15 protein-coding genes (2 of these 15 cut by a window edge) are annotated in these 57,671 nt (G+C 74.4%); 5 read left to right on the top strand and 10 right to left on the bottom strand.

Annotation, left to right across the window (positions count from 1 at the left end; genetic code table 11):
• The 4 genes from ACFWIA_RS01915 to ACFWIA_RS01900 form a co-directional block, all read right to left on the bottom strand.
• Window positions 1–11,753, bottom strand: partial view of a type I polyketide synthase gene (locus ACFWIA_RS01915; RefSeq protein WP_386999404.1) — the 5' portion only. It extends 3,016 nt beyond the left edge of the window; only the first 11,753 of its 14,769 coding nucleotides appear in the window; its start codon is at window positions 11,751–11,753; its stop codon lies off the left edge, out of view.
• Window positions 11,754–11,766: 13 nt separating this feature from the next.
• Complete coding sequence (locus ACFWIA_RS01910) at window positions 11,767–25,323, bottom strand: type I polyketide synthase (protein ID WP_386999487.1); 13,557 nt, start codon at window positions 25,321–25,323, stop codon at window positions 11,767–11,769.
• A 23-nt stretch (window positions 25,324–25,346) separates the two neighbouring features.
• Window positions 25,347–30,779 (bottom strand): type I polyketide synthase, encoded by a 5,433-nt coding sequence (locus ACFWIA_RS01905; RefSeq protein ID WP_386999485.1) that lies wholly within the window; start codon window positions 30,777–30,779, stop codon window positions 25,347–25,349.
• A 110-nt stretch (window positions 30,780–30,889) separates the two neighbouring features.
• Window positions 30,890–44,233, bottom strand: a complete 13,344-nt coding sequence (locus ACFWIA_RS01900) for an SDR family NAD(P)-dependent oxidoreductase (protein WP_386999402.1) — start codon at window positions 44,231–44,233, stop codon at window positions 30,890–30,892.
• 426 nt (window positions 44,234–44,659) lie between these two features.
• Between ACFWIA_RS01900 and ACFWIA_RS01895 the strand changes: the two genes are divergently transcribed.
• Both ACFWIA_RS01895 and ACFWIA_RS01890 read left to right on the top strand, forming a co-directional pair.
• Complete coding sequence (locus ACFWIA_RS01895; protein ID WP_386999400.1) at window positions 44,660–45,622, top strand: ACP S-malonyltransferase; 963 nt, start codon at window positions 44,660–44,662, stop codon at window positions 45,620–45,622.
• Window positions 45,619–46,749: an arylcarboxylate reductase gene (locus ACFWIA_RS01890; RefSeq protein ID WP_386999398.1), complete on the top strand. Its 1,131-nt coding sequence runs from the start codon at window positions 45,619–45,621 to the stop codon at window positions 46,747–46,749. The genes ACFWIA_RS01895 and ACFWIA_RS01890 overlap by 4 nt, the downstream gene beginning before the upstream one ends.
• 30 nt (window positions 46,750–46,779) lie before the next feature.
• Here the strand turns inward: ACFWIA_RS01890 and ACFWIA_RS01885 are convergent, their stop codons facing one another.
• Window positions 46,780–47,763, bottom strand: a complete 984-nt coding sequence (locus ACFWIA_RS01885; RefSeq protein ID WP_386999396.1) for a LuxR family transcriptional regulator — start codon at window positions 47,761–47,763, stop codon at window positions 46,780–46,782.
• A 145-nt stretch (window positions 47,764–47,908) separates the two neighbouring features.
• Between ACFWIA_RS01885 and ACFWIA_RS01880 the strand changes: the two genes are divergently transcribed.
• Both ACFWIA_RS01880 and ACFWIA_RS01875 read left to right on the top strand, forming a co-directional pair.
• The gene (locus tag ACFWIA_RS01880; protein WP_386999394.1) at window positions 47,909–49,327 is read left to right on the top strand and encodes an aminopeptidase P family protein; all 1,419 of its coding nucleotides are present in this window, start codon (window positions 47,909–47,911) and stop codon (window positions 49,325–49,327) included.
• A gap of 353 nt (window positions 49,328–49,680) precedes the next feature.
• Window positions 49,681–50,439: a gamma-glutamyl-gamma-aminobutyrate hydrolase family protein gene (locus tag ACFWIA_RS01875; RefSeq protein WP_386999392.1), complete on the top strand. Its 759-nt coding sequence runs from the start codon at window positions 49,681–49,683 to the stop codon at window positions 50,437–50,439.
• A 60-nt stretch (window positions 50,440–50,499) separates the two neighbouring features.
• Here the strand turns inward: ACFWIA_RS01875 and ACFWIA_RS01870 are convergent, their stop codons facing one another.
• A complete protein-coding gene (locus ACFWIA_RS01870; RefSeq protein WP_386999390.1) occupies window positions 50,500–51,222 on the bottom strand; it encodes a cache domain-containing protein in 723 nt (240 codons plus the stop codon).
• A gap of 600 nt (window positions 51,223–51,822) precedes the next feature.
• Window positions 51,823–53,568 carry a hypothetical protein gene (locus ACFWIA_RS01865; protein WP_386999389.1) on the bottom strand — a complete coding sequence of 582 codons (1,746 nt, stop codon included), beginning with the start codon at window positions 53,566–53,568 and terminating at the stop codon, window positions 51,823–51,825.
• Window positions 53,569–54,024: 456 nt separating this feature from the next.
• Here ACFWIA_RS01865 and ACFWIA_RS01860 point away from each other — a divergent pair, with 456 nt between their 5' ends.
• Entirely contained in the window at window positions 54,025–54,756 is a 732-nt protein-coding gene (locus ACFWIA_RS01860; protein WP_386999387.1) for a gamma-glutamyl-gamma-aminobutyrate hydrolase family protein, read from the top strand.
• A gap of 30 nt (window positions 54,757–54,786) precedes the next feature.
• Here the strand turns inward: ACFWIA_RS01860 and ACFWIA_RS01855 are convergent, their stop codons facing one another.
• From ACFWIA_RS01855 to ACFWIA_RS01845, 3 genes are all read right to left on the bottom strand, one after another.
• Window positions 54,787–55,536, bottom strand: coding sequence for a FadR/GntR family transcriptional regulator (locus ACFWIA_RS01855; protein ID WP_386999385.1), 750 nt, complete (start codon window positions 55,534–55,536; stop codon window positions 54,787–54,789).
• Between the two features lie 250 nt (window positions 55,537–55,786).
• A complete protein-coding gene (locus ACFWIA_RS01850; protein WP_386999384.1) occupies window positions 55,787–56,812 on the bottom strand; it encodes an RNA polymerase sigma factor in 1,026 nt (341 codons plus the stop codon).
• A 196-nt stretch (window positions 56,813–57,008) separates the two neighbouring features.
• Window positions 57,009–57,671 carry the end of a sigma-70 family RNA polymerase sigma factor gene (locus ACFWIA_RS01845; RefSeq protein ID WP_386999382.1) on the bottom strand. Its footprint extends 744 nt past the window's final position, so the window shows 663 of its 1,407 coding nt (coding positions 745–1,407); the start codon falls outside the window, past its right edge — the gene reads right to left on this strand; its stop codon occupies window positions 57,009–57,011.

Genomic DNA, 57,671 nt, shown 5'->3' with positions numbered 1-57,671 from the left:
GTGGCGCCCTGTTCCGCCAGGGCGCGCATGCCGTCGTGGAAGCGGACCGCCTCGCGCACCTGGGCGACCCAGTGGCCGGGGTCGGTCAGTTCTTCGGCAGTCGCGACCCGCCCGGTCAGGTTCGACACGACCGGAATGCGCGGGGCCCGGTAGTCGATGTCCTCCGCGACCCGGCGGAACTCGTCGAGCAGGCCGTCCATGTGCGGCGAGTGGAACGCATGGCTGACGGTGAGCCGGCGGGTCTTGCCGCCGAGGTCCCGCCAGCGCGCGGCGACGTCGAGCACGGCCGCCTCGTCGCCCGACACCACGGTGGACGCCGGCCCGTTGACGGCGGCGACGGCGACGCGTCCCGGCACCCCGTCCAGTAGGGACCGGGTCCGTTCCGGGGAGGCGTTCAGGGCGACCATCGCCCCGCCCTGCGGCGCGTTCTGCATGAGGCGACCGCGGGCGGCCACCAACCGGGCCGCGTCGGGCAGCGACAGCACGCCGGCGACGTGCGCGGCGGTGAGCTCGCCGACCGAGTGGCCGAGGAGCAGCCCGGGGGTGACGCCCCAGTGTTCCAGCAGCCGGAACAGCGCCACTTCGAGGGCGAACAGCGCCGGTTGGGTGTATTCGGTGGTGTCCAGCAGCGCGGCGGCGGGGGAACCTTCGGCGGCGAACACCACCGCGTGGACGGGGTGGTCGAGCAGGACGTCGAGGTGCGCGCACACGGTGTCGAACGCGTCGGCGAAGACGGGGTGGGCGTCGTAGAGTTCCCGGCCCATGCCCGGCCGCTGGCTGCCCTGCCCGGCGAAGAGGAAGGCCGTCCTGCCTTGCGTCGGCCGGCCCTGTACGACGCCCGGTGCGGTGCCGCCGGTGGCGATCGCCCGGAGCCCTGCGAGCAGCGCTTCCCGGTCCTCGGGGTGCGGGGGCACCACGGCCGCCCGGTACTCGAAGGCGCTGCGGGTCGTCGCGAGGGCCCGCCCGGTGTCGGTGAGGGCCGGGGCGGGTTCCCGGACGGCGTACGCGAGCAGTTGCTCGGCCTGGGCGCGCAGGGCCCGGTCGCTGCGCGCGGAGATCAGCCACGGGGCCGTCCGGTGCGCGCCCCGGTCCGGGGTCGTCGTCTCGTCGGGGACGTGTTCGATGACGGTGTGGGCGTTGGTGCCGCTGACGCCGAAGGAGGACACCGCGGCGCGGCGGGGGCGGCCGGTCTCGGGCCAGGCGGTGTTCTCGGTCACCAGTTCCAGGGAGCCGGACGACCAGTCGACCAGCGGGGTGGGCCGGTCCACGTGCAGGGTGCGGGGCAGCGTGCCGTGGCGCATGGCCTCGACCATCTTGATGACGCCGCCGATGCCGGCGGCGGCCTGGGCGTGGCCGATGTTGGACTTCAGCGAGCCCAGCAGCAGCGGTCGGTCCGCGGGCCGGTCCGGCCCGTACACCGCGAGCAGTGCCTGTGCTTCGATCGGGTCGCCGAGCCGGGTGCCCGTGCCGTGCGCTTCGACGGCGTCGATGTCCGCCGGGGTGAGTCCCGCATTGGTGAGCGCCTGGCCGATGACGCGCTGCTGCGAGGGGCCGTTCGGGGCGGTGAGCCCGTTGCTGGCGCCGTCCTGGTTGACCGCGGAACCGCGGACCAGGGCGAGCACGGGGTGACCGTGCCGCCGCGCGTCGGACAGCCGTTCGAGTACCACCACGCCGGCGCCCTCGGCCCAGGCGGTGCCGTCCGCGGCGGCGGCGAACGGCTTGCACCGGCCGTCGGTGCTCAGTCCGCGTTGGCGGCTGAACTCGACGAACGAGCCGGGGGTGGACATCACGGCGACCCCGCCGGCGACCGCGATCGTGCACTCGCCGCCGCGCAGCGCCTGCGCGGCGAGGTGGATGGCGACCAGCGACGAGGAGCACGCGGTGTCCACGGTGATCGCCGGGCCCTCCATCCCCAGCGTGTACGCGATCCGACCGGAAGCGACGCTGCCGGCGCTCCCGAGGCCGAGGTAGCCCTCCAATTCCTCGGAGGGCTGCTGCACCCTGGCTCCGTAGTCGTGGTAGCTGGAGCCGACGAAGACGCCGCCCCGACCGCCCTTGAGGGTCAGCGGGTCGATCCCGGCCCGCTCGAACGCCTCCCAGGTGATTTCGAGCAGCAGCCGCTGCTGCGGGTCGATCGCCAGCGCCTCGCGCGGGGCGATGCCGAAGAACGCCGGGTCGAACTCGTCGGCGCGGTGCAGGAAGCCGCCCTCACGGGTGTACGAGGTGCCCAGTTGTTCCGGGTCGGCGGAGTACAGCAGGTCGAGGTCCCAGCCGCGGCCCCCGGGGAACGGGGAGATCGCGTCGGTGCCGTCGACGACCAGTCGCCACAGGTCCTCGGGCGACTCCACGTCCCCGGGGTAGCGGCAGCTCATGGCGACGATGGCGATCGGGTCGTCCACCGGGGCGGTCGGCACGGGCGTCGGCCGCGCCGCTTCGGTGCCCGCGGGGGCCGTGCCCAGCAGCTCGTTGAGGTGTCCGACCAGGGCGGTGACGGTGGGGTGGTCGAACGCCAGGGTCACCGACAGCCGCAGCCCGGTGGCGGAGGCGATCCGGTTGCGCAGGTCGACGGCGGTCAGCGAATCGAAGCCGAGGCTCTGGAACGCGCGCCCGGGTTCGACGGCGGCCGGGTCGTCGTGGCCCAGCGTCTGGGCGACCTGGGTGCGCACCAGGGCGTGCAGTTCCTCGTCGCGTTCCGCGGCGGAGAGCGCGGTGAGGCGCCCGACGAACGAGGCGCCCCCGTCGCCGTCGCCGAGTCCGGAGTTCAGGAACGGCACGGCCTCGGGCAGGTCCCGCAGGGTGGTGTTGGGCCGCAGGGTGACGGAGGCCCGGGTGAACTGCTCCCAGTCGAAGCCGGAGACGACGAGCCGGGTCTCCCCCGCGGTGAGCGCCTCCTGGAGGGCGGTGAGGGCCAGTTCGGGTTCCATGGGCCGCAGGCCCGCGCCGACCAGCCGGTCCCGGGAGGAGGCGGCGGCGCTGTCGCCGGCCCACAGGCCCCAGGCGACGGAGGTGGCGGGCAGACCGCGCGCGCGCCGCTGCTCGGCCAGGGCGTCCAGGTAGGCGTTGGCCGCGGCGTAGCTGCCCTGACCGGTGCCCGGCAGGGTCGCGGCGAGGGAGGAGAACAGGACGAACGCGGTCAGGTCGGCGTCGCGGGTGAGGGCGTCGAGGTGGGTGGCGGCCCGGGCCTTCGGGTCGAGGACCCGTACGGCCCGTTCGGGGGTGAGGTTGTCGAGGACTCCGTCGTCGAGCACACCGGCGGCGTGCACCACGGCCCGCAGCGGGCGGTCGGCGGGCATCTCGCCCAGCAGCGAGGCCAGCTCCGCCCGGTCGGTGACGTCGCAGGCGACGGCCACCGCCTCGGTGCCCAGCGCCGTCAGCTCGGCGAGCAGGTCGGCCACGCCGGGGGCGTCCGGGCCCGTGCGGCTGGCGAGCACGATCCGGGGGGCGCCGGCCCGGGCGAGCCAGCGGGCGACGTGCGCGCCGAGGGCGCCGGTGCCGCCGGTGATCAGGGTGGTGCCCTCCGGGGCCCAGCCCGGTGCGGTGTCCGGGGCGGTCTGGGGGGCGGCGTGCACCAGACGGCGGGCGAAGACGCCGCTGGAGCGGACCGCCACCTGGTCCTCCCCGTCGAGGCCGGCGAGCACGCTCACCAGCCGGGCCAGGGCCCGGTCGTCGGGGTGCGCGGGCAGGTCGACGAGGCCGGCCCAGCGCTGCGGGTACTCCATGCCCGCCACCGCGCCGAGGCCCCAGACCATGGCCTGCTCGGCGCCGGTCACCAGGTCACCGCGGTGCACGGCCACCGCTTCGGTGGTGAGGGCCCACATCGGGGCGGTGACGCCGGCGTCGCCGAGTGCCTGCACCAGGGCGGCGGTCAGGGCCAGGGCCGCGGGCAGCGCGGCGTCCGCGGAGTGCGGCGCGGCGGTCGGAGCGAGCAGGGACAGCACCCCGTCGGGGGCGCCCGCGGCAGCGTGTGCGCACAGCACGGCGGCGAGGGTCGCGCGGTCGTCGTTGCCATCGGCGTCGACGGGGACGGTGACGGTGCGGGCGCCGTGCCGGGTCAGGGCGGCGGCGCAGGCGGTGACGAACGGTTCGGCGGCGGCAGCGGCGGGGACGACCAGCCACCAGGTGCCGGACAGCTCCGGGGACCCGGCGGGGGCTTGGACCGGCGCCCAGGTGACCCGGTAGCGCCAGGTGTCGACGGTGCCCCGGTCGCGGCGGTCGCGGTGCCACGAGGAGAGCGCCGGCAGGACGGCCTCCAGCGACTGCCGGGCCTGCTCGTCGGCGAGTTGCAGGGTGGTCGCGACGGTGGCGAGGTCCCCGTCCTCCACCGCCGTCCAGAAGCCGTGGTCCGCGCTGCCGTTGTCGGACGGGCCGGCCTCGGCATCGGCGGTCGGCGGCTGGATCCAGTAGCGGCCGTGTTCGAAGGCGTATGTGGGCAGCTCGGTGCGGCGGCCCCCCGTGCCGGTGAGGGCGGCGTTCCAGTCCACCGGTACGCCGTGTGCGTGCAGGGTGCCCAGCGAGGTGAACATCCGGGCGAGGCCGCCGTCCCCGGTGCGCAGGGTGCCGGTGACGCAGCCGTCCACGTCGGCGGCTTCCAGGGCCTGTTGGAGCCAGACGCCGAGAGCCTGATCGGGGCTGATCTCGACGAACACGGTGTGCCCGGTGTCGAGCAGCGAGGTGAGGGCCGCGCCGAAGGCCACCGGTTCGCGCAGGTTGCGGTACCAGTACGCGGCGTCGAGGGTGGTGGTGTCGACGGGGGCGCCGGCGACGGTGGAGCAGAACGTGACGTCCGCCGGGCGCGGCACGACCTCGGCGAACGCGGCGCGCAGTTCGTCCCGTAGGGCGTCGACCTGCGGGGAGTGGCCGGCGAAGTCGACGCCGGGCAGCGGCCAGCACATGATGCCCTCGTCCGCGAGGCGGTCGCCGAGCTCCCGCAGCGCGGCCGGGTCGCCGGAGACGCTGACGGAGCCGGGGGCGTTGACCGCGGCGACGGAGAGCCGGTCGGCCCAGGGTGCGAGGTGGTCGGTGACCCGGTCGACGGACGTGGCGGCGAACAGCATCCCGCCGTGGCCGACCAGGGGCAGCAGGGCCTTGCTGCGCAGGGCGATGAGGCGTGCGCCGTCCTGGAGGGACAGCGCGCCGGCGACGACCGCCGCCGCCACCTCGCCCTGGGAGTGCCCGATGACGGCGTCCGGACGTACGCCGTAGGACTGCCACACCGCGGCCAGTGACACCATCACCGAGAACAGGACGGGTTGGATCACGTCGACGCGGTCCCACTCGGCGCCCGCGCGCACCTCGGCCAGGAGCGACCAGTCGACGTGCGGGGCCAGTGCCGCCTCGCACTGGGCCATCCGCTCCGCGAACACCGGCGACTCGTCCAGCAGTTCGCGGGCCATCCCGGCCCACTGCGGGCCCTGCCCGGGGAAGACGAACACGGTCCGGCCGGGCACGCCGACGAGGCCCTGGGCGAGGTGGTCGGCGGCCCGGTCCTGGGCGAGCGCGGTCAGGCCGGCGAGCAGGGAGGCGCGGTCGTGGCCGGCGACGACGGCGCGGTGTTCGAACGTGGTCCGGTCGTGCAGCAGGGAGTGGGCGACGTCCGCCGGGCGCAGCTCGGGGTGGTGGCTGAGGTGGTCGGCGAGCCGGTGGGCCTGGCCGCGCAGGGCGCCCGCGGTCCGTGCCGACAGCGGCCAGGCCACGGCCGGGTCGGGTCCGGCGGCCGGGTCGGGCTCATCGGCCGGGTCCGGCGCGTCGGCCGCGGGTGCCTGTTCGATGATGACGTGGGCGTTGGTGCCGCTGAGGCCGAAGGAGGAGGCGCCCGCGCGGCGGGGGCGGTCCTCGGCCGTCCACGGCCGGGCCTCGGTCAGCAGGGCGACGGCGCCGGAGGACCAGTCGACGTCCGGGGTCGGCTCCGCGCAGTGCAGGCTCCGCGGCAGCAGGTCGTGCCGGAGCGCCTGGACGAGCTTGATGATCCCGGCGACGCCGGAGGCGGCCTGGGTGTGCCCGATGTTCGACTTGACGGAGCCCAGGAGCAGCGGCCCGTCCGCGGGCCGGTCCTGCCCGTACGTGGCCAACAGCGCCTGCACTTCGATCGGGTCGCCGAGTCGGGTGCCGGTGCCGTGCGCCTCCACCACGTCGACCTCGGCCGCGGCGAGGCCGGCGGCGGCGAGGGCGCTGCGGATGACCCGTTGCTGGGCGAGGCCGTTGGGGGCGGTGAGGCCGTTGCTGGCGCCGTCCTGGTTGACCGCGGAGCCCCGGATGACCGCGAGTACGGGGTGGCCGTGGCGGCGGGCGTCGGACAGGCGTTCCAGGACCAGCACGCCGGCGCCCTCGGCGATGCCGAAGCCGTCGGCGTCGGCGCCGAAGGACTTGCAGCGGCCGTCGCGGGCCAGTCCGCGCTGGCGGCTGAAGCCGGTCAGTGACAGCGGGGCGCCGAGCACGGTGACGCCGCCGGCCAGGGCCAGGTCGCATTCGCCGCTGCGCAGCGACTGGGCGGCCAGGTGCAGGGCGACCAGGGAGGAGGAGCAGGCCGTGTCGACGGTGACGGCGGGCCCTTCCAGACCGAGGCTGTAGGCGACCCGGCCGGACAGGACGCTGGTGGACACCCCGGCGATCAGGTGGCCCTCGATCTCCTCGGGCACCGCGTGGCCGCCGTACCCCTGGTAGGCGCCGCCGGCGAAGACTCCGGTGCGGCTGCCGCGGAGCGCCGCGGGGCTGATCCCGGCGCGTTCGACCGCTTCCCAGGAGATCTCCAGGAGCAGCCGTTGCTGGGGGTCCATGGCGAGCGCTTCGCGCGGGGAGATGCCGAAGAACGCCGCGTCGAACGCGGCGGCGTCGTGCAGGAAGCCGCCCTCCACGGTGTACGTGGTGCCGGGCCGGTCCGGGTCGGCGTCGTAGGCGAGGTCCCAGCCGCGGTCGGCGGGCAGTGCGGTGACGGCGTCGCCGCCCGCGACGAGCAGGTCCCACAGCTCGTCCGGGCTGGTGACGCCACCGGGGTAGCGGCACGCCATGGCGACGAGGACGATCGGGTCGTCGTCGGTGGCGACGGTGACGGGCACCGGTGCGGCGGCGCTGGTGGAGCCCAGCAGCAGTTCACCGACGTGGCGCCCGAGTGCGGTTGCCGAGGGGTAGTCGAAGATGACGGTGACCGGTAGCCGCAGTCCGGTCGCGGAGTTGAGCCGGTTGCGCATGTCGACGGCGGTCAGCGAGTCGAAGCCGAGGTCGCGGAAGGCCCGGTCGGGGTCGACCGCGGCGGCCGAGTCATGACTGAGGACGTCCGCGGCGTGACCGCGGACGAGGTCGGTCAGCATCCGGTCGCGGTCGGCCGGCGGGGCGTCGAGCAGACGGTTGCGCAGGACCGCGGCGGCGCCCTGTTCGTCGGCGCCGTGCGTCTCCTGGGCGGCGTCCAGGACGCGGCGCACCTCGGGCAGGTCACCGATGAGCGGGCTGGGCCGTACGGAGGTGAAGACCGGGGCGAAGCGCGCCCAGTCGACGGCGGCGACGGCGGTGACGGTCTCGTCGTGGTCGAGCACGCCCTGGAACGCGGTGAGCGCCACGGCCGGCGACATGAACGGGACGCCGCGGCTGCGCAGTTGTTCCTCGGCGAGGTTCTCCGCCATGCCGCCGCCGTCGGCGGGGTCCCAGATGCCCCACACCACGGAGGTGGCGGGCAGACCGCGGCTGCGGCGCTGCTCGGCGAGGCCGTCGAGGTAGGCGTTGGCCGCCGCGTAGGCGCCGTGTTCGCCGCTGCCCCAGATCGCCGAGATGGAGGAGAACAGGACGAAGGCGTCCGGTGCCTGCTCGGTGAAGACGGCGTCGAGGTTGTCGGCTCCGGTGACCTTGGCGTGCAGGGTTTCGGCGAAGTGGTCGGGGTTCGTCTGCGCCAGCGGCAGCAGTACCCCGGTGCCGGCGGCGTGGATGACGGTACGGATGTCGGCGCCGGCGCGGCGCACCCCGGCGACCAGGGCGGCGAGGGCTTCGCGGTCGGTGACGTCGCAGGGGGCGAGGTCGACCCGGGTGCCGCGCTCGGCGAGCTCGGTGACCAACTCGGCTGCTCCGGCGGCGGTGTCGGCGCGCCGGCTGACCAGGACGAGGTGGCGGGCGCCGCGCTCGGCGAGCCAGCGGGCGACCTGGAGGCCCACGCCGCCGGTGCCGCCGGTGATGAGGGTGGTGCCGTCGGGGCTCCAGGGGCGGGCGTCGGAGCCGTCGCCGTGCTCGGACCGCACCAGCCGGCGCCCGTGGGTGCCGGTGCTGCGGACGGCGACCTGGTCCTCGTCGTCGAGTCCGGCGAGGACCTGCCGCAGTCGGTCGGCGGTGCGTTCGTCGAGGGTGGCGGGCAGGTCGACGAGCCCGCCCCAGCGCTCGGGGTGTTCCAGTGCGGCGACCCGGCCGAGCCCCCAGATCAGGCTCTGGGCGGGGCTGGTGAGCGGGGCGGCGCCGGCGTCGACGGCCCCGGAGGTGGCCCACCACAGGCGGGCGGTGCAGCCGGCGTCGCCGAGGGCTTGCAGCAGCACCAGGCTGAGCGCGGTGCCGTCGGTCATCTGCGCGGCCCGCCGGTGCGGCGTCTCGTCCAGGGCGAGCAGCGACAGCACCCCGCTCACGGGTGCGGGTTGCTCGGCGAGCAGGGCGCTGAGGCGTGCGGTGAGCGTCGCCCGGTCGTCGTCGGTCGCGGCGAGCGGCACGGGGACGACGGTGACACCGGCGGCGGTCAGCAGGTCCGCGCAGGCCGCGGGCAGCGGGTCGCCCTCGGTGGCCGCGGAGGTCACGAGCAGCCAGGTGCCGGTGGGGGCGGCACCTGGGCGTCCGGTGAGCGGCGTCCAGTCGGTGCGGTAGCGCCAGGAGTCGGCGGTGGCCCGTGCTTCGTGCTGGCGGCGCCAGGCGGCGAGCGCGGGCAGGACGGCGTTCACGGTGTCACCGGCGTCCAGGCCGAGGGCGGCGGTGAAGGCGGGCAGGTCCTTGTCGCCGACGATCTGCCAGAACACGGCGTCGGCGGGGTGCTCGGTGGGGGCGTCGGCGGTTTCACCGGGCGGGCGCTGGAGCCAGTACCAGCGGCGCTGGAAGGCGTAGGTGGGCAGTGCGGGCGCCCCGGTGGCCGTGTCGGGGAACAGGGCCCGCCAGTCGGGGGCCAGTCCGCGGGCGTACGCCTCGCCGAAGGAGGTCAGGAAGGTGGCGAGGCCGCCGCGGTCCCGGCGTAGCGTGCCGACGGCGGCGGCGTCGATCCCGGCCTCGTCGGCGGTCTCCGCGATGCCGTAGGTGAGCACGGGGTGGGGGCTGGTCTCGACGAAGAACCCGTAGCCCTCGTCGAGCAGTACGCGGGTGGCGTCGGCGAAGCGGACGGTGCTGCGCAGGTTGCGGTACCAGTAGGCGGCGTCCAGTTCCGCGGTGTCCGTGAAGGACACGTCCACGGTGGAGAAGAACGGCACCTCGCCGCTGCGCGGACGGATGTCGGCGAGCACGTCCAGCAGTTCGGTCCGGATCTGCTCGACGTGTGCGGAGTGGGAGGCGTAGTCGACGTCGATGCGGCGGACGCGGACGTCCTCGGCCTCGTAGCGGGCGATCAGTGCGTCGACGGCGGCGACGTCCCCGGCCACGACCGTGGCGGCGGCACCGTTGACGGCGGCGACCGACAGCTGTCCCGGGCGGTCGGCGAGCGCCTGCTCGACCTGTTCGCGGGGCAGCGCCACGGAGGCCATGGCGCCTCGGCCGGCGAGGGCCCGCAGCGCACGACTGCGCAACGCCACCACCCGCGCCCCGTCCTCCAACGACAAACCACCCGCCACCACCGCAGCCGCAATCTCCCCCTGCGAATGCCCCACCACCGCATCCGGCACCACACCAAACGAACCCCACAACTCCGCCAACGACACCATCACCGAAAACAACACCGGCTGCACCACATCCACCCGATCCCACTCACCACCCCCCCGCACCACCTCACCCAACGACCACCCCACAAACGGCCCCAAAGCCGCCTCACACTCCACCATCCGCGCCGCAAACACCGGCGACTCCTCCCACAACTCCCGCGCCATACCCACCCACTGCGCACCCTGCCCCGGGAACACGAACACCGTCCGACCGGTGGCGACCGCGGTACCGCGCACCAGGTGGGCGGCCTGCTGGTCGGCGGCGAGGGCGCGCAACCCCTCGCGGAGTCCGTCACGGTCGGCGGCCACCACGACGGCGCGGTGTTCGAAGGAGGTGCGGGTGGTGGCCAGGGCCCGGGCCACCGCGGCGGGGTCCTGGACCGGGGTGCGGTCCCACTGGGCGAGCAGGGCGCGCGCCTGGGCGCTCAGGGCTTCCTCGGTGCGCGCGGAGACGACGTACGGCAGGGCTCCGGTCACCGGTGCGGCCGGTTCCCCGGTCGGGGTTTCGGCTTCGGGTGCCTGTTCCAGGACGACGTGCGCATTGGTGCCGCTGACGCCGAACGCGGAGACCGCCGCCCGGCGCGCCCGGTTCACCGGTGTCCAGTCGCGCCGTTCGGTCAGCACCCGTACCGCGCCGGAGGTCCAGTCGACCTGGGGGGTGGGCTCGTCCACGTGCAGCGTCGCCGGCATCACCCCGTGCCGCAACGCCTCCACCATCTTGATCACCCCACCCACACCAGCGGCTGCCGAGGTGTGCCCCACGTTCGACTTCAACGACCCCAACCACAACGGCCGCTCCACCGCACGGTCCTGGCCATAGGTCGCCAACAACGCCTGCGCCTCGATCGGATCACCCAACGAGGTGCCGGTGCCGTGGCCCTCCACCAGGTCCACGTCCGCCGTCGACAGCCGCGCGTCCGCCAACGCCGCCCGGATCACCCGCTGCTGCGCCGGACCGTTCGGCGCCGTCAAACCGTTCGACGCACCGTCCTGGTTCACCGCCGAACCACGGATCACGGCCAGCACCTGATGGCCGTTCGCCACCGCGTCGGAGAGCCGTTCGAGGAGGATCATGCCGACGCCCTCGGACCAGATGGTGCCGTCGGCGGCGCCCGCGTAGGCCTTGCAGCGCCCGTCGGGGGCGAGGGCCCGCTGTCGACTGAACGACACGTACGCATCGGGGTCCGCGGTGATGGTGGCACCGCCGGTCAGCGCGAGGGAGCACTCCCCCGCCCGCAGCGACCGGACGGCCAGGTGCAGGGCGACCAGCGAGGAGGAGCAGGCGGTGTCCACGGTCAGCGCCGGCCCGGACAGGCCGAGCACGTAGGACAGCCGGCCGGAGATGACGCTGCTGGTGGTGCCGGTGTGGAGCAGGCCCTCCACCTCGGGGACCCGGGCGCAGCCGGCGCCGTAGCCGCTCATCATCGAGCCGACGAAGACGCCGGTGGCGCTGCCCCGCAGTGCGGCCGGCACGATGCCGGCGCGTTCCAGCGTCTCCCACGCGGTTTCCAGGACCAGCCGCTGCTGCGGGTCCATGGCGAGCGCCTCGCGCGGCGAGATGCCGAAGAACGCCGGGTCGAACTCGCCCGCGTCGTCGAGGAATCCACCGCCCCGCGTGTACGAGGTGCCCGGGTGGTCCGGGTCGGGGTGGTAGAGCCCGTCGACGTCCCAGCCGCGGTTGCGCGGCCATTCGGTGATCGCGTCGATGCCGTCGTGCACCAGGTCCCAGAGCCGCTCCGGCGAGTCGGCGCCGCCGGGGAAGCGGCAGCTCATGGCCACCACGGCGATGGGCTCGTGGCGGGTGTCCTGCTCCTCGCGCAGCTGGCGGCGGGCCTGGCCGAGGTCGGCGGTCGCACGGCGCAGGTACTCAAGGAGCTTGTCCTCGTTCGGCATCTGTCGTTGCTCCTCAGGCCATGCCGTAGTTGTTGTCGAGAAGGTCGAAGAGCTCGTCCGCGGTGGCGCCGTCGATCCGGTCGCCGTCGTCGGCGGGATCGCTCGGTGCGGTGAAGCGGCGGACGAGGTTCGTCAGGCGCACGCCGATCTCCCGGCCGCCCGGCAGGTCCGGGTCGAGCCCTTCGAGGAGGGCTTCCAGCCGCTGGAGCTCGGCCAGTGCCTGGGCGCTCGCGGCCGTCCCGGAGAACAGCTCGTCGTACAGGACGTCCACCAGCGCCTCGGGGGTGGGGTGGTCGAAGACGACCGTGGCGCTGAGCGGGACGCCGGTGCTGGTCCGCAGTTGGTTGCGGAACTGGACGGCGAACATCGAGTCGAAGCCGCTGTCCGAGAAGGCCCGGTCGGGGCGCACGGCCTTGCGGTCGCTGTGTCCGAGGACCGCGGCGGCGTGACCGAGGACCAGGTCCAGCAGTTCCCGGCGCCGCGCCGGCTCGTCGAGCGGGGCGAGCCGGGCGGCCAGTTCGGCGGCGGGGGCGCCGTCGTCGGCCGGGGTCTCGCGCAGGGCCCGGGCGATCTCCGGTAGTTCCCGCATCAGGCCGAGGGCCCGGGTGCTGGGGATGGAGGCGATGATGCGGGTCAGGTCGACGTCCGCGATCACCTCGCCGGTCGCCTCGTGGTCCAACAGGTGCTGGAGCCGCGCGGTGACGGTGTCCGGGGCGAGCGGCCGGTCGGCGGCGGCGGCCCCCGGTTCCTGTCCGCCGACGGCGACCACGAGGGTGGGCAGCCCGCGGGCGCGGCGCTGCCCGGCGAGGGCGTCGAGGGTGGTGAGGGCGGCGGAGGCCGCGCCCCGGCGGGCCGCGCCCCACACCGCGTGCAGCGGGGTGAGGACCACCAGGGTGGCGTCCGGGGCGGCCAGCGAGTCCAGGTGGTGGACCGGGGCCACCGTGGTGCGGACGGCGGCGTCGAGTTCGTTCGCGGTCAGCGTGGCCAGGGCGGTGCCCGGCTCCCCCGCGGCGACCAGGTGCACGAGGGTCCCGGGGGCCTGCCCGTCCAGGGCGTCGAGCACGGCGGGGTCGGTGGCGGCGCGGTCGGTGACGGTGAGGTGCGCCCCCAGGTCGGCCAGTTCCCGGCGCAGCTCCCCGACCTCGGTGTCGTCGCTGCCGGTGGCGTCCGTGAGCAGCACGCGGGTGGCGCCGCCGCCGGCCAGCCACCGGGCGAGCCCTGCGGTGAGGGGGGTGAGCCCGCCCGTCACCAGTGCGGGGCGGCCCGCGGGTGTCCAGGTCCGTGGTGCCGGGGCCACCGGCTGGTCGGCGCGCACCAGGCGGCGGACGAACCGGCGCCCGTCCCGGAGGGCGATCTGGTCCTCGTCGTGTCCGCCGGCGAGCAGCGACGCGATCCGTTCGGCGAGGTCGTCGCCGGGTGCGGCGGGCAGGTCGAGCAGGCCGCCGAAGCGGGCCTCCTGTTCCAGCAGCAGGACTTGACCGAGGCCCCACAGACCGGCTTGGTCGGGGTGGGACGGCGGTTCGCCGCCGACGGTCACCGCCGAGGTGGTGACGCACCACAGCGGTGCGGTGCTGCCGACGGAGTCCAGTGCGCGCACCAGTTCCACGGTGGACACCAGTGCGGCGGGAGCCGTGGTGGGCTCCGTACCGGTGGTGTCCCCGCCCAGGGCGACCAGCGACACGATCCCGGTCGGCTGCCCCGCGCCGGCGAGGAGTTCGGCTCCGGCACGGTCCGTCCAGTCGAGGACGGTGGGCTGCGCGCCACCGAGCAGCAGCGCCCGTTCGCAGGCCGCGACCGCCGGGTGGTCCCGGGGCAGTCCTTCGGGGACGAGGAGCAGCCAGTTCCCGTCGAGCGGTGCTCCGGTGGTCTCCGGGGCCGGCTGCCAGCGGGTGCGGTAGGCGAGCCCGGGGCCGTCGGTCGACGCCGCCGGATCGCGCCGGCCCGGTGTGGGCAGCCAGTGGCGTTCGTGTTGGAAGGCGTAGGTCGGCAGCGGCACGGCCGTTCCGGGGGCGGCGACGGTGGGCACCCGCTCCCAGGACACGGCGGCGCCGTCGGTCCAGGCGTCGCCGAGGGCCGTCAGCAGCCGGGGCCAGCCGCCGTCGTCGCGGCGCAGCGTGCCGAGGGCGGTCACCGGGCGGCCCTGTTCCTCGGCACACCCGTCGATGCCCGCGGTGAGCACGGGGTGCGGGCTCACCTCGATGAAGCGGGTGAAGCCGTCGTCCAGCAGTCGTGCGGTGCTGCGGGCGAACTCGACCGTCTCGCGCAGGTTGCGGTACCAGTAGGCGGCGTCGAGCGTCTCGCCGTCGACGTACTCGCCGGTGACCGTCGAGTGGAGGGGTACCTCCGCGGGCCGGGGCCGCAGGTCGGCGAGTTCGGCCAGCAGTTCTTCGCGCACGGCGGCCACGTGGGGCGAGTGGGACGCGTAGTCGACGGGGAGCCGTCGGGTCCGCACGTCTTCGCGTGCGGCGGCGTCCGCCAGGGCCGTCAGCGACTCGGGGTCGCCGGCGACGGTCACCGCCGCCGGGCCGTTGACCGCGGCCACGCAGACCCGGTCGCCGTACGGGGCGAGCAGGTCCTCGACGCGGTCCCGGGGTGCGGCCAGCGACAGCATGGAGCCGGTGCCGTGCAGGGTGCGCAGCGCCCGGCTGCGCAGGGCGACGGTCGCCGCAGCGTCGTCGAGGGACAGGGCTCCGGCGACGCAGGCCGCGGCGATCTCGCCCTGGCTGTGGCCGATGACGGCGTCGGGTTCCACGCCGAGGGCGCGCCACTGTGCGGCGAGCGCCACCATCACGGCGAACAGGGCCGGTTGTACGACGTCGACCCGGTCCAGCGAGGCGGCGCCCGGCGCGGTGCGCAGGACGTCGGTCAGCGACCAGTCCACGTGCGGGGCTAGGGCCCGTTCGCAGTCGGCGATGCGCGCGGCGAACTCCGGTGCGGTGTCCAGCAGGTCGGCGGCCATCTCGGGCCATTGCGAGCCCTGGCCGGGGAAGACGAAGACGGTGCGGCTGGGTGAGGCGCTGCCGCGGGTGACTCCGGCGGCCAGTTGCCCGTCGGCGACGGCGGTGAGCGCCGCCCGGAGCGCGTCGTCCGTGGTGCCCACCAGGGCGGCGCGGACGGGGAACGCCGTCCGGGTGCGGGCCAGGTCCCGGGCCACGACACCGGCCGTGAGTTCGGGGTGCAGCGCCAGATGGGTGCGCAGCCGGGCGGCCTGGGCCCGTAGCGCGGGTGCGGTGCGCGCCGACAGCACCCACGGCACGGCGCCCGCGGGCGGTGCCCCGGTGGTCGTGGACGTCTCGGCCGGCGCTGCCTCTTCGAGGATGACGTGGGCGTTGGTGCCGCTCATGCCGAAGGCGGAGACTCCGGCGCGTCGCGGTCGGCCCTCGGTGGTCCAGGGCAGGGCCTCGGCGAGGAGGACGACCTCGCCGGCGGACCAGTCGACGCGGCTGCTGGGCTCGTCCGCGTGCAGGGTGCGGGGCAGCACGCCGTGCCGCAGGGCCTGGACGGTCTTGATGATGCCGGCGACACCGGCCGCGGCCTGGGTGTGCCCGATGTTGGACTTCAACGAGCCGAGCCGCAGCGGTCGGCCCTGCGGACGGTCCTGTCCGTACGTCACCAACAGGGCCTGGGCCTCGATCGGATCGCCCAGGACGGTGCCCGTTCCGTGCGCCTCGACCAGGTCCACTTCGGCGGCCTCGACGCCCGCGTTGGCCAGCGCCTGCCGGATCACCCGTTGCTGCGCCGGGCCGTTGGGCGCGGTCAGGCCGTTCGACGCGCCGTCCTGGTTGACGGCCGAGCCGCGGACCACGGCGAGCACCGGGTGTCCGTGGCGGCGGGCTTCGGACAGTCGCTCGACGACGAGCATGCCGACGCCCTCGCCCCAGCCGGTGCCGTCGGCGGTGTCGCCGAAGGCGCGGCAGCGGCCGTCGGGGGACAAGCCCCGCTGCCGGCTGAACTCGACGAAGACGTCGGGTCCTGCCATCACGGCGGCGCCGCCGACCAGGGCGAAGGAGCACTCCCCGCTGCGCAGCGCCTGTCCGGCGAGGTGCAGGGCGACCAGCGAGGAGGAGCAGGCGGTGTCCAGGGTGACGGCGGGTCCTTCGATCCCGAGGTGGTAGGCGATCCGTCCGGAGGCGACGCTGGAGACGTTGCCGGTGAGCAGGTGTCCCTCGACGTCGGTGCCTGCGGGGCCGGAGCCGTAGCCCTGTCCGGCGACGCCGACGAACACGCCGCCCGCGGTGCCCTTCACCCGGGTCGGGTCGATCCCGGCGCCTTCGAGTGCTTCCCAGGCGGCCTCCAACAGCAACCGGTGCTGCGGGTCCATGGCCAGGGCCTCGCGCGGGGAGATGCCGAAGAACTCCGCGTCGAAGTCGCCGGCCGTGTCGAGGAACCCGCCGCCGGTGGTGGAGAAGGTGCCGGGGTGCTCGGGGTCGGGGTCGTAGAGCGCGGCGAGGTCCCAGCCGCGGTCGGCCGGCATCGGGGCGATCGCGTCGGTCCCGTCGGTGACGAGTCGCCAGAGGTCGTCGGGTGAGCGGACCCCGCCCGGGAAGCGGCAGGCCATGGCGACGACGGCCAGGGGCTCCGCGCTGTCGCCGAGGTGGGCGACCGGTGCGTCGGGGGTCTCGTCCGCGCCGGTGAGCAGGGTGTGCAGGTACCGGGCGAGGGCGTCGGCGGTGGGGTGGTCGAAGACCAGGGTGGCGGGCAGCGACAGGCCGGTGGCCGCGACGAGCCGGTTGCGCAGGTCCACCGTGGTCAGCGAGTCGAACCCGAGTTCGCGCAGCGGCCGGTCGGGGTCGAGGGTGTGGCCGCTGTCGTGGCCGAGGGCGCGGGCGGCTTCGGCGACCACCGTGGCGTGCAGCAGGTCGAGCCGCGCGGTCCGCGGCAGTGCGGCGAAGCGGCGCCGCCACCCGGTGGTGGTGTCGTTCGCGGCGGGGGCTTCGGTGGTGGCCGCCTCCGGTATGCCGCGCAGCAGGGCGCTGGGGCGGGCCGCGGTGAACGGCGGTGCGAAGCGTTCCCAGGCGACGTCGGCGAGCACCACGCAGGTGTCGCCCCGGTCGACGGTGCGGCGCAGCGCGTCGAGGGCGGCGGCGGGTTCCAGTCCGCGCAGGCCGTGGGCCCGCAGACTGGTTCCGGCGTCGCCGTCGGCCATGCCGGTGCCCGCCCAGGGCCCCCAGGCGACGGAGGTGGCGGACAGGGCGCGGGCGCGGCGCCGGGCGGCGAGCGCGTCGAGGTGGGCGTTGGCGGCTGCGTAGCCGCTCTGCCCGCCGCTGCCCCAGACCCCGGCGATCGACGAGAACAGCACGAACGCGTCGAGCGGTTCGTCGGCGAACAGCGCGTCCAGGTGGGCGGCGCCGACCGCCTTCGCGGCGAGTTCGTCGTGCCACTGCTGCGGGGTGCAGTCTTCGATGCGGGTGGCGGTGACGGTGCCGGCGGCGTGGAACACGGCCCGCGGCAGGTCGTCGGCCGCGCGCAACCGGTCCAGCAACGAGCCGAGCGCGGCCCGGTCGGCGACGTCGCACGCTTCGACGGTGACGCGGGCTCCGAGCCGCCCGAGCTCCGTGACGAGGTCCCCGGCGCCGGGGGCGTCGGGCCCGCGGCGGCTGGTGAGGACGAGGTGTTCGGCGCCGTCCGCGGCGAGGGCCCGGGCCAGGTGCACGCCGATGCCGCCGGTGCCGCCGGTGATCAGGACGGTGCCCTTGGTGGCCCACCGGCTCGGGGACGGCTCCGGGGTGGGGACGTCGTGCACCAGGCGGCGGCCGTGGGCGCCGTCGGGGCGCAGCGCGATCTGGTCCTCGGTGCCGAAGGTGCCGGCCAGCGCGGCGGCGAGCTGTCGGGCGAGACCGTCATGGGGTGTGCCCGGGACGTCGACCAACCCGCCCCACCGTTCGGGCAGTTCCAGGGCCGCCACCCGGCCGAAGCCCCACACCTGCGCCTGCTCCGGGTCGGGCGGGCCGTCCTGGGCGACGCCCGAGGTCAGACACCACAGGGGGGCGGTGATCCGGGCCCGGCCGGTGTCCTGGACGAGTCGCAGGGTGGCGGTGAGCGGATCGTCGCCCAGGGCGAGCAGCGACAGCACGCCCGCCACGGCCGCTGCCCCGCCGAGTGCGTCGAGGCGGTCGGTGAGCGTCGCGGACCGCGCGGAACCGCTGCTCCACACGGTGACCTCGGCGCCGTACGCGGTCAGCGCCTCCCGGGCGGTCTCGGCGAGGGCGTCGGCGCCCTCGGCGGGGACGACGAGCAGCCACGGTCCGCCGAGCCGGGGCCGCAGCGCGGCGGTCAGGGGCTCCCAGGTGATGCGGTAGCGCCAGGCGTCGGCGGGATCGGCGGTGGTGCCGGGGCTCGCCGGCAGTTCGCGCGGCCAGAACCGCTGGTGCTCGAACGGGTACGTGGGCAGGTCGACGGGGTGCCCGGTGGGGTGCCAGGCGACGGGTGCGCCGCGGACCCACAGTGCGGCCAGCGCGGCGGTGACGGCCTGCGGCTCCGGTGCGTCCTGCGCGCCGAGCAGCGGCACCGCCGCGGGGGCGTCGGCCAGTGCGCCGGCGAGCAGGGTCGAGAGCACCCGGCCCGGCCCCACCTCGACGAAGGTGACGGCGCCCGCGGCGTGCAGACTCCGGGCGCCGTCGAGGAACCGCACGGTGCCGCTGACGTGGCGCACCCAGTAGTCGGCGGTCCGCAGGTCGTCGCCGGTGGCGAGTTCACCGGTCAGGTTGCTGACGACGGGCAGCCGGGGCGCGGCGTAGGTGACGGAGGCCGCGACCCTGCGGAAGGCGTCCAGCATCGGTGCCATCCGCGTGGAGTGGAACGCGTGGCTGACGTCCAGGCGCCGCACGCGGCGTCCCCGCCCGCGCAGTTGCCCGGCGACCGCCTCGACCGCCTCGGCCTCGCCGCTGAGCACCACGGCGGTGGGCCCGTTGACCGCCGCGACGGAGACGGTGTCCTCGGTGAGCAGGGCGCGGACCTCGTCCTCGCCGGCCTCCACCGCCACCATGACGCCGCCGTCGGGCAGTTCGTCCATCAGCCGACCGCGCGCCGCGACCAGGGCGCAGGCGTCGGTGAGGGAGAGCACCCCGGCGAGGTGCGCGGCGGTCAACTCGCCGACGGAGTGGCCGATGAGCAGGTCCGGCCGGACCCCGTGGTGGGCGAGGAGCCGGTGCAGGGCGACTCCGAGGGCGAACAGGGCGGGCTGGGTGTAGCGGGTGCGGTGCAGCAGCCCGGCGTACGGGCCGTCCCCGGTCGCGAACATGACGTCCCGCAGCGGCACGTCGACGTGCGGTGCGAAGTGGGCGAGCACCTCGTCGAGTGCGTCGGCGAACACGGGGTGGTGTCGGTGGAGTTCGGCGCCCGCTGCGGCGATCTGGCTGCCCTGGCCGGGGAAGAGGAACGCGGTCGCGCCCGTGGCGGCGGCCGTGCCGGTGATCAGGTGGTCGTCGGTTCCGGCGGCGGCGAGCGCGGCGAGGGCCTTGCGCATCGGCTCGTCGCCGGGCCGTAGCACCGCGGCCCGGTGCCGGAGTCCGGCGCGGCCGGTGGCCAGGGTGCGGGCCATGTCCGCCGCGGCCGTGGCCGGGTGCTCCTGTACGTGGGCGTCGAGCCGGGCGGCCTGGGCCGCCAGGGCGGGCCCGGTGGCGGCGGACAGGAGCAGCGGCGTCGGCAGCACCTCGTCGGCGGGCGGCTCGGTGCGGGCGGCGGGGGCCTCCTGGAGGACGACGTGGGCGTTGGTGCCGCTGATCCCGAAGGAGGACACCGCCGACCGGCGCGGACGTCCGGTCCCGGGCCACTCCCGTGCCCCGGTCGACAGCCGCGTGCCGCCCGCGGACCAGTCCACGTGCGGCGAGGGCTCGTCGGCGTGCAGGGTCCGGGGCAGCATGCCGTGCCGCATCGCGAGGACGAGCTTGATGACCCCGGCGACGCCCGCCGCGGCCTGGGTGTGCCCGATGTTGGACTTGACCGAGCCGAACCACAGGGGGTGTTCGGGATGCCGCCCTGAGCCGTAGACGGCCTGGAGCGCCTGCGCTTCGATGGGGTCGCCGAGGCTGGTGCCGGTGCCGTGGGCCTCCACGGCGTCGATGTCGGCGGGCGTGAGCGCGGCATCGGCGAGCGCGGCGCGGATCACCTGCTGTTGGGCGGCTCCGTTCGGGGCGGTCAGCCCGTTGCTGGCGCCGTCCTGGTTGACGGCCGTACCGCCGACCAGGGCGAGTACCCGGTGTCCCAGGCGACGGGCTGCGGAGAGTCGCTCCAGCAGCAGGACACCGGCGCCCTCGCCCCAGACGGTTCCGTCGGCGCCCGCCCCGAACGCCTTGCAACGCCCGTCGGGAGCGAGGCCGTTCTGTCGGCTGAACTCCACGAACAGGGTGGGGGTGCTCATGAGGGTGACGCCGCCGGCGAGCGCCTGTGTGCACTCGCCGCGGCGCAGCGACTGGACCGCGAGGTGCAGGCTCACCAGGGAGGCCGAGCAGGCGGTGTCGACGGTCATCGCGGGGCCCTCGACGCCGAGGGTGTAGGAGACGCGGCCGGACAGCACGCTGGCGGTGTTGCCGGTCAGGAAGTGTCCTTCGGTCTCCTCGGTCACCCCGGCGAGGCGGGCGGTGTAGTCCTGGCCGTTGGTGCCGACGAACACACCGACCGAACTGCCGCGCAGCGAAGCGGGATCGACGCCGGCGTGTTCGATCGCCTCCCAGGTGGTCTCCAGGAGCAGCCGCTGTTGCGGGTCCATGGCCAGGGCCTCGCGCGGGGAGATGCCGAAGAACGCGGCGTCGAATCCGGCGGCGTCGCGGAGGAATCCACCACGGCGGCTGTACGTCGTCCCGGGGCGCTGCCGGTCGGGGTCGTGGAGCCGGGCGGTGTCCCAGCCGCGGTCCTCGGGCCAGTCGGTCACCGCGTCGCGGCCCTCGCTGAGCAGCCGCCAGAGGGCGTCGGGCCCGTGCGCGCCGCCGGGGAAGCGGCAGCCGATGCCGACGATCGCGATCGGGTCGTCCGCGGCAGCGGACGCCGTCAGGGGCGTCGGGGCTACGGGTTCCGCCGTCGGGAGGTCGGCGTCGACGAGCAGGGTGACGAGGTGGGCGGCCAACGCCTGCGGGGTGGCGTGGTCGAAGAGCAGGGTGGTGGGCAGCCGCAGACCGGTGGCCTTGCCGATCCCGTTGCGCAGCTGAACGGCGTTGAGCGAGTCGAATCCCAGCTCGGTGAACGCACGGGTCTCCCGCACCTCGCTGTCCGGGGCGCGGCCCAGGACCCGACGGGCCAGGTCGCTCACCAGGACGGTGAGCGACCTCAGCCGTTCGGACGGGGACAGCGGGGCCAGCCGGCTCCGCAGGGAGGTGGTGTCCTGCGCCGGGTCACCGGGGGTGTTGACCCCGGGCAACGTGCTCAGCAGCGCGGTGCTGCGCACCCCGCCGACCTCGGCGAAGCGCGGCCAGTCCACGTCGGCGACGACGGCGTCCGCGGGGGCGCCGGCCAGCACCCGGCCCAGGGCGCGCAGCGCGGCTTCGGGAGCCATGGCGCGCACCCCGACGTCACCGAGGCGGTCCGCGTCGCGGCGGTTCACCATGCCCTCGCCGGCCCAGACGCCCCAGGCGACGGAGGTCGCCGGCAGCCCCGCGGCGCGGCGTCGCCCGGCGAGTGCGTCGAGCGCGGCGTTGGCGGCGGCGTAGTTGGCCTGGCCGGCGGCGCCGATGGTGCCGGTGAGCGAGGAGAAGAGGACGAACGCGGTGAGGTCGTGGCCGAGCGTCGCCTCGTGCAGGGCGTGCGCGGCGGTGTGCTTGACCCGGTACACGGAGGCCAGGCGGTCGGGGGTCAGCGCGTCGACGGTGCCGTCGTCGAGGACGCCCGCCGCGTGGAACACCGCGGTGAGCGGCTGCTCGGCCGGGACGGTGGCGAGCAGGGCGGCGATCTGGTCGGGGTCGCTGACGTCGCAGCGGGCCAGGGTGACCGCGGCGCCGGTGGCGGTGAGTTCCGCGCGCAGTTCGGGGGCGCCGGGGGCGCCGGGGCCGCGGCGGCTGACGAGCAGCAGATGGGGCACGCCCTCGGCGGCGAGGCGACGGGCGAGGTGCGCGCCGAGACCCCCGGTGCCGCCGGTGATCAAGGCCGTGCCGGTGGTGGGCCACTGCTCCCGTCGGGGGTCCGGCGGTGCGCTCCGCAGCCGCCGCCCGTAGGTGCCGGTGGGGCGGACGGCGACGTGGTCCTCGTCGCGGACCGTGGCCAGCACGGTTCTGACCCGTGCGGCGGCCCGGTCGTCCAGCTCGGCGGGCAGGTCGAGCAGGCCGCCCCAGCGGTCGGGGTGCTCCAGCGCGACGGTGCGGCAGAGTCCGGCGACGGCGGCGTGGACGGTCGGGCCGGGCTGCTCGCCGTACCCGACCGTGGCGGCCTCGCGGGTGACGCACCACAGCGGCGCGGTGATCGCGGCGTCGCCGAGGGCCTGGACGAGGGCGAGCGTCAGGGGCAGGGCTGCGGGCAGGCCGGGGTGCGCGGGGTGGTCGCGCCGCTCTTCGGCCAGCAGCGAGATCACTCCGGCGACGGCACGCTCCCCCACCGCCTGGCGCAGCAGGTCGGCGAGGGCCGCGCGGTCGTGGCCGGGATCGGTGACGTGGACGCGGATCAGGTCGAGGCCCACCGCGGTCAGCGGCCCGGCGAGCGCGTCCGGGGTGCCTTCGGTCGTCACCAGCAGCCAGGCGCCGGCCGCCGGTGCCTTCGCCTCCGGGGTCAGCGGCGCCCAGGCGATCTCGTGGCGCCAGGTCGCGGAGCGGTCGCTGCGCCAGGACGCCAGTGCCGGCAGCACCCGGCCGAGCACATCGGCGTCGACGTCGAGCAGTTCGGCGAGTTCGGGGAGCGGGCGGGTCTCCAGTTCGCGCCACAGGCCGTCCGCGGCGGGTTCGGGGAGCTCGGCGGGCTCGGGCCAGTAGCGGCGGCGTTGGAACGGGTAGGTCGGCAGGGCGACATGGCGCGTTGCGGGTCCGGCGGTCAGGGCCGTCCGGTCGACGGGCAGGCCGTGGGCCCATGCCTCGCCGAGGGCGTGCAGCATCCGGCGCATACCGCCGTCGTCGCGGCGCAGGGTGCCGAGGACGGTGGCCTCGATGTCCGCGGCCCGTACGGTGTCCTCGGTGCTCGTGGTGAGCACGGGATGCGGGCTGATCTCGATGAACGCGGTGTGCCCGGCTTCGGCGAGGGCGCGGACGGCCGGGGCGAAGGCGACGGTGCCGCGCAGGTTGCGGTACCAGTAGTCGGCGTCGAGTCCCGCGGTGTCGGTGAACGCCCCGTGCACCGTGGAGAAGAACGGCACCGCACCGCTGCGGGGGGTGATCCGGGCCAGCAGGTCCAGGAGTTCGGTCCGGATGCGCTCCACGTGCACCGAGTGCGAAGCGTAGTCCACCGGCACCGTCCGGGTGCGGACGCCGTCGGCGACGAGGTCCGCCACGAACGCGTCCAGGGCTTCCCGGTCGCCGGCCACCACGGTCGTTCCCGGGCCGTTGACGGCCGCCACGGACAGCCGTCCCGACCGGTCGCCGAGGAGTTCTTCGACCCGGTCCGCCGGCAGGGCGACCGAGGCCATGCCGCCCTCGCCGGCGAGCGCCCGCAGCGCCCGGCTGCGCAGCGCGACCACCTGCGCGCCGTCCTGGAGGGACAGGCCGCCCGCGACGACCGCGGCGGCGATCTCCCCCTGGGAGTGGCCGACCACCGCGGCGGGCTCGACGCCGCAGGAGCGCCACACCGCGGCCAGGGACACCATCACCGAGAACAGGGCGGGTTGCACCACGTCGACGCGGTCCCAGTCGTCGCCCCGGCGCACCAGCTCCGCCAACGACCAGTCCACGAACGGTGCCAGTGCCGCTTCGCACTCGGCCATCCGCTCCGCGAACACCGGTGATTCCGCGAGCAGTTCGCGAGCCATGCCCACCCACTGGGAGCCCTGGCCGGGGAAGACGAAGACGGCCGGACCGGTGCGGGCGACGCCTTCGGCGGTGTCCGGTCCTTCGGTGCCGGTGGCGAACCCGGCGAGGGCGGCCTCCAGTTCCTCGCCGGTACCGGTGACGACGGCACGGTGTTCCAGCGCGGCGCGGGTGGTGACCAGGGCACGGGCGAGGTCACCGTGGGCGGCCGACCCGTCGCGCAGCAGCGGCAGCAGTTGACGGGCTTGGTCGCGCAGGGCCTGCGGGGTGTGCGCGGACAGCAGCAGGGGCAGCGGCCCGTCCTGTGCCGGGGGCTGCTCGACGGGTGCTTCGGCCGCGGGTTCCTCGATGATGACGTGGGCATTGGTGCCGCTGATCCCGAACGACGAGATGCCGGCCCGCCGGGGGCGTTCGCCGCGCGGCCAGTCGACCGGTTCGGTCGCCAGCGCCACCGCTCCGGAGTCCCAGTCCACGAACGACGAGGGCTCGTCCACGTGCAAGGTCTTCGGCACCGTGCCGTGCCGCATCGCCTCGACGAGCTTGATGATGCTCGCCGCCCCCGCAGCGCCCTGGGTGTGACCGAGGTTGGACTTCACCGACCCCAGCCACAACGGCCGGCCCTCGGGACGGTCCTGCCCGTACGTCGCCAACAGGGCCTGCGCCTCGATCGGGTCACCCAACTTCGTCCCCGTACCGTGCCCCTCCACCACGTCCACATCAGCCGCCGACAGCCCCGCGTCCGCCAACGCCGCCCGGATCACCCGCTGCTGCGCCGGACCGTTCGGCGCCGTCAAACCGTTCGACGCACCGTCCTGATTCACCGCCGAACCCCGTACCACGGCCAGCACCGGATGCCCGTTCGCCAGCGCGTCCGACAGCTTCTCCACCACCAGCAGGCCGATGCCCTCCGACCAGCCGGTGCCGTCGGCTCCCGAGGCGTACGCCTTGCAGCGGCCGTCGGGGGCCAGTCCGCGCTGACGGCTGAAGCCCACGAACGAGACGGGGTTGGACATCACCGTGACGCCACCGGCGAGCGCGAGGCTGCACTCGCCCTTGCGCAGGGCCTGGGCGGCGAGGTGCAAGGCGACCAACGACGAGGAACAGGCGGTGTCCAGGGTGACCGCGGGACCCTCAAGACCGAGGGTGAACGCGACCCGGCCGGACAGCACGCTGGCGGCGCCGCCGACGAGGCGCTGACCGTCGATCCCGGCGAGGCCACCGGGGTGTTCGGGGCCCTGGTCGTGGAACATGGTGCCCGCGTAGACGCCGGTGCGTGATCCCCGCAACGCGTGCGGATCGATACCCGCACGCTCCACCGCCTCCCACGCCACCTCCAACATCAACCGCTGCTGCGGATCCATCGCCAACGCCTCACGCGGCGAAATACCAAAGAACTCCGCATCAAACTCCGCCGCACCATGCAAAAACCCACCCTCACGCACATACGACGTCCCCACACCATCCGGATCAGAATCAAACAACGACCCCAAATCCCAACCCCGATCCACCGGAAACCCAGAAACCCCATCCCCACCCGACACCACCAAATCCCACAAACCCTCAGGCGAAGACACACCCCCCGGCAAACGACACGCCATCCCCACAATCGCCACCGGCTCCCGCGCCGCCGCCACCAACTCCCGATTCACCCGACGCAAACGCGCCGACTCCTTCACCGCATCACGCAACGCCCCCACCAACTCATCCGACGAACCACCCATCACGAACCCGCCCCCTCACGCGCCAAACGAATCAGATCCGCCACACCCAAACCATCAATCAATTCATCGTCACTCGAATCGTCGACCGACTCCTCGACAGGCTCGGCGCCGAGCACGGAAAGCAGTGGGGTCAGCAGTCCGGCGTCCCGGAGCCGGGCGAGCGGAACGGCGGCGAGCTCCCGGCGGAACCGGGCCTCGTCGAACTCGTCCTCGTCCCCTTCCGCGGCGTCGGGGAACAGGTCCGCACAGAGCTTCCGGGCGAGCGCGGCCGGCGTCGGGTGGTCGAAGACCAGGGTCGGCGGCAGCGGCTTCCCGATCGCCTTGCCGATGCGGTTGCGCAGTTCCAGTGCGGTCAGCGAGTCGACACCGAGCTCGATGAAGCTGCGCCCGTCCAGGACGCTGCCGGCCTCGGCGTAGTCGAGCACCGCGGCCACTTCGGCGCGGATCAGGTCGGTCAGGACCTTCTCCTGTTCGCGCGGGGTCAGGCCGGTGAGGCGGTGCAGCAGGAAGTCCGCGGCGTCCTCGCCCGATCCGCGGCGCTGGGGCGTGCGCCGGGTGCGCACGAGTCCACGCAGCAGCGGCGGTACGTCGCCGTTCAGTGCGGTGGTGTCCAGGTGCAGCGGGACCAGGTGGGCGGAACCGTCACCGAGGGCCGCGTCGAAGAGTCGCAGCCCCTCGGTCTGGCTCAGCGCGCCCAGTCCGGCGCGGGTGGCCCGGGCCCGGTCGGCTTCGCCGAGGTCCGCCGCCATGCCGTCGGCCCACGCCCCCCAGCTCAGCGAGACGGCGGGCAGCCCCTGGGCGCGGCGTAGGGCGGCGAGGGAGTCCAGGAAGACGTTGGCCGCGGCGTAGTTGCCCTGTCCTGCGCTGCCGAACACGCCGGCGGCCGAGGAGAACAGCACGAAGGCGGACAGCTCGGCGTCGCGGGTCAGCTCGTGCAGGTTCCAGGCGGCGTCCACCTTGGGGCGCAGCACGGTGTCGACGCGCTCCGGGGTGAGCGCGCCCACCACGCCGTCGTCGAGGACCCCGGCCACGTGCACCACCGCGGCGAGGGGGTGTTCCGCCGGGATCTGCGCGAGGGTGCGGGCGAGCGCGTCGCGGTCGGCGACGTCGCAGGCCGCGAAGGTGGCCGAGGCGCCGAGGGCGGCCAGTTCGGCGCCCAGTCCGGTGTCCGTGCCGCGGCGGCTGACCAGCAGCAGCTGCCGGACCCCGTACGCGGTGACGAGGTGTCGGGCCACGAGCCCGCCGAGCGCGCCGGTCGCCCCGGTGACCAGGACCGTGCCGTGCCCCGGCCACTCGGGCGGGGCAGCGTCCTCGGGCACCGCTTCGAGTCGGGCGCCGAGCAGGGTCCCCGCCCGGAGCGCGGTCTGCGGCTCGTCGAGGGCGATCAGGTGCGGCACGAGTGCGCGGGAGGCGTGTGTCGTGTCCAGGTCGGCCAGGTGGATGCGCCCGGGGTTCTCGGTGGCGGCCGACAGCAGGAGGCCACGGGCGGCGGCCACCGGCAGGTCGGTGACGGTGTCGGTCGGCGCCGCGGCGACCGCGTCCCGGGTGAGCAGCACCAGCCGGGAGGCGGCGAACCGTTCGTCGGCGAGCCAGGTCTGGGCCAGGGCGAGTGCGCGGTGGCAGGCGGCCCGGGTCGCGGCTGCGGTGTCGCCGTTCGTGCCGGGCGCCGTGAACGGCAGCAGGACGGCGTCCGGCACGGCGGCGCCGTCGTCCACCGCGGCGGTCAGCCCGGCGAGGTCGGTGTGGGTCCCGGTCCGGTGCCCGGCGGCGGCGAGGTCGGGGGCCAGCTCGGCGGCGTCCCCCAGCAGGGCCCAGGTGGCGGCCCTGGGCTGCGGCGCGGTGAGGTCCACGAACCGCCGCTGGTAGAGGGACCGGGCCGGGGCGGACTGGCCGAGTTGTTCCGGCGAGACGGGGCGCACGGTGAGTGCGGCGACGGAGAGGGCGGGGCGGCCGGACGGGTCGGTGAGGGTGAGCGACACCGCGTCCGGTCCGGCCGGGGCGATCCTGGCCCGGACCGCCGAGGGGCCCGCGGACCAGCGGCGGACGCCCGTCCACACGAACGGCAGTCGGGTCTGTTCGCTCACCGGCAGTGCGCCGAGGCCGATGGCGTGCAGGGTGGCGTCGAGCAGGATCGGGTGCAGCCCGTACTCGCCGGCCCGCTGGGCGTCGTCCTCGGTGAGCCCGATCTCGGCGAAGACCTCGGAGCCCCGGCGCCAGGCCCGGCGCAGGCCCTGGAAGGCGGGTCCGTAGTCGAGTCGGCTCTCGGCGATGGTCTCGTACCAGTGCGTCAGGTCCACGGGCGTCGCGTCGGCGGGCGGCCAGATCGCCGGGAAGTCGAGCCCGGTGGCCCCGGTGCGGTCCTCGGGGGTGAGGACACCGGCCGCGATGCGGGTCCACTCGTCGGTGCCGGTGTCCGCGCCGGCGGCGCGCGCGTGCACGGCCAGGGAGCGGCGGCCGGTGTCGTCGGCTTCGGCGACCGACACCTGGAGGTCGACGGCGCCGGTGTCCGGCAGGACCAGGGCCGACAGCATGGTCAGCTCGTCGAGTGCGGCCCCGCCGACCTGCTCCGCGGCCTCCAGGGCCAGTTCCACCAGTCCGGAGCCGGGCAGCAGGACGGTGTCCCAGACCCGGTGGTCGTTCAACCACGGGTGGGCCTGGAGGCCGAGGCGCCCGGTGAGCAGCAGCGCGTCGGTGTCCGCGGGGCGGACCGCGGCGCCGAGCAGCGGATGGGTCGTGACGTCGAGCCCGGCCGCGTCGGCCGCGCTGCGGGGTACGGCGACCGGCCAGTAGCGCTTGTGGTCGAAGCCGTACGTCGGCAGGTCGACGCGGCGCGCGCCCTCGGGGCCGGTCAGGGCGTTCCAGTCCGGTGCCCAGCCGCGCACGTGGAGGCGGGCGAGCGCGGTGAGGAAGGTCTGTTCCTCGGAGCGGTCCTGGCGCAGCGCGGCGACGAACTCCGGCTCGGGTCCGGTGCCGTCCGCCGTCACGCATTCCTGGCCCATGGCGCTGAGCACGGCGTCGGGGCCGATCTCCACGAAGGTGGTGACGCCGCTGTCCTGCAAGGTGCGGACGCCGTCGCCGAAGCGCACGGCCTCCCGGACGTGTCGGACCCAGTAGTCCGGTGCGCAGATGTCCTCCGCGGGCACCACCTCGCCGGTCAGGTTGGACACCACCGGCAGGGTGGGCGGATGGTAGGTGAGGGTGTGGGCGACCGCCCGGAACTCCTCCAGCATCGGGTCCATGCGGGGTGAGTGGAAGGCGTGGCTGACGCGGAGCCGTCGGGTCTTGTGGCCGCGCTCGGCGAGTCGTTCGGCCAGTGCGGTGACGAGGTCCTCGGCGCCGGAGACCACCACGGACCTCGGTCCGTTGACGGCGGCCACGGCGACCCGGTCGTGGTGGCCTTCGAGCAGGGCCGCCACCTCGGACTCGGCGGCCCGTACGGAGACCATGGCGCCGCCCTCGGGCAGGGCCTGCATCAGCCGGCCGCGGGCGGCGACGAGGGTGACGGCGTCGGGGAGGGTGAGCACCCCGGCGACGTGGGCGGCGGCCAGCTCGCCGATGGAGTGTCCGGCGACCCGGCTGGGTCGGATGCCGACGTGGCGCAGCAGGTGGCTGAGGGCGACCTCCAGGGCGAACAGGCCGGCCTGGGCGAAGAGGGTGCGGTCCAGTTCGCCGGGCTCGCCGTCGAGCACGACCTCACGCAGCGGCTTGCCAAGCCGGTCCCCGAACTCCTCGCACACCTGGTCGAAGGCGGCGGCGAAGGCGGGGTAACGGGCGTACAGCTCGCGGCCCATGCCGGGGCGTTGGCTGCCCTGGCCGGTGAACAGGAACGCCAGGTCGCCCGCGGCGGGGGTGCCCCGGACCACGCGGCTGTCGCTGCGGCCGGCGGCGAGCGCGTCGAGTCCGTCGAGCAGGGCGGCGCGGTCGTGGCCGACGAGGACGGCCCGGTGGGGCAGGGCGGCGCGGCTGGTGGCCAGGGAGTGGGCGATGTCCTCGATGCGTTCCTGCGGCCGGGCGAGCAGATGCGCGTGCAGGCGTTGCGCCTGGTTGCGCAGACCCTGTTCGGTGCCGGCGGACAGGGGCCAGAGCACCCGCGCACCGGTGCCGGGCGGTTCCTCCTGCGGCGGGGCGGGGAGGTCCGGTTCCTCGATGATGACGTGGGCGTTGGTGCCGCTGATCCCGAAGGCGGAGATGCCGGCCCGTCGGGGGCGTTCGCCGCGCGGCCAGTCGACCGGTTCGGTCGCCAGCGCCACCGCTCCGGAGTCCCAGTCCACGAACGACGAGGGCTCGTCCACGTGCAGGGTCTTCGGCAGGGTGTCGTGCCGCATCGCCTCGACGAGCTTGATGATGCTGGCCGCGCCGGCGGCGGCTTGGGTGTGGCCGAGGTTGGACTTCACCGAGCCGAGCCACAGGGGCCGGTCCTCGGGGCGGTCCTGCCCGTAGGTCGCCAACAGGGCCTGCGCCTCGATCGGGTCACCCAACTTGGTGCCCGTGCCATGCCCCTCCACCACGTCCACATCGGCCGCCGACAGTCCCGCGTCCGCCAACGCCGCCCGGATCACCCGCTGCTGCGCCGGACCGTTCGGCGCCGTCAAACCGTTCGACGCACCGTCCTGATTCACCGCCGAACCCCGTACCACGGCCAGCACCGGATGCCCGTTCGCCAGCGCGTCCGACAGCTTCTCCACCACCAGCAGGGCCGCGCCCTCGCCCCAGCCGGTGCCGTCGGCGGCGGAGGCGTACGCCTTGCAGCGGCCGTCCGCGGACAGACCGCGTTGCCGGCTGAACTCGACGAAGGCGACCGGTCGGGCCATCACGGTGACCCCGCCGGCGATGGCCATCGTGCACTCGCCCTTGCGCAGGGCCTGGGCGGCGAGGTGCAAGGCGACCAACGACGAGGAACAGGCGGTGTCCAGGGTGACCGCGGGACCCTCCAGACCGAGGGTGAACGCGACCCGGCCGGATATCACGCTCGCGGCGCCGCCGATCATGCGTTGGCCCTCGACGGCGGGGACCTGCTCCAACAGGGCCGGCTCGTAGTCGTGGTAGATGATGCCCGCGTAGACGCCGGTGCGTGATCCCCGCAACGCGTGCGGATCGATACCCGCACGCTCCACCGCCTCCCACGCCACCTCCAACATCAACCGCTGCTGCGGATCCATCGCCAACGCCTCACGCGGCGAAATACCAAAGAACTCCGCATCAAACTCCGCCGCACCATGCAAAAACCCACCCTCACGCACATACGACGTCCCCACACCATCCGGATCCGGATCAAACAACGACCCCAAATCCCAACCCCGATCCACCGGAAACCCAGAAACCCCATCCCCACCCGACACCACCAAATCCCACAAACCCTCAGGCGAAGACACACCCCCCGGCAAACGACACGCCATCCCCACAATCGCCACCGGCTCCCGCGCCGCCGCCACCAACTCCCGATTCACCCGACGCAAACGCGCCGACTCCTTCACCGCATCACGCAACGCCCCCACCAACTCATCCGACGAACCACCCACAGACCCACCCACCGAACCACCCATCACGAACCCGCCCCCTCACGCGCCAAACGAATCAGATCCGCCACACCCAAACCATCAATCAATTCATCGTCACTCGAATCGTCGACCGACTCCTCGACAGGCTCGGCAACCGGACGGGTGGGCGGGCCGGACGCCGGCGAACCGGACTCCGGTCCCCCGGCCAGTGCGGCGAGCAGGAAGCGCGCCACGCCGACGGGCCGGGGGTGGTCGAACACGAGCGTCGCCGGCAGCCGCAGCCCCGTCGCGACGGTGAGCCGGTTGCGCAGGTCGAGCGCGGTCAGCGAATCGAACCCGAGCTCGTTGAACGCCCGGTGCGCATCGACCGTTTCGGCCCGGGCGTACCCGAGGACGGCCGCGACCTCGGCCCGGACCAGCTCGACGAGCAGCCGGTCACGGTCCTCCGGGTCCGCCAGCGCCGCCAGGCGCTCGCGCAGATCGGGCACCCGGGTGACGGTCCCCGCCCGGCGTACCGGGCGGATCAAGCCGTGCCAGAGCGGGGCGAGCGTGCTCGCCTCGCGCCGTAGACCGTCCAGGTCGAGGGACATGGGGGCGACGAAGGCGCTGTCGCCCGCCAGGGCCCGGTCCAGTAGGGCCAGGGCCTGGGCGTCCGTCATCGGCGCGAGCCCCGCCCGGGCCAGCCGTCGACGGTCCGCGGCCGAGAGGTCGCCGGTCATTCCGCTCGCCGAGGCCCACAGGCCCCAGGCCAGCGAGGTGGCGGGGAGCCCCTGGGCGCGGCGCAGGGCGGCGAGCCCGTCCAGGACGCCGTTCGCCGCCGCGTAGTTGGCCTGGCCCGCCGAGCCGAGCAGGGCCGCGGCGGAGGAGAAGAGGAGGAAGGCGGAGAGCTTCCGGTCGGCCGTCAGCTCGTGCAGGTGCCAGGCCGACAGGACCTTCGCCCGGAACACCTCGTCGACGTCGGACGCGGACAGCTGGGGCAGCGTGCCGTCCCGCAGCACGCCCGCGCAGTGCACCACCGCGGACAGGTCGTCGATGTCCGACAGCACCGCGGCGAGCGCGGATCGGTCGGACACGTCGCAGGCCAGCACGTCCACCCGGGCGCCGGCGGCGGTGAGTTCCCGGGCCAGCGCGCCGGCACCCGGCGCGGCCACGCCGCGGCGGGACAGCAGCACCAGGCGTCGTACCCGGTGCCGGGTCACCAGGTGTCGTGCGACCAGCGCCCCGAGGACGCCCGTGCCGCCGGTGATCAAGGCCGTGCCCGTTCCCAGCGCCGCGATGCCGTCGGCCGCGTCCGGTGGTGCGGCGAACCGGTCCAAGCGGGCGGCCAGCATCCGCCCGGACCGCACCGCCAACTGGTCCTCGACGGCGGCCAGGTCGGCCAGCGCGTCCGGCAGCTCGCCGTCCGACTCCGCGTCGACCAGGGCGAACCGTTCGGGGAACTCCCGTTGCGCCGAGCGGACCAGGCCCCACACGCCGGCGCCCACCGGATCGGACACCTCGTCCACCGCACCCCGGGTGACCACCAGGAGCCGGCGCGCACCGGCGTGGTGCGCCCATTCCCGGATCGAGGCCAGGACCTGGGTGACGGCTGCCGCGGCGCCCGTGACCTCGCGGGTGCCCAGCGCCCGGCAGTCGAGCAGGGCGGTCCCGCCGACGGGCTCCGGCGTGCTCTTCCCGTCCCAGAATCCGTCCCGGCGTCCGTCCCGGAGTCCGTCCCGCACGGGCAGCGGCTCGGCCGTCTTCGCCGCACCGGGGTCGACCGGGGTCCAGCGGATCGCGTACAGCTCGTCGCCCGCCCCGGACGCCAACTGCCCGGGGGTCACGGGGCGCATGGTCAGGGAGTCGATGGTCAGCACCGGCGTGCCGTCCTCCGCGGCGGCAGCGACCGTCACGGCACCGTCCGCCAGCCGCCGTAGACGTACCCGCAGCGCGGTGGCGCCCGCCGGGCGTGCCCCGTGCAGTCGGACGCCGGCCCAGGCGAACGGCAGGACCACGGCGTCGTCGGCGAGGCCGAGCAGCGCCACGGCTTGCAGCGCCGCGTCGAGCAGGGCGGGGTGCAGGGCGAAGCGTTGCTCCGCCGCAGCCGTGTCGGGCAGGGTGACGTCGGCGTACAGATCGGCGCCGGAGCGTCGGGCGGCGTGCAGTCCCCGGAAGGCGGGACCGTACGCGTAGCCCCGGTCGGCCAGTGAGGTGTAGAAGTCCGCGACCGGTACGGGTTCCGCGTCAGCGGGCGCGGTGCACGCGTCCGGGGCCGGCGGCGGCACTTCGTCCGCGGCGAGGACTCCGGCGGCGTGCCGGGTCCACTGCACCTCGGTGCCGTCCTCGCCGGCGGTGACCCGGTGCGAGAAGATCCCGAACGTGCGCCGGCCGTCCTCGGCCGCGCCGACGGCGAGTTGCAGCCGCACGGCACCGTCGTCGGGCAGGGTCAGCGGGGTGTGCAGGCTCACCTCCTCGACGACGTCGCAGCCGGTACCGGCGCCCGCGCGCAGGGCCAGTTCGACCAGTGCGGTGCCGGGCACCAGGACGGTGCCGCCGATCACGTGGTCGGCGAGCCACGGGTGGTCGCCCAGGGAGAGCCGGCCGGTCAATACGAGGGCGGCGCCCGGCTCCGCGACGTCGATCGCGGCGCCCAGCAACGGGTGCCCGGTCCCCGTCACCCCGGCGGCCGGCAGGTCGGGAGCCGTCGCGACCGCGTCGAGCCAGTGGCGGCGGCGTTGGAAGGCGTACGTGGGCAGCCCGACGACGGGCCCCGCGGGCAGCAGCGCACTCCAGTCGACGGGGGCGCCGTGGACGTACGCCGTGGCCAGGCTGGTGATCAGACGGTCCCGGTCGTCCTCGCCGCGGCGCAGCGTACCGATCGCGGCGGCGGTCACCTCGGCGGCGTCGGCGCTCTGCTGGATCGGCAGGGTGAGCACGGGGTGCGGGCTGACCTCGATGAAGAACCGGTGTCCGGCGTCGAGCAGTCCGCTGACGGCGTCGTGGAACCGTACGGTGTCGCGCAGGTTCCTGGCCCAGTAGCCGGCGTCCGCCGCGCCGTCGGGGAGCGGGCCGCCGGTGACCGTGGACCAGAACGGCACCTCGGCGCGGTGTGGCGTGATCTCCGCGGCGTACTCGGCGAGTCGGGCGGCGGGTGCGTCCATCCGGTCGGTGTGGAAGGCGTAGTCCGTGCCGGCCGGTCTGGTCCGGACGCCGTCCGTGGTGCAGCCCGCCACGAAGGCGGCCAGTTCCTCCGGATCGCCCGCCACGACCACCGAGTCCGGGCCGTTGACGGCGGCGACGGCGAGCCCGGTGGTGAGCCGGGGGCCGGCCTGCTCGGGGCTGAGCGCCGCCCAGGCCATGGCACCGCGCCCGGCGAGCCCCGACGCGTGCAGCAGTCGACCGCGGGCTGCGATCAGGGCAGCCGCGTCGGGCAGGCTCAGGACGCCTGCCACGCAGGCCGCGGCGACCTCCCCGCGGGAGTGTCCGACGACCGCGGACGGGCGCACTCCGTACGACTCCCACATCGCCGCGAGCGAGACGGCGACGGCGAAGAGGACGGGCTGTCCGACGTCGGCCCGGTCCAGCGGGGGTGCGTCCTGCTCGCCCCGGATCACGGCGAGCAGGGACCAGTCGGTGTGCGGTGCCAGGGCGGTGGCGCACTCGTCCATGCGGGCCGCGAAAGCGGGCGAGACGTCGAGCAGGTGGCGTGCCATGCCGTCCCACTGCGCGCCCTCACCGGAGAACACGAACACCGGTTCCGTGGAGAGGCGTTGTCCGCGGACGACCGCTGCGCCGGGGCGTCCCTCGGCCAGGGCGTGCAGTCCGTCGAGGAGTGCGGCGCGGTCGTGGCCGAGGACGACGGCCCGGTGGGTGAGGGCGGCCCGGGTGCCGACGAGGGAGCGTCCGATGTCCTCGGGCGTCCGGTCGGTGGCCGTGTCGGCCAGCCGTGCCGCCTGTGCGGTGAGTGCGGTGGCGGACTTCGCGGACACCACCCACGGCAACAGGCCCGGTGCCGGCGGCGGATCGGCCGGGGCGGTCGGGGTGTTCGCGGGGTCGTCGGGGTGTTCCAGGACGACGTGGGCGTTGGTGCCGCTGATGCCGAACGAGGACACCGCCGACCGGCGCGGACGCCCGGACTCGGGCCACGGCCGCGCCTCGGTGAGCAGGTTCACCGCACCCGACGCCCAGTCCACGTGCGGGGTGGGCGCGTCGACGTGCAGGGTCCGCGGCAACACCCCGTGGTGCATGGCCAGTACGGACTTGATGACCCCGGCGACCCCCGCGGCGGCCTGGGTGTGGCCGAGGTTGGACTTCACGGAACCCAGCCAGGCGGGCTGGTCCGCGGGCCGCTGCTGCCCGTACGTCGCCAACAGGGCCTGCGCTTCGATGGGGTCGCCGAGCACGGTGCCCGTCCCGTGCGCCTCGACCAGATCGACGTCACCCGCCGCCACACCCGCCTGCGCCAACGCCTGCCGGATCACCCGCTGCTGCGACGGACCGTTCGGCGCCGTCAAACCGTTCGACGCACCGTCCTGATTCACCGCCGACCCCGCCACCACCGCCCACACCCGACGCCCCGCACGCACCGCAGCCGACCGCCGCTGCACCACCAACAACCCCACACCCTCGGCCCATCCGGTGCCGTCGGCGTCCGCGGAGAACGGCTTGCAGCGTCCGTCCGGGGCGAGCGCGCGTTGCCGCGAGAACTCCACGAACAGGGAGGGCGTGGTCATGATCGTGACGCCGCCCACGAGTGCCAGCTCGCATTCGCCGGCGCGCAGGGCCTGGGCCGCCAGGTGCAGCGAGACCAGCGAGGACGAGCACGCCGTGTCCACCGTCACCGCGGGGCCCTCCAACCCCAACGCGTACGCAACCCGGCCCGACATGACACTCGCGGCGCTGCCGGTCACCTGGTAGCCGGTGCTGTCGTCCGGTGCTCCGGCGGCGTACGTGGAGTAGTCCTGGAGGTTGCTGCCCAGATAGACGCCGGTGGCGCTGGAGTGCAGCACGGTGGGGTCGATCCCGGCGTGTTCCAGGGCCTCCCACGCCGTTTCCAGGACGACGCGCTGCTGCGGATCGGTCGCGGCGGCCTCGCGCGGGCTGATGCCGAAGAAGTCGGCGTCGAAGTCGGCGATCCCGTCGAGGAACCCGCCGCGACGGGTGTACGAGGTGCCGACCCGGTCCCGGTCGGGGGCGTACAGGCCCGCCACGTCCCAGCCCCGGTCCGTGGGGAACTCACCGGTGACGTCGGTGCCGTCGGCGACCACCCGCCACAGGTCGTCCGGTCCGGTGACACCGCCGGGGAAGCGGCAGGCCATGCCGACGATGACGATCGGGTCGTCGGCGTCCGCCGCGCGGGTGGCCGCTGCCGCGGCGGCGACTGCGCCGCTCTCGCCGACCAGTTCGGCGAGCAGGTGGCGGGCGGTGGCTGCGGGCGTCGGACGGTCGAAGACGACCGTGGTGGACAGGGCCAGCCCGGTGCGGGCGGTCAACCGGTTGCGCAGGTCGACCGCGGTGAGCGAGTCGAAGCCCATCTCGTGGTACGCCCGGTCGGCGTCGATGGTCGCGGTGCCGGCGTGCCCGAGGACCGTGGCGGCTTCCGCCCGGACGAGGTCGGTGAGGTGACGCATCCGTTCGGCGCCGGTCATGGTGGCGAGGCGGGCACCGAGGTCGGACGTCCCGCCGCCCGTGGCCGCCGTCCTGCGCACCGGACCGACCAACGCCCGCAGTACGGACGGTATCGGCGCGGCGGTGTCGCGCACCGCGGCCAGGTCGAGCGGGGCCGCCACGACCTGCGGCTGACCGGTCCCGAGCGCCGCGTCGAGCAGGGCGAGCCCTTGCGCGTCCGACATCGGCACCAGGCCCGAGCGGGCCAGCCGGCGGCGGTCCGCGTCCGACAGCGCGCCGGTCATGCCGGTCGACGCCGCCCACCAGCCCCAGGCGAGCGAGGTCCCGGGCAGGCCGTGCGCCCGGCGTCGGGCCGCGAGGGCGTCCAGGTAGGCGTTGGCCGCCGCGTAGTTGGCCTGGCCGGCCGAGCCCAGCACACCGGTGACCGAGGAGAACAGGACGAACGCCGACAGTTCCCGGTCGGCGGTCAGCTCGTGCAGGTACCGGGCGGGCAACGCCTTGGCGCGGAAGGTCTCCGCCACGTCGGCCGCGGTCATCCGGGCCACGGTCACATCGCGCAGGACGCCCGCGCAGTGCACCACCGCGGACAGGTCCTCGATGCCGGAGACGACCTGTTCCAGGGCGGCGCGGTCGGACGCGTCGCACGCCACCGCGTCGGCCCGGGCTCCGGCGTCCCCGAGCTCCGCCACCAACGCGGCGGCCCCGGGCGCGGCGGGGCCGCGTCGCGAGAGCAGGACCAGCTTCCGCACTCCGTGCCGGGCCACCAGGTGCCGGGCGACGGCGGAGCCGAGCGCCCCGGTGCCGCCGGTGATCAGGACCGTACCGGCGCCGAATCCGACCGGACCGCCGGTCGCCCGGAGCCGACCGAGGCGGGGCACCAGGACCTCGCCGGAGCGCACCGTCAGCTGGTCCTCGGCCTCGGGGAGCACGGCCGGCAGGACGGCGTCCGCATCGAGGTCGGCCAGCAGGAGCCGGCCCGGGAATTCGAGCTGTGCGGAGCGGACGAGGCCCCACACCGCGGCGGCCCCGGCATCGGGTGCCGCACCCACGGCGTCCCGGGTCACCACGGCCAGTCGGGAGCCGCGCAGCTCCTCAGCGGCGAGGAAGCCCTGGAGGACGGCGAGCGCCGCGGGCAGGTCCCCGGCGGCGGGCCACACCACCAGGTCGGGTGCGGGGGTGCCCGCGGCGACGGCGGCGAGCAGGGCGGGCAGGTCCTCGTGGTCCGCGCCGTCCTCGCCGAGCACCACCGGTCGTTCGGACGCGGCCCCGGCCGGGCGTCCCGGTCGCTGCCAGTCCACGGTGAACAGGGCGTCGGCGGTGTCCGCCGACGACGGGGTGCCCTGCGGTCGGCGGATCGCCACGGCGCGGGCTGCCGCCACGGGCGCTCCGTCGCCGTCGGCGAGTTCCAGCGCGCCGTCGTGGGCGAGGCGCACCCGTACCCGTTCGGCGCCCGTGGCGGCCAGGTGCACGCCGGTCCAGTCGGCGGCCACCGCGTGGCCGTCGCCGGTCTCCGCGAGACGCAGGTGCAGGGCGGCGTCGAGCAGCGCCGGGTGGATGCCGAACCGGCCGGCCCGGGTGGCGACACCGGCCGGCAGCGCCACCTCCGCGTAGAGGTCGGCGCCGACGCGCCAGGCGGCCTGCACGCCCCGGTAGGACGGGCCGATGTCGTGTCCGCGCGCCGCCAGCGAGGCGTACAGGTCGGTCACCGTCAGCGGCTCGGCGTCGGCGGGCGGCCACTGCCGCAGGGCGAAGGCGGGCGCCGGTCCCGTTCCGAGGGTGCCTTCGGCGTGCAGGGTCCAACCGGCTCCGGCGCGGGTGCGTCCGCTCAGGCGCACCGTCCGCGTCCCGTCGGTGGCGGTGCCGGTACGGATCTGGAGGTCGACGTTCCCGGTGGCGGGCAGGGTGAGCGGCGTCCTGAGGTGCAGCTCCTCGACGGTGGTGCAGCCGATCTCGTCGCCCGCCCGCAGGGCGAGTTCCACGAACACCGCCGTCGGCACGCCGCCGTCGCCGGCGCTCCGTTCGGCGAGCCAGGGGTGGGAGTGTCGGGAGAGTCGCCCCGTGAGGACGACGTCGTCGGTGTCGGCGAGACGCACGGCGGCGCCGAGCAGCGGGTGGCGCGGCGCGTCGAGGCCCAGGGCGGCGACACCGGCGCGGCCGGGCTCCTCGGTCAGCCAGTAGCGCTGGCGCTGGAACGCGTACGTCGGGAGGTCGGCGCGGGCACCGGCGGGGAGGACCGTGTGCCACTCCACCGCCGCACCGTTGACGTACGCCTCGGCCAGGCTGCGCAGCATCCGGGACGGCTCGTCCTCGTCCCGGCGCAGGGTGCCGACGGCGGCGACGGGCCGGTCGAGCGGTTCGGCGTTCTGTTGGACGGCCGTGGTGAGCACCGGGTGCGGGCTCATTTCGAGGAAGAGTTGGTGCCCGGTGCGGACGGCGGCCCGGACCGCGGCGTCGAAGCGGACGGTCCCGCGCAGGTTGCGGTACCAGTAGCCGCCGTCCAGCCCGGTGGTGTCCAGGGGTCCGTCGAGTTCGGCGCGGGAGCCGTCCGCCACGGTGGAGAAGAACGGGACGGGGGCGGCGAGCGGGGTGAGCGTCGACAGCGCGTCGCCCAACTCCTGCTGCAACTCCTCGATGTGGGAGGAGTGCGAGGCGTAGTCCACGGCGATGCGTCGGGCCCGTACCCCGTCGGCGGTGCATCCGGTCAGGAGGCGGTCGCAGGCGGTGGAGTCACCGGCGACGACGATCAGCTCGGGGCCGTTGACGGCGGCCACTTCGAGGGGTTCGCCCGCGATCCGGGCCTCGACGCGCTCCAGGGGTTCGGCGACGGAGACCATGCCGCCGAGCCCGGCGAGTCGGGTCAGGGAGCGGCTGCGCAGGGCGACGACCGCGGCGGCGTCGGTGAGGGACAGCGCCCCCGCGACGCAGGCGGCGGCTATCTCGCCCTGGGAGTGGCCGATGACCGCGGCAGGCCGGACGCCGTGCGACTCCCACAGGGCCGCCAGCGACACCATGACGGAGAACAGCACGGGTTGGATGACGTCCACGCGTTGCAGCACCGTGTCGTCCGCGGTGCGGACGGTCTCCAGGAGGTCCCAGTCGGTGTGCGGGGCGAGCGCGGCGGCGCAGTCGGCCATCCGGGCGGCGAACACGGGGGCCTCGGCGAGCAGGCCGCGGGCCATGCCGGTCCATTGGGCGCCCTGGCCGGGGAAGACGAAGACCGGCCCGCCGGTGAGGGCCCGGCCGCGGACGACGTGGCCCGGGGACTCGCCGTGGGCCAGGGCCGTGCAGCCGTCGAGGAGGTCCGCGCCGAGGCCCAGCACCACGGCACGCTCGGTGAGCGGTGCCCGGTCGGCCAGGGCGCGGGCCACGTCGCCGGCCGGTAGTGGCGGCACCGTGTCGGCCAGCCGTGCCGCCTGTGCGGTGAGTGCGGTGGCGGACTTCGCGGACACCACCCACGGCAGTACGCCCACGGGGTCAGCCGGGGCGGTCGGGGTGTTCGCCGGCTCGTCGGGGTGTTCCAGGACGACGTGGGCGTTGGTGCCGCTGATGCCGAACGAGGACACCGCCGACCGGCGCGGACCCCCGGACTCGGGCCACGGCCGCGCCTCGGTGAGCAGTCGGACGCCGCTGGCTGCCCAGTCCACGTGCGGGGTGGGCGCGTCGACGTGCAGGGTCCGCGGCAACACCCCGTGGTACATGGCCAGTACGGACTTGATGACCCCGGCGACCCCCGCGGCGGCCTGGGTGTGGCCGAGGTTGGACTTCACGGAGCCCAGCCACAGCGGCCGGTCGGTGCCGTGGGCGTCGCCGTAGACGGCCTGGAGCGCCTGCGCTTCGATGGGGTCGCCGAGCACGGTGCCCGTCCCGTGCGCCTCCACCAGGTCCACATCAGCCGCCGCCACGCCCGCCTGCGCCAACGCCTGCCGGATCACCCGCTGCTGCGACGGACCGTTCGGCGCCGTCAAACCGTTCGACGCACCGTCCTGATTCACCGCCGACCCCGCCACCACCGCCCACACCCGACGCCCCGCACGCACCGCGGCCGACCGCCGCTGCACCACCAACAACCCCACACCCTCGGCCCAACTGGTGCCGTCGGCCGCTTCGGCGAAGGACTTGCAGCGTCCGTCCGGGGCGAGGCCCTGCTGGCGGGAGAACTCGATGTGGATGCCCGAGGTGGACATCACGGCGACCCCGCCGGCCAGGGCGAGTTCGCATTCGCCGGTGCGCAGGGCCTGGGCCGCCAGGTGCAGGGCCACCAGCGAGGACGAGCACGCCGTGTCCACCGTCACCGCGGGGCCCTCCAAGCCCAACGCGTACGCCACCCGGCCCGACATGACACTGGCCGTGGTGCCGGTCAGCCGTAGCCCTTCGGTGCCCTCGACCGGCTCGTGCAGCCGGGGCCCGTACTCCATCGCGGTGGCCCCGACGTAGACGCCCGTGCGCGTGCCGCGCAGCTGGTCCGGGCGGATGCCTGACCGCTCCAGCGCCTCCCAGGAGGTCTCCAGCAGCAGCCGCTGTTGCGGGTCCATCGCGGTGGCCTCGCGGGGGCTGATGCCGAAGAACTCCGCGTCGAAGTCGGCGGCGTCGGGGAGGAAGCCGCCGTGGCGCACCGCCGCTGCCTCCGCCGGGTCCCGACCTTCCAGCCCGGTGAGGTCCCAGCCCCGGTCGGTGGGGAGGTCCCCGATGACGTCGGTGCCGTCCGCCACCACCCGCCACAGGTCCTCCGGACCGGCGACGCCACCGGGGAAGCGGCACGCCATGCCGACGATCACGATCGGATCGTCGATGCCGAGGGGAGCGCCGGCCGCCGGCAGGGGCGCGGTCCGCGGCGCCTCGATGCCGCGCAGGTGGTCGATCAGTGCGTCGGGGGTGGGCCAGTCGAAGACCAGGGTGTTGGGCAGCCGGACGCCGGTGCTGCGGTGCAGCCGCTCGCGCAGTTCCATGCCCAGTTGCGAACTGAGGCCGAGTTCCTTGAAGGTGCGGCCGGTGGCGATGCCGGCGGCGTCCTCGTGGCCGAGGACCTGGGCGATCTGGGTGCGGACCACGGCGGCGACGTCGACCGTGACCACCGTCCCGGACGCGGCCTCCCCGGTGTGCGGCGCCCGCTCGGTCCGGGCCGGCCGCGCGGCCGGTGCGGTCGGGGTCTCGCCGAGCCAGTGACGGCGCCGTTGGAAGGCGTACGTGGGCAATTCGGCGTGCGGGGCCGCTCCGGCGAAAAGGGTTTCCGCGGTGAATTCCCCGCCGTGGACGTGCAGCGTTCCCAGTGCGTGGAGAAAACGGTCCAGACCGCCGTCGCCGCGCCGCAGGGTTCCGGTGACGCAACCGTCGACCTGTGCGTGCTCTACGGCTTGCTGCACCCAGACGGTGAGCAGGGGATCCGGGCTGACTTCGATGAAATTCCGGTACCCGTCGCGGAGCAGGGCGGAAACGGCGGCGCCGAATTGCACGGGCTCCCGAAGATTTCGGTACCAGTAGTCGGCACCCAGCTCGTCCGGTTCGGCCGCGGAACCCGTGACGGTCGAGTAGAAGAGGCTGTTCGCTCGCCCGGGCGAAAGGTGCGTGCAGGCTTCCCGCAACGGCTCGCGGAGTTTCTCCACCTGCGGGGAATGACCGGCGAAAGTGACGCCCGGTATGCGCCACGACATGACTCCGCGGTCGGCCAACAGTGCACCGAATTCATCCAGCGCGGCCGGGTCCCCGGATATGGTCACGGAGTCGGGGCCGTTCACCGCGGCGAGTGACAAACGGTCCGACCACGGCTGGAGCGGGTGTGCCACCTGTTCCGCGGAAACCGGCACGAACAGCATCGCGCCGTGGTCCACCAGGTCCAGCAGCGCACGGCTGCGCAGGGCGACCAGTCGCGCGGCGTCCGCGAGCGGGAGGACCCCGGCGACACAGGCGGCGGCTATCTCGCCCTGGCTGTGGCCGACCACCGCCGCCGGCACCACACCGTAGGAGCGCCAGAGTTCGGCCAGCGACACCATGACCGCGAACAGCACCGGCTGCACCACGTCGACGCGTTCCAGTGGAGGGCTGCCCTCTTCACCGCGGAGGACGGCGGTGAGCGACCAGTCGACGTGGGCGTTCAGGGCCCGCTCGCAGTCGGCGATGCCGGCGGCGAACACCGGAGCCTCCGTCAGCAGGCGTGCGGCCATCCCCACCCACTGGGAGCCCTGCCCCGGGAACACGAAGACCGGACCGCCGGTGGTGCCCGCGACGCCGGTGGTGCCCTCGGCGAGCAGGGGGTCCGTCCGGTCGTCGGCCAGGGCCGCGAGGCCCCGCAGCAGGGTCTCCCGGTCGGCGCCGGCCACGGCCGCTCGGTGGGCGAACGCGGTGCGCGCGGTGAACAGGGCGCGGCCGACGGCGGCCGGGTCCACGGTCGGCCGCTGCGACACATGGGCGTGCAGTCGGGCGGCCTGGGCCCGCAGGGCCTCGGCGCTGCGGCCCGACAGCGTCCACAGCACCGCCCGTTCCGGCTCGCCCTGGTCGGCGGGGGCGGGTCGGTCCGGCGCCTGCTCGACCACCAGATGGGCGTACGTACCGCCCAGGCCGAAGGCACTCACCCCGGCGCGGCGCAGCACGTCGACGGGCGCGGGCCAGGGGGTGAAGTCTCGCTGTACCCGCAGCTGGAGCCGGTCGAGGTCGATCGCGGGGTGCGCGGTCTCGAAGTGGAGGCTCGCGGGCAGGGCCGCGTGCTCCAGCGAAAGGACCACCTTGAGCAGCCCGGCGATGCCCGCGGCGGCCTCCAGGTGCCCGATGTTGGTCTTGATCGAGCCGACCGTCAGGGGCGAGCCCGGGGGACGGGTGGCGCCCAGCGCGGCGGCCTCGACGGGGTCGCCCACCACGGTGCCGGTGCCGTGCAGTTCGACGTACTGGGTGTCTGCGGGGGTGAGGCCCGCCCGCCGGTGCGCGAGGTCGATGACCTCGCGCTGCACCTGGGGGTCGGGCACGGTGAGCCCGGCCGCGGCGGCACCGGCGTTGACGGCGCTGCCCCGGATCACGCAGCGCACCCGGTCCCCGTCGGCGAGCGCCCGGTCGAGGGTCTTGAGCAGCACCAGCGCGCCGCCCTCGCCGCGTACGTAGCCGTCGGCGCGGGCGTCGAAGGTGTGGGCGCGCCCGGTCGGCGAGAGCGCGCCGCTGGCCGCCGCGGCCAGCGCGGTCTCCGGGGCGAGGTTGAGGCTGACGCCACCGGCCAGGGCCGCGGAGCACTCCCCCGCCCGTAGGCTCTCGGCGGCCAGGTGCACGGCGACCAACGAGGACGACTGTCCGGTGTCGACGACCTCGCTCGGCCCGCGGAGCCCCAGCAGGTAGGACAGCCGGTTGGGGATCATGCTGCGCAGGGTGCCGGCGGCCGTGTGCGGGGAGATGCCGGCGGCGCCCAGTCGGGCCCGCAGGATCGCGTAGTCGTCCAGGGCGGCGCCGACGAAGACGCCGGTGTCGGTGCCGTCGAGCGCGGCGGGCACGACGCCGGCGTGCTCCAGCGCCTCCCAGCCGAGTTCCAGCACGAGCCGCTGTTGCGGATCCATGGCCGCCGCCTCGCGCGGCGACACCTGGAAGAAGTCGGCGTCGAACAGGCCCGGATCGTCGAGGAAGCCGCCCCAGCGCGCCGCCCGGACCCAGGGTTCGTCGGGTAGTTCCGCCACGTCCCACCGGTCGACCGGAACCTCGGTGACCGCGTTCCCACCGGTCGACAGCAACCGCCACAAGGCCGTGGGGTCCTCCGCTCCGGGGAGCCGGCAGGAATACCCGACGACGGCGATGGGAACAGTGGGGTCCATATCTCTCAGTTCGACGGCGGTACACGATTGGCCTTTTCCCGTCGTACAGCTCACCGTTCGACGGGAAGGCCCACCCTTCCAGCCGCCGATATCGTCTCGATGACGTCAAGCGCGACAGCGTGTAACGCGCCCACTCGCGGGCGATATCGATTCCCCGGAGGCCGAACACCTGCGCCTCATACGCAAGGCCGCTCCTGCACTCGTCCGAAGGCCAGGAGTACGCCGCCGCAATTCGGAACCGGCCGGCCTGACGCACGACTACGGTCGCACCGACCGACGTCCGCTCGGGACGGGAACGAGCCGTTCCGGCCTTGCCCGCCCGAACTGCCGCTGGGTACGGTGTTTCGCGCGGCCGGTCTCACCCCTGGCGAAAGTCGCACCGTTCCCGGAATCATCAGGTGACAACTAGTTTCAGGAGTAAGGCTGATGACGTTAGGCTTTTTGTTCGGCGGCGGTGTCGGTAACGAACCGCGGGGTGTTGACCTCTACCGTGAATACCCGGCCGTGCGGGACCTCTACGCCCAGGTCGCCGAGTGGACGGGGTTGACCGTCGGGCAGGTGTTGGACGAGGAACTGCCGACCGCGCCCGAGGTGCGCCAGAGCGTCGGCACGGTCCGCGAGGCCGTCCATGCCGTCGCCGTGCACGACGTCCTCGCCCACCACGGGCTGCGCCCCGCGGTCCTCGGCGGACTGAGCCTCGGCGGCATGTCCGCCGCCGCCCTCGCCGGGGCGGTGGAGCGGCGGGCCCTGTTCGAGATGCTCGCGTACGCCCGTGGCACGCCCGAGCAGCCCGCCGGCACCCCGGAGCAGGGCATGGCGCTGGTCTTCGCACCGGTCAGCGGCGACATCAGCCGGTTCCGGGGCGAGGGGAGTCCGGGGGTGTACCTCGCGGGGCAGTTCGGGCCGACCGCCGACGGTGCGACCCGCATCCTGATGCTCTCCGGTGAACGGGCCGCCCTCGACGCGCTCGGCGCGGAGCTGCCGGAAGGCACGCTCGTTCCGCTGCCGGGCCGGGCCATGGCCATTCACTCCCCGTTGCGCGCCCACTTCCGCGACTTCATGACCCCCTATCTCGACGACATGCCGTTCCGCGACCCCGGTCTGCCGCTGATCTCCTGCCTCGATCGCAAGGTCCTGGTCACCGCGGCCGATGTGCGCAACACCTTCCACCGCAACCCCACCGATCCCATCAACCTCGTCCACGTGCACGAGGCGATGAGGGACGAGGGGGTCCGCCTGGGCCTGATCATGGGCGGCTCCATACCGGACGGAATCCTGCGCTTCCCGTTCCCGGTCGTGCACGTCGACCGCGCCGAACACATCGATCTGGCCCTCACCACCGCCTTCGAACTCGGCATCGACATCGCCCCCTCCCGGGCCACCCGATGACCGCCGACCTCGCCACCCCGAGCACCGGCCCCGGCGCCGCCCCGAGCGCCACCAGCAGCGCGACCGCCTGCGACGACCTCATCGCGCAGGGCCTCGCCACCGACCTCGACGCCTGGACCCGTCGGGTGGTGCGCCGCCACTTCGACCCGGCGACCGGCTCCCCCTACTGGCTGCGCCGCGCGGCCGAACTGCCCTTCGAGCCACGTGACATCACCCGCTACGACCAGCTGACCGAACTCGGGACCTTCCCGCTCGACGTGCTGCGCTCGCAGGACCCCGCGGACCTGGTCCCGCTGGCCGTGCCCCGTCCGCTCACCGGCCGGATCTGGGACAGCGGCGGCACCACCGGCACGCCCTGCCGCGTCTTCTACACGCCCGAGATGCTGCTGCACCGGGGCGCCTGGCGGCGTTGGTCGTTCGTCACGGAGGGCTTCGAGGCCGGGCGCACCTGGCTGCAAGCCACTCCGACCGGCCCCCATCTGATCGGCAACGGCACCCAGGAGGCCGGGGAACTGCACGACGGCCTCGTCTACGCCGTCGACATGGACCCGCGCTGGGTCAAACGGCTCATCCGGGAGCGGCGGCTCGCCGAAGCCTCCGAGTACAGTGCCCACCTCGTCGAGCAGATCGCCGACGTCCTGCGCCAGCAGCGGATCCACTACGTCAACACCACCCCCGCCGTCCTCCAGGTCCTGATGCGCCGACACCCCGACCTGGTCGCCGCCCTCGACGGGGTGCGCCTGAGCGGCACCCAGATCAGCCCGGACATGTACCGCGACTTCACCGCCGCGCTGGACGGCGGGATCTGCGGTCGCAGCTACGGCAACACCTTCGGGAACGCCGCCGGTCTCCCTCCCGTGCAGGACGGCGAGATCCTTCCGTACGCCCCCAACTACCCCCAGGTCACGATGGCCGTCGTGGACAAGGCCGACTGGTCGACCCCGGTGGCGTACGGGGCCACCGGTCAGGTCCGGCTGACCGTCCTGCACGAGGACCTGCTGCTGCCCAACGTCCTCGAACGCGACCAGGCCCTGCGCTTCGACACCGGCGACGGATGGCCCTCGGACGGGGTCGCCAACGTCCGCCCCCTACAGATCACGTCCACCGCGCCCGAGGGCCTCTACTGACGGCGGCGCACGGCCCGGGGCGGGCCGTGCTCACAACCATCCGCTGCGCTGTGCCTGCAAGGCCATCTGGAAGCGGTTCGCGGCGCCCAAGCGGGCCATCAGGACCTGGAGCCGGCGGAACAGGGTGCGGCGGCTGATCCCCAGCTCGCGGGCGATGACGTCGTCGCCCGCGCCGGCCGCGAGGAGCCACAGCAGGCGACGGTCGGCGGGTGGCAGGCCGCCCGGCAGGGTGGCGCGGCCCCGGAACGGCAGGGCGTTCTGCCAGGACAGCTCGAACAGGGCCATCAGCGCGGAGAGCAAGCCGCACGGCTGCACCACCAGCATGGTGTTGTGCACATCGGCCTCCTTGATCGACAACGAGACCAGGGCGTACGCCTCATCGATGATCACGAGCTTGACCGGCACCGACGGCAGTACCCGGGCCTGCTCGCCGGCCTTGACGCACGGTTCGATCACTTCCTCCAGACGCCCCGGGTGCTCCAGCGACTCCCGCGAGTAGACGACGCGCTGCGTCACCCCGCGGGCGAGCGTGGCCAGGGCGTCGTGCGTGGCAGCCGCCAGGGGGAAGTACGGCGGGGACTCGAACTGCCGGATCTGCTCGCGGGCGCTCGCCCACGCCTGCCGGATCCGGGGACCGATGGCCTCGCCGGTGACGACCTCGACGAGGTGGTCGTTGTACGCGGCGAGCCGCTGCCGCCGGAAGGACTCGAACGCGCCGGAGACGGCGATGCGCGACTCCTCGACCTCGGCCGCCCGGTGCCGGGCGAGCACCTCCAGACCGGCGGCGGGCGGAACCGGGGCGACCGTCTCCCCGCCCTCCTCGGCGGCACTGGCCAGACCTGCCTCGACCAGCACCCCGTACGCCGTGGCCAGCTCCGCACCGCTCACACCGGCCGCGGCGGCGACCGTGTCCAGCGGGGCGGGGGCCCGTTCGAGGAGCGTCAGATAGACCCGGGTCGCCGTGTCGTCGAGCCCCAGCACACGGAGGGCCTCGCCGAGTCTCGCGTTCGTCATGCCCTCATTGTCGACCGCCCGGGGCGGACTCTGGCCGATCCGTGCCAGTGGCACTCTCCGGCACCACACGGATGCGGAGCCGGATAGCGTCCGAAGCCCGCCGAGGGTCGGCGGTGGCGCATCCACCCGGGTGAAGGGGTACGACATGACGAAGGGCCGGAAGAACGGTCTCTACTCAGGGATCTCCGAGGAGCTGTCCGCACTGATGCGGACGGGGTGGGCGGACACCGAACGGCACGACCTGCGGCTCGCCGAGCAGGCTCCGTACGCGGCCCGCCGCCGCGCCGCACTCTCCGCGCGCTTCCCCGGCGAGCGCCTGGTGATCCCCTCGGGCGGCCTGAAGGTCCGCTCGAACGACGACAGCTACCCCTTCCGGCCGTACTCGGGCTACGTGCACATGACCGGGGACCAGGCCCGGGACGGCGCGCTCGTCCTCGAACCCCGTGCGGACGGCGGCCACGACGCCTACTGCTACCAGCTGCCGCGGGACAGCAGGGACGACGACGAGTTCTGGACCGGTCCCACGGCGGAACTGTGGATGGGCCGGCGCCGCTCCCTCGCCGAAGCGCAACTCGTGCTCGGACTGCCCTGTCGCGACGTCCGCACGGCCGTCCGTGACCTGGCCTCGGCCTCCGACTCCGGTGCGCCGACCCGGATCGTCCGTGGCATCGCCCCGGACCTGGAGGCCGCGGTCAGCACCGACGGGGAGCGCGACGCCGAACTGGAAGGGGCGCTCAGCGACCTCCGCCTCGTCAAGGACGACTGGGAGATCGCCGAGCTCCGCAAGGCCGTGGACTCCACCGTGCGCGGCTTCACCGATGTGATCGGCGAACTCTCCCGGGCGGTCGCCTCGTCCGAGCGGTGGATCGAGGGCACGTTCTTCCGCCGCGCACGCCTCGAAGGAAACTCCGTCGGCTACGGCTCGATCTGCGCCGCGGGCGAGCACGCCACGATCATGCACTGGACCGACAACGACGGCCCGGTGCGCCCCGGGGACCTGCTCCTGCTCGACGCCGGCGTGGAGACGCACACCCTCTACACCGCCGACGTCACCCGTACGCTGCCGATCAGCGGGACCTTCACGCCCCTGCAACGCAAGGTCTACGACGCCGTGCACGAAGCCCAGGAGGCGGGCATGGCCGCCGTGCAGCCGGGCGCCGCGTACCGCGACTTCCACGAGGCGGCCCAGCGCCACCTGGCGGACAGGCTGGTCGAGTGGGGCTTCATCGAGGGCCCGGCCGATCGTGCGTACGCCCTGGGGCTCCAGCGCCGCTTCACCATGGCCGGCACCGGTCACATGCTCGGTCTGGACGTCCACGACTGCGCACGGGCCCGGAACGAGGAGTACGTCGACGGGGTGCTGGAGCCGGGCATGGTGCTCACCGTGGAGCCCGGCCTGTACTTCCAGCCGGACGACCTCACCGTGCCCGAGGAGTGGCGCGGCATCGGCGTCCGGATCGAGGACGATCTGCTCGTCACCGAGGACGGGCACCAGAACCTGTCGGGGGGGCTGCCGCGCTCGGCGGACGAGGTCGAGGCGTGGATGGCGCGCTTCGCGGGTTGACCGGGTCGACGCCCCGTCGGCACCGTGCACCAACGACCGTACTCACGCCGGGGCGCCGCCGCTGACAACGGTGGGCGCGGCCGCAGCCGCGTCCACCACGCCGGCCGAGGGCGACCCGACACGCCGCAGTCCCCACCCCCTCGCATCTAATCCATCAAGATTGGATGTTATATTTCACGAGGGTCCGTCGCTGACACCGCGGACGGGAACCTACTGCGAGGAGGTCACGGCGTGAATCGGCTCAACGCAATCCCGCGGCCGGACACCGGCCTACGACCGGGGAGCACGAGCGGGCAACAGCCACCCGGGCCGACCCGCCGACCCACCTCCGAGACGGAAGCCGAGGGATCCCGGTGCGCCCCCTCGTAGCCGTCACGGGCATGCCGTCGACGCACGTCCGTGGCCTGCGGGCGCATGGTGTCGCAGCTGCCGAGAAAGTGCTGGACGCCGTCTTCAGGGCCGGCGGAGATCCGGTAGTGCTGTATCCGTCCGGCCACCCGGTCGAGCCCCTGCTCGCCCGGTTCGACGCCGTACTACTCCCGGACGGCGGCGACGTCGACCCCCGGCACTACGCGACGACCCCCCGCCGCCCGCTGCCCGCGCAGGGGGCGGCCTGCGCACCGGGGCACTCCGTCGAGTCCTCTGCCACCTGGTCGCGCGCCGAACCCGCGCAGGACGTCTTCGAACTCGCCGTTGCCCGCCACGCAGTCGCGCAGGACCTTCCGCTGCTGGCCGTCTGCCGCGGGATGCACGTGGTGAACGTCGCCCTGGGAGGCACGTTGATCAGGGAACTCACCCACGGCAAGGTGCCGCACCAGCAGGGCTTCCACCGGGTGCGCCTCAAGCCGGGCAGTCGGGTCGCACTCGCCATGGGCAGGGAGGAGGCGGTCGTGTCCTCCCGCCACCACCAGGCGGTGGACCGACTGGGCTGCGGCCTCTCGATCGCGGGGCGCGCCGCGGACGGCGTGATCGAAGCCCTGGAGCACCACAGCGCCCACCTCCTGGCCGTGCAGTGGCGTCCGGAGGACAATGCCGACCTGGCCGTGGAGGAACAAGCGCTGTTCAACGACCTCGTGGAACGCGCGAGGGACCGCGGCCGCACCCGGTCGTAGACCCGTTCGACATCCATCCCGACGAAGCCGGCACCGAACCCGACCGTCCCCCGCCGACGCTCAGACGTCCCGCACCGACCGCAGCACGCGCCACTGCGCCACCGGCGTGGACACAGCGATCCGTTCCATGTGCGAGCCGGGCGGCGGGGTGTCCCCCACCAGCGCACCCACCGCCCACTCCGGGGTGGTCGCCACCACCACCCGCCCCTCCGCGGTGACCACCGCGGCGCCGCCGAGCCGGCGCAGGACGGGGACGATCGGCCGAGCGAAGGTGTTCACCGCGACGTCCCCGGCCACGACCCCGGCGAAGGCCCCGTCCACGTCGACCGGGAGCACGAACGTCATGACGTACAGCCCGTCGCCGTGCAGGTCCACGTACGGGCCGTCGATCACTCCGCGGCCCTCGTCCCGCGGAACGGTGAACCAGGGTGACCGCGGGTGGTCGGAGAACCGCTCGTCATGGAGGTCGAGGTTCGAGGGCCGGGGCCGGAGCAGCCCGCCTTCCCGTTCCCACCACTCCAGGTGGATCGCGGCGTCGGCCGGGTGGGACGGTTGGGCCACCACCCCCGCACCATGCAGACCGGCCGGCCCCTCGCGGAGCAGTGCGTGGATCGAGGGCCGCAGGAACGCCAGGTCGTCCGCGGTCGACGAGCGCCGTCCGGGTGCGGGCAGGTGGCGCGCCGCGGTGCGGCCGAGGGCGGCCAACGGATCGAGTACGGCGTCGATCGCGGCGCCCACCGCGGCTGCACACCGGACGAGTTCGAGGGCCGGGTCACCGGACACGGGCGCCCTCCACGGCGGCCGGTCGGGGGGCGACCAGGCGGTCGTGCGGTCGCGGGAACGGGCTGCGGAGCACCGAGCCGTCCGCCCGAGCCTCGGTCCACGAGGGAACGAGGTCCATGGAGGGAGTTCGAGATCGACCGTCCGGCATCACGGCCTCCTCGCCCGGGGGCCTCGGTGGTGGGCCCGGGAGGCGGGCGCCGGGGGTCCCGTGACAACTGCAACGGAGGGTAGCATCACACCTCTATTCTATGACCTTCAATGTCACATCTTAACGTCCCCGGCTCCTCCCTGCGGCGCACCCGCCGGCCCGCCCCGTCAGCACGGCTCCGCGCACCGGAGCGGAGGGATCGCCGACGATGTGCTCCGCTCCCTTCGCCACGCGCATCCCGGAGTCGGCGCACAGGGCCTTCCGAGAGGACTTTCTGTGCGCGAAGAACTGACGTGGGATCACCTACGGGGAATTGCCGACGTGTTCGGCCGGCAAGGGGGATAACAGCTCAGCGGGTCGGTGAGAGGAATTCCGAGAGCCCTGACGATCGGCGCCCCGTAGGGGAAACAGAGCCGCTCGACGGCGAACACCACAGGGAAACGCCTATTCCGTCAGTCCGCCAAAACGTCCGGGTTCGCCTGCCTCAGCTCCCATGCCAGCCCGCCCGGACCGAACGGAGCACGTGGCGTCCCGCCCCCGGCCCCGGCCTCCGGGACGAGGGTCAAGGGCGTGTCGGCACGCAGACCGTCCGGCACCAGCACGTATCCGGGTACGGCAGCGGAACGCAGGAGTCCGTCGCGGCCGAGGACGTAGCCGAAGTGGGGGGTGCCGTCATCGCACGGCGTCAAGCCCGCACCGTCCCGGGTGCGTTCACGGCTGTCGAGACAGAGGTCGGCCTCCTCGGCGCGGATCACCCCGGGCGTGGTCGACAGCCGCCAGACCTGGTTCTTCGAGTCGTCACAATCGCGCGCCACGCCCGCCTGACCTGCGGCCGCCCGCGCCACGGCGTCCTCGCCGTCCGCGACCTTCGCGCCACTCGCGGCCGTCGCGACGTCCAGACATAGCCCCGTCGACACGTGAACCAGCCGTCCGGTTCGCTCGGGCGCGAGTGCGCGTGACCCGTCCGGCGGCCCACCCGAGGCCGGTTCCCCCGTACGGGGCGGGGGGTCAACAGCACTCCTCAGCGTTCCGTCCGCTGTGAGCGACAGCGCCCACACCAGGGGGAGCGCGAGGACGGCGACGGTCGTCACCCCCCAGGCGCCCCACGGCAGACGGCTCGGGGCGGCGCGCCCGGCGCCGGTTCGGGTCACGGCCGGGGCGGATCCTCCGACGTGGGAGCCGCACGCGCGGCTCTCCGAAGGCGGGCAGGCGCCGCCCGCACCGCGGGCGGGGGCGACGGCCCTGCGGCGGGCGACCCGGCCGCGTAGCGCCAGCGCGGGAACCGCGCAGACTCCCTTCGACGCGGATGGGCGCCGATGCCTCTTCGGCGGCTCGGGCGGGGCGCCCGTTCCGTCCGCGGTGCGGCGCCCCGCGGCGGGGCCGGGATGGGTGCGCGCGGCCACGGCCGCGGCGTAGCTCGCTCCGGCCCAGGGCAGCAGCGCCTCCGGCAGGAACGCCTCGGGGGAGCGCCACAGCTGGTGCAACCGGTTGTACGCGGACAGGCAGCCGGTGCAGTCCTTGATGTGGTGGTACAACCCGGTGGCGACGTGGGGAGGTCGGCGTAGGGCGCCCTCTTCGATCAGCCGTCGGTATCCGCGGCATTTGGCCGTGCCGTGGGCCTCGATGTGGTTCTGTGCGAAGGCGCGTGCCAGTCGACGCATTCCGGCGTCCCGTTGCTGGACCAGGTCCTTCGCGTGCAATCCGGTGAACCTGACGCACTCCGCCGGATCGAGCCGTTCGGCCGCGCCGTACCACACGGCCTCGCGCATCCCCAACGGCAGTGCGTCGTAGGCGGGCCGGAGGAGGGCCTCGTGTTGCGGACGGTCGTCCCGCGGTGCGGACAAGGAGTTCAACAGATCCGCACGCACGTCCGTACGCAGGCCACCCCCGGCCCATTGCGCAGCCACCTCGTGCACCAGGAGCAGGGTGTGGTGCCGCCAGGAACCTGGGAGTCGACGGCCCCCTTTGGCCTGCCGGACGGCCTGCGCGAACGCCTGCGCGGCCATCCTCCGGGCGGCCCCGTCGTCGACCGCGCACACCTGAGCGTAGGCGAACGTCGCGGAGTGGTGCCGCCGTCGCAGCTCGAACGAGGCCGGGTAGGCAACCGCGGCGCTCGCGCGCAGGAGCCTCACGAGCCGGGCGTCGGGCAGGTCCGTGTGCGGCTTGCGTTCCGCGGCCGGCGAACTGGGATCGGGCATCGAGACAGACCTTCCGTGGTGCGGTGGTGCTTACCGGGTCGCACGACCCTCGGAGCGAACCGAACGGCATTCCACCCGGACCTTCTTGATGTGCAGCGCACAATAACTGCCGCCCCGGGCTTTGTCGCCCCCGGTCCGGAGCCGGTGAAATACCCCCTCGATAAGGCTTGTTCACCGAGCGAAAGGACAGGAAGGCCCTCTCCCCCACCACCCGTCGACGAAACGGGAAGCATGCCCTCCGCCGGCACCGCCCGGCTCCTCGTACGGCCGCGGCCGAGCCGTCACGGACGGAGCCCGGGGCGGACCGCTGACCCCACGGGGCGGGAGGTTGTCGAGCCGGGTCGGCGCTCGGGTCAATCCACGCTTGTTGAGATGCGAAACCAAAGGTTATGGTAATACGACTCGTCCAGCAGCCCACTCCGGGAGGTAGCTCGTGTACGACCGGACCGAACCCCGATGCGCCCGCTGATCGCCGTGGCGGGAACGGCCCGCGTACGGATGCGGGACTTTCGGCATGGCGCCGTCGCCGCACCGTCCGCCGTGCTGGAGGCGGTGCTGCGCGCCGGTGGCGATCCGGTGGTGCTGATGCCGGCGGCCCCACCGCTGGGCTCGCTCCTGGCCCGGTTCGACGGCCTCGTCCTGCCCGGCGGGGCGGACCTACGACTCGGACGGGGTGAGCGCAGCGGGGCCACGGAGCCCGAGGACCGGCTTCAGGACCTCTTCGACATGGCCTTGGCCCGGCTGGCGGTGCGCCAGGGCATGCCGCTGCTGGCAGCCTGCCGCGGCATGCAGGCGTTGAACGTGGCGCTCGGGGGCAGCCTGACGTCCTGCGCGGCACACGGCGGGCGGCGGGGCTCGATCATGGAGGAGGTCGAGTTGCAGACCGGCTGTCGGATCGCCCGGATCACCGGGCGCACCTCGCTCGCGGTGGCCGACCATCCCGCCCCCGCGGTCGAGCGGCTGGGCGCCGGACTACGGACGACCGGGCGCGGGCGCACCGGAGTGATCCAGGCGTTGGAGCACGTCTCGACCCCGGTTCTCGCCGTGCGCTGGCACCCTGAGGACAACGCGGAGCGGACGGCCGAACAGCAGGCGCTCTTCGACGCGCACACGGCGCTGGCCGATCTCGCACGCCGCGGCCGGCGTAGCGGACCGGTCGGGGACCCCTGTTCCCCCCTCGCCCGGTGACCCGGATGGGCGGGGCGGGGAAGGCGTCGGTCAGTCGCCGGACAGGCGTACGTGCGCCCGTACGAGGTGGTGGGCCACCGCCACCGCGTGGGCCTCGGCCAGCCTGCGTGCGGAGGCGGCGTCACCGGCCATGATCGCGACCAGGACGGCGTGGTGGTCGTCAGCGTGGGCATCGGCGTCCGCAGCTTCGTCGCCCGGCAGCCACAGCAACGGCCCGACCTCGGCCTGGAGCGCGACTTCCCGTCGGGTCAGCCGCACGGACTGGGAGGCGACCGCCACCTCGATATGGAACCGAGCGTCCGCCTTGCGGCGTTCGGCGGGCGTGCCGGCGGTCCGTAGGGCCGCCACGAGGGGGTCCAGACGCTCTCGGATGTCGGCAGGAGCACGTTCGGCCGCGAAGCGGGCCGCGGCACCGGAGACGGCAAGGCACTCGTCCCCGAGGTCCCGCAGGTCCGCGACGCCGAACTCCTTGAGGCGATCGCGGTGGACGCGTGCGAGGCCCTGGGAGGGTGCGCGAACGAAACTGCCGCCGTTGCGCCCGCGGCGGGTCTCGATGAGGCCTTGCTCCCGTAGGATCGCCAGCGCTTCGCGGACCGTGCCGTTGGCCACTCCGAGTTGGAGAGCGAGATCGCTCTCGCTCGGCAGTTGCTCCCCCTCGGCGACCAGCCCGATCGTCACCGCCTCCGCGATCCGCCGCACCACCGTATCGGCGCGCCCGGCGTCCCGGAGCGGCGCGAACACGGCGTTCAGGACCGATGACTGGCCGGTGAAAGGCTGCACGCCCGCTCCTTGACTCCCGTGGCACCCGCGTCAGGTCTCGACAGTACAGCGAAACCCATGTCCTCAAACTTCCATAGTAAAAGGTTCCACGCACACGCGACACCCGGGTGGAGCGACACTCCGCACTCGGCTGAGCAGCCGCGGGCACCCAGGCTGCGACGCTCCTTCTCGACCGAGCCCCGGCCACTGCCCCTCTACGCCCCGTGCGCGCCTAGCCACCCACGACCACCACCGTACCTAAATCGGGACTTTAACACCCAAAACCCATACATCTATCGATAAAGGTTTCTCCGGATCCATCCCGTGTGCCGCCGTGGCGCCTGGTGCGCCTCCCCCGGGTGGGCAGCGGGGAACCCGAGCCGCTGCGCTGGCCGGACGTCCGCGGCAGGTATCGGCTGTTCCAGGCCCCGGACCTGCGGGAGGACCGGCCGCTGCGGGCCGAGAGGTCCGTCCTGGCCCGCGTGGGCGGACGACTGGCCGGACGCGCCGAGCAGCCGGCGGTCGGAGCCGCGGTCAGGAACGGCCCGCGGCCTCCGACCGGCGGGGATATGGGCCCGGGTACGTCGCTCGCCAACTCCTCGATCTGGCTCGCCGCCGAGCGGCACGGGCCGCACCTGGCCAGGTGGCGGCTCAGCCGGCGCTCGGATCCGATGCGCAGCAGGCCGCGGGTCCATCTGCCCAGCCTGGCGGCGTGTGGGGCGCACCGTCCGCTGCTGATGCGCGCGGCGCTGACGTGCTCTTGGACGTACGCCTGCCGCAGGCCCTCCCGGGCGCGGCTGGCCAGCACCCGGGTGGCGTTGGCGTTCAGCCCCAACCGGGGTGCCACGTCCTGGGGGCGCTCGCCCTCGACCTCGGTGTACCAGAGCACGGTCTGCCAGCGCTCGGAGAGACTGCGGAAGGCACGTGCGGCCGTGGACCGCTCGACCTCCCGTAAGGCGAGGACGTCCGCGCCCGGGGCGACGCCCCCTCCCCGCACGGCCGCCGACTTCGAGGGTGCCTGCTCGACGAAAACCGCGAAATCGGCGACCAAGTGTTCCTTCTGTGCGGCTCTCGTCCACTCCGCGGCCACCCGACGGACCGTCGTCCACAGATACGCCCGTACCGCGTGTTCGGGCCCGGCGCCCCTGCGCACGACTTGGAGCAGGCGCACGAAGACCTCGGCCGCGAGGTCGTCCGCGGTGTGCACATCGCGACAGCAGGTCCGTGCGTAACGGGTCAGGGCCGCCACATGGCGTCGGTACAGCTCTTCGTAGCCGGAGTAGTCACCGGCCCGCATGCGTGCGAGCAGATCGGCGTCACCGGAGGGTGGGGGAAGGCATCTCGGAACCGGGCTGGTGGTCCGGTCGGCACCTAATCCGCCGTTGTGCATGTGTGGTTCTCCCAGAGCTTCCTGCCCATCGGCAGGGGAATCGTTTCCGCATGGGGGGGGCGGGGGCTCGGCAGTGCGCGGGACGGTGAGCGCCGCCCGGAGTTCACCGCTGCCGTTCTGCCTCGTCGGCCCCGTGGCGAGGGTGGGCGCAGGTCGCCCGGACACCGGGTGTTCCGGCGGCCTGCTGCCGCCGGGGCGGGGTGGGGGCGACGGTGCTGACGCCCGGCCCGGGCCCCGGCCTCGGGGAGCCGGGGGGCGGGACGGGGGCGGCCCTGGGCTCCCGGGCGGTCCGGTGGGGCGGGGAGGTCCGCGCCCCGTCACCGGGGGTGTGGCCGTGCCGCCGGGCGCAGTTGCTCGACCCGGTGGAGGGCGGTCCGGAACGCGAGGGCCCCACCCTGCCCGGTGCCTCCCGCTGGGCGGTCCGGTCGGCGCGTGAAGGCCGCCCCATTCCGGGCTCCGAGAAGGAGGGGTCCGCGAGGGCATCGGGCGGTGGTGGGCCCTCGATGACGGGGGTCACCCGGCCCGACCAGGGACGAGCGAGGCCGTCGGAGGTGGGGTCGGCGGGTACCACGAGTAAGCTCAGCACGGAGGCCGCCAGGGCGCCGGTGGCGGCCAGCCCCACCGTCGGCCACACGCCCAGGGCGGTGTAGCGGCCCCGCCCGGCGCTCGGTTTCCGTGAGGGGACGCCGCCGTAGGACGACGCGTCCGGGTGGGTCGGACCCGTCCCGGCCTGCGCGGACGTCGACGAGGTGCGGTCGGACGCCTC

Origin of the sequence: Streptomyces sp. NPDC127068, from assembly GCF_042724695.1 — a bacterium.
In the GTDB taxonomy this organism is placed as follows: Bacteria; Actinomycetota; Actinomycetes; order Streptomycetales; family Streptomycetaceae; genus Streptomyces.
The sequence above is the reverse complement of the archived record's forward strand: the minus strand, read 5'-3'. Positions and strand labels throughout refer to the sequence as shown.

Excerpts from the sequence above, each read along its gene's own strand:
- ACFWIA_RS01880 (WP_386999394.1), top strand. The coding sequence starts at position 47,909 with ATGACGAAGGGCCGGAAGAACGGTCTCTACTCAGGGATCTCCGAGGAG.
- ACFWIA_RS01860 (WP_386999387.1), top strand. The coding sequence starts at position 54,025 with ATGCGCCCGCTGATCGCCGTGGCGGGAACGGCCCGCGTACGGATGCGG.
- ACFWIA_RS01890 (WP_386999398.1), top strand. The coding sequence starts at position 45,619 with ATGACCGCCGACCTCGCCACCCCGAGCACCGGCCCCGGCGCCGCCCCG.
- ACFWIA_RS01850 (WP_386999384.1), bottom strand. The coding sequence starts at position 56,812 with ATGCGGGCCGGTGACTACTCCGGCTACGAAGAGCTGTACCGACGCCAT.
- ACFWIA_RS01885 (WP_386999396.1), bottom strand. The coding sequence starts at position 47,763 with ATGACGAACGCGAGACTCGGCGAGGCCCTCCGTGTGCTGGGGCTCGAC.
- ACFWIA_RS01865 (WP_386999389.1), bottom strand. The coding sequence starts at position 53,568 with ATGCCCGATCCCAGTTCGCCGGCCGCGGAACGCAAGCCGCACACGGAC.
- ACFWIA_RS01895 (WP_386999400.1), top strand. The coding sequence starts at position 44,660 with ATGACGTTAGGCTTTTTGTTCGGCGGCGGTGTCGGTAACGAACCGCGG.
- ACFWIA_RS01900 (WP_386999402.1), bottom strand. The coding sequence starts at position 44,233 with ATGGACCCCACTGTTCCCATCGCCGTCGTCGGGTATTCCTGCCGGCTC.